Origin of the sequence: Actimicrobium sp. GrIS 1.19, assembly GCF_035984655.1 — a bacterium.
Taxonomy (GTDB): domain Bacteria; phylum Pseudomonadota; class Gammaproteobacteria; order Burkholderiales; family Burkholderiaceae_D; genus Actimicrobium.
In genome coordinates this window covers 57394-113358 of the sequence record NZ_JAXCHT010000004.1, presented here as the reverse complement: position 1 = coordinate 113358, position 55965 = coordinate 57394, and the positions used below count along the sequence as shown (strand labels likewise).

Genomic DNA, 55965 nt, shown 5'->3' with positions numbered 1-55965 from the left:
AGCGCACCGCGAAAAGTGCCGGGCTGGATTGGTCCGTGTCGATCGATGACACCGCCGCCGCCACGGAGCTGGATCCCGACCGCAGCATTGCCCTGTTTCGGGTCGTGCAGGAAGCCCTGACCAACGTCCATCGCCATGCCCGCGCGTCACGCGTGGAGCTGCGCGCGACCCGCTCGCGCACGCAGCTGCATGTCGCCATTCTGGACGACGGGATTGGCCTGGACGCCGCGCGCATCCATGAACAGCGTTCGTGGGGACTGGTCGGGATGCAGGAGCGGGTCGGCCATTTCGGCGGCAGCGTGCGCATCTGCGGCAAACCGGGCGGCGGGACCGAAGTTTCCGTGAACATGCCCTTGCAGGAGATGCCATGAGTGCCACACCGATCCGCGTGATGCTGGTCGACGACCATCTGGTGGTGCGCAACGGCGTTCGGCTCATGCTCGATACGGCCCACGATATCCGGGTCACCGGCGAAGCCGGCTCGGCTTCCGAGGCCATGCAGCTGGTCGAGGCGCAGACCTTCGATGTCGCACTGGTCGACATCGCACTTCCGGGCAAGAACGGCCTTGAACTGCTCAAGCAGCTGCGCGCCGAACGGCCGAAGATGGCGGTGCTGATCCTGAGCATGTACTCCGAAGAAGTGTATGCGGTGCGCACCCTGCGCTACGGCGGCGCCGGTTACCTGACCAAGGATTGTCCTGCCAATGTCATGGTCGAAGCGGTGCGTACCGCAGCGACCGGACGCAAGTATGTCAGCTCCGGGCTGGTCGAGCGCCTGGCCGACATGATGGGCGGCAGCGCCGGATTGCCGCATGACACATTGTCGAATCGAGAAATGGAAGTATTCAAGCTGCTCGCTGCCGGCGTCACGCTGGTGGACATTGCCAGCCAACTGCATCTCAGCCCGAGCACGGTCACGACCTATCGGGCGCGCATCCTCGAAAAAACCGGACTCAAGGGCAATACCGGACTGGCGCGCTATGCGCTGGAACACGGGCTGGTGAAATAGCGTTCCCATCCTTGCCAGGCGGCAGGCGGCAGGCGGCAGGCGGCAGGCGGCGCGATTTTGTAGTGGAACCCCGACACACAACGCGCTTTATTCCCACAGAATCTGTCCTCGTTTTGCAGATGTTGCCGATCCATTCAAATTGCTATCGTTGGGCCAAGGCCACAAGACCGCGTTTATTTTCATGAGACCGCAAAAATGCGAATCTGACATTGATAAAAAAGCGGCAGCGGACGAATTCCGGGTCAGGATTCCCATATCCAAATTAAAAACCCAACATGCTTTGGAGAATAGAATGGCAACCGAGAAATTAGTGGTTTATATGCACCGCAAACAAAATCGCGAGGAGCTGCGCAAACTGATTGCCCATTTGCACGCGCAAACCATGTTGATCTGTGGTGACGGACTGGAGAATTTTTGCAACCACAATGAGCAGATCAAGAGCGACTATCTGTGGGCAATCACGGATACGGCAGAGCGTGCGCTCTCACTGATCGATTCTGACGACGGCTACTGATTTGCGCAAAGATGCTGTCAGGGATTGTCGAAATCCCTGACGAACAGGCGGCTCTCCCCGCCTTGTGCGGGCAGTTCGACGATACGGTCGAAACACAGTCCCAGGCGTTCGATCAGTCGAATTGAATTCGTGTTGTCGGGGGACGTGATCGCCATCAACCGCTTCAGGCCAAGGCGTCGCACGCCATGGTCGATCACCGCATTGGCTGCTTCGAAAGCATAGCCCTCGCCCCAGAATTCCGGCAGGAATGCAAATCCGATATCCACTTCGGGCAGGCTGTCGCGCTTGATCAGGCCGCACAGGCCGATGGCCACGGCACTGCCCTTCAGTTCGCACAAGGAAAGGCTGAATCCAAGCCGTTCCTGCATCGCCATGGGGCCGGTGCGGATTGCGGTGCGGGCATCGGCCAGCGTCCGCACGCCCTTGTCGCCAATAAACTGGAGCCAGGACGGTTCGTTGACCAGACGCAAGTAAAAAGGTGCGTCATTCGTCTCAATGGAGCGCAAGACAAGTCGTTCGGTCCCCAGTATTTTCATGACGAATAGGTGTGCGTTGGGTCAATGCGAAAGGATTCTAAGCAAGGACGCGCCGAATGACTACCTAAATTGATCCATTTCTTCATGCCGCCGGCTCATGCATTGGCTGGCGGGGAAATACGCATGGCGGAGTATGATTCGCGCTTCACCGAAACCGGAGACAACGATGTCTGCCTCCCAGGACTTCAACCGCAGCGCCGGGAGCACCGAACGCAACCCGCCGTTTCGCTCAATCGAATTATTCAAAAGCATCGCAGTGCAACTGATCGTGCTGCACCATCTGGCGTTTTACGGCCCGATGTCCGATAAGGTCGCGCTGATCGCCCCCGCGACCATTGACTGGCTGGACCAACACGGCCGCCTGGCGGTGCAGGTATTCCTCGTCATCGGCGGTTTTCTGGCGGCCCGATCACTCTCGCCACATGGTGCGCCCGGCATGCCGCGCCCCTGGCGTGCGGTCTGGCGTCGCTACCTGAAACTGGTGCCGCCATTTCTGGTGGCCACGCTGCTGACCGTCGGCGCCGGCGAGCTGGCCCGCCAGTCCATGACACACGCATCCATTTCTCCGCTGCCCGGACTTGCCCAGCTAACCTCGCATGCGTTGCTGCTGCATAGCGTGCTCGGCTACGACTCGATTGCTGCCGGAGCATGGTATGTCGCGATCGATTTCCAGCTATATGCACTGATGACGTTACTGCTGTGGTCGACCGGAAAGCTGCTCGCTGGCAGGCCTGTGCTGTGGGTCATGCCAGCGCTGGTGGCGGTGCTCGCGGCATTGTCCTTGCTCTGGTTCAATCGACTGCCATGGCTGGACGATTGGGCGCCATATTTTTTCGGCAGCTATGGACTCGGAGCGATTGCCTGGTGGGCGCGTGATCCGCGCCACGGCACCGGCAAGGCAACGCTGGCGTTCGGCGTGATCCTGGTGCCGGCGGTATTGGCACTGATGATCGATTTTCGCAGCCGTATCGCACTTGCGGTGGCAGTCGCAATCGCCTTGCTGCTGATGAGCCGGTCACGCTTTACGCCGGGCCAGCGCACCACTGCGCACATGACATGGATCAGCGCAATGGGGCGCATTTCCTATTCGGTCTTCTTGACACATTTCGCGGTTTGCTTGCTGGTCAATGCCTGGTTCACACGCTTCGTGCCATCCGACCCGTGGCTTCAGGCGCTCGGCATGTTGTGCGCGTGGGCGGCCAGTTTGTGCGTTGGAGCACTGTTTTTTCGCTGGGTCGAGGCGCCGCTGGGCCGACTGGTGCAATTTGGCAACGCGGGTCCACCGCGCATCCTGTCGGAAAATACTTCTTCTGGCGAGAAACCCTAAAGCTCCACAATTTCTTTACATTCCGCTTCTATCCTTGGGGCAAGGTGACGTCACACCGCCACTTCACTACCAGGGAGGATTTCATGATGGGGATTCACATGTTCCGCGGCATGGCATCGTTTGCCATCATTGCTGCATTTTCAGTAGGCACTGCGACTGCGCAGCAATCAACACCACCCGCTGAGGCACTGGCCGCATGCAAAACCGTCGCCAGCGACGCCGCCTGCAGCTTCACCGGGCCCAAAGGCGAAGTCAACGGCACCTGTCGAGCCCCCGCAGTCAAGCCGCTTGCCTGCGTGCCAAAAGATTCGCCGCAAAAAACCGGGAGCATGACGCCCCCGCCGTATCATTAACGACGACGCTGGCCGCAACAGCGCCGGCGGCCGGCTTTATCACTTCTCAGGAGACCTCACCATGCCCCTGCTGCGTTTGCTTAACCCGAATTCCGTTCATTCTTGCTCCGCCATCGCCATGACGCTAACCCTTAATGCCTGCGGCGGCGGCGGCAGTTCGGCACCCGGCGCACCGACGATCGGCGCGGTGGCTTTCGCCCGCGCTACCGCGACATTGCCGTCCGCGATAATTTCCGGAGCAAATCCATTCGCCTGCAAATAGTCGCGCAGCAGGCATGCGATGTGCGGCTCATCGTCAACCACGAGGATCGATCGCTTTACCGCCGTTGCGTCGCACAGGGCCATTTCTTGTACGGTGGTGGGATCAATCGGCGTGCGGATCGCGCGGAAGTCCAACCACCACCCGCAATCCCCCCAGCGGCGACGGGCCGGCCTCAATGCGTCCCTGATGCGCGCGCACGATGGCGGCACAAATGGCGAGCCCAAGCCCGCTCCCTGCGCACGCCCGGCTACGCGCGCGATCGGCGCGAAACAGCGGATCAAACAGCCGCGGCAGGATGTCGGCGGGAACATTGGGTGCGCTGTCGAAAACCTCGAGCTCCAGGCGCTTGCCGCTGGGATGCAGACGCACTTCGATACAGCCCGGGGCGTCTGTATAACGCAAACTGTTCTCCAGCAAATTAATCAGCAATTGCGTCACGCGGATGCCATCCCAGCGTGTGTGCATGGAACCTTTCGATGGTATTTCACAGCGCAATGTGATGCCTTTGGCGAGCGCCCGCCGCGAGAAGCGCTCGCTCACTTGTCGCACCAGAGCGGCGGCATCGATGTCTTCGAAATGGCAGGGCAATGCGTCCAGATCCGACATCGCCAGCAGATGCAGATCGTTAACCACGGTACCCAGTGCCAGCACTTCGCTGAGCAGTGCTCGCATCGCCTCCACCTGCAGGGGGCGCGCACCATCGATGAGGTCCTCAAGATCGCCGCGCAACACCGTCAGCGGGGTGCGCAATTCATGCGAGATTTCTGCCATCCACGTCCGCCGCGAACGCTCCACTTGTTGCAGCGCGCAGGCCATGCGGTTGATATCGCGAATCACCTCGGCAATCTCGCTGTTGCCGCGCTCTGGCAAGCGGGTTCCGAGCTGCCCCTGCGCAATGCGCTTCAGTGCTGCCCGCAGCTGATGCAAGGGCCGAGTCCACCGACTCGCCACTGCATGGGCAAACCCGACCGTAAGTGCAACCAGGATACCGACCCACAAGGCCACACGCAGATTCCAGCCATTGCTCTCTGCGCCAGCCGACAGCGCCATCGACAGGCTGTCGCGTACCGCGCGCGCCTCGAGCACACCGATGGTCAGCAGCGTCAATGCTACGCAGCCAAGCATGGCCAGTGAAAGAAAATGAACGAGTCGTAGGTGCATGGGCTAAATTAGACAGGATGGTTTGACGGTTGGTCACTGCAGCATAACGCCAGCAATCGCAGGAACGACAGGTGTTAGGCACAGAAAATAACCAAGTATCAATAAATTTTCAGTTTTAATGTATCGCTGGCGATACACGGCACGCGGCAACCTTTTACACCCCCTCCGGTCAGACCAGGACAAACATGGAATAAGGAAAATCCGATGCGCGTTGATCTCTATAAAAGAATGGAATCCGAAGGAAAATTTTCCTATCTGGCTGTGCCGGAAGGCGAGCTCATCCCCGAGGAAGTCGTCAATATCGATTGGCAAGACGTTTCACGTGGTATCGAGCTGGGTGACAGCGAGGCCAACACGGCCTACGCGATCGCGGCGTCCGAACAGCAAATTCTCGAAAAAGGCTACGCGATCACTGCGGCCACGCCGTTGCAGGGCAGACTCCCGAACGCCTGAGCACTGCCGGAGCGCCGCACCCACGCCTGATCTGGTATGATTTCGGCTGTCACCGTTCCGATCTGCGAGTCCCGGATGCACCCGATCATTTTGCAAGTCGTCCTGCTGGGGGCGCTGTTGTCAGCGCTCCCGGACGTGCGCGCACAAAGCGCCGCCCAACAAGCCCTGATCGAACGGCAGGTTGAAGTCGCGCTGTATGCACAGCGTCCGCTACTCGACAAGTCCCTCGCAACCATCGCGCCATCTGACCCCAACCGGATCGGCATGTATTTTCTGGGCGTGGCCGGCGACGGTACCCAGGAAGTGTTTCGGCGCGAGGTGGAGTTCGTGCGAAATCAGTTCGACCGCGACTTTCATACCGAGGGCCGCTCGGTGGTGCTGATCAACAGCCGCAATACGGTCCAGACAACTCCCATGGCAACCGGCACCAGCGTACGCGAAACGCTGGCGGCGATCGCCGCAAAAATGGACCGCGACAAGGACATCCTGTTCCTGTTCCTGACCAGCCACGGTTCACCGGATCATGTTCTGTCGCTGGCGCAGTTGGGCATGGATTTGCCGCCCTTGTCCGCCGGGGACCTGGCAACACTGCTCAAGCAACAGCGCATTCGCTGGAAGGTCATCGTGATTTCGGCCTGTTACGCGGGTGGATTCGTGGCGCCGCTCAAGGATGACCACACCCTGATCATCGCTGCGGCCCGCTATGACCGGAGCTCGTTTGGTTGCGCCGACGACAATGACTTCACGTATTTCGGGCGGGCATTCTTCAAGGAGTCGGTGTCCGCCAGTCGGTCATTCGACCAGGCCTTCCAGAAGGCCAGCAACCTGATCACGCGCTGGGAACAGAGCGACCGCGTGCGCGCCGGCAAACAACAGGTCGTGCTGCATTCGTATCCGCAAATCTCCAGTCCGGCCCCGATCGCTGCGTATCTGGAGCAATGGCGCCAACAACTTCCCGTCAAATAAGGCGCAACGCGTCGCTGCACGCCGCCAGAACAGCGAACCCACGGCGTCAGCGTTCGAATTGTTTTATTAGTTCCACAAACGACGCCGCCAATACAGTTTTCAGGTGATCCGGCCGTCAACCATGTCTTTTATTTCCCGGACGGAGTCGCCAAATCCGTCAGCGGCGATATCGCGAGCGGTCGAGTCCCTCGATGCATCCGATGACCTTCAGTAGCCTTCATGCTGGCATCGACGATGTCAATCGCAACAGTCTTCAAGGAAATCTCATGCATGCAAAACACCTTCTTAGGATCGCGTTGGCGGGCACCGTGTTCGCCATCACGGGCGCCCACGCCAGCATAACGGTCGCCGGATATACATTCGCCGACAACGACTTTGCCTATGCGTTGAATGCCTCGAGCGGCGCCTTCACCACCAACAGCACGCTGACAACAGCGTTGACCGACAAGGACGTTGGCACCTATGTCTTCTCCACCTCGCCCGGCGCCAGCTTCCTGCTCGGCTTTACCGACAATCTGGCTTACAACGGCAGCGGCGCCGATCTGGCATTGTTTGAACTCGGTGCACCCGATACGCTCGACGTGGCAATCGGTTTCACTCAAAAACGCTACCTGAGCAGCAGCACCGGCTTCACTGCCAACGGCTTTTCGGTCAACGTGGCCCTGGTTGATCGGAATGCGTGACAAACCTCGTCGTTCAGGGCGGGCAAGGATAACGCGGACGGCGGTGCCGGCCTTGCATTTGTTTTCGCCTTACTCTTGTCACGATCGACGTTGAGTCTGTATCTTCCAATCATGCTCCGACGCCAAGCCTTCAAATACGAACTGATGCCCAACGGCCTGCACCAGCGCCAGCTGCGACGCTTCGGCGGCGCCTGCCGGTTCGTGTTCAACAAGGCATTGGCAATACAGCAGGAGAATCGCGCAGCCGGCGGCAAGTTCATTCGCTACGAATCGATGGCGAAGTTGCTCACCGGCTGGCGCCACAGCAGCGAAACCCCGTGGCTGGCTGACGCTCCCAACCATCCTTTACAGCACGCGCTGAAAGACCTCGATCGGGCATACCAGAATTTCTTTGCCGGCCGCGCCGACTTCCCAACGTTCAAGAAGAAGGGCCGCGGTGACAGCTTCCGCTATCCGGACGCCAAGCAATTCAAGGTGGAACCGGGCAACGCCCGGATCTTCCTGCCCAAACTAGGCTGGATCCGCTACCGTAACAGCCGCGACATCGTAGGCTCCATCAAGAACATCACCGTCTCGTCAAAAGCCGGCAAGTGGTTCGTCTCGATTCAGACCGAGCGCGAAGTCGCAGAACAGGTGCCGGTGGCAACCGACGCCGTCGGTGTCGACGTGGGTATTGCCCGCTTCGCCACCCTGTCGGATGGCTCTTACATCGCACCATTGGACAGTTTCAAGAAACACCAACAGCGCCTGGCGAAATACCAGCGCCGGATGAGCAGGAAAGTCAAATTCAGCAGCAACTGGAAGAAAGCCAAGGCCAAAGTAACGCAAATTCACGTTGACATTGGCAACGTAAGAAACGACTTCCTGCACAAGACGACAACGACCATCAGCAACAACCACGCGCTGGTCGCCGTCGAAGACTTGAAGATCGTGCATATGACCGCGTCGGCGAAAGGCACGATTGAAACCCCAGGTACGAACGTGCGTGCCAAGGCGGGATTGAATCGGGCGATTCTCGACCAAGGATGGGGCGAGTTTGGCCGGCAGCTTGAATATAAGCTCTACTGGAACGGCGGGTTTTTCATGCAGGTGCCGGCCCACCACACCAGCCAGACGTGCCCGTGCTGCGGGCATGTCGACAAGGATAATCGCAAAAGCCAGTCGGAATTTCTGTGTACCGTGTGCTGGTACGAGAACAATGCTGATGTGGTGGGCGCGATCAATGTGCTGGATCGCGCCCTGGCGCAACTGTCTCAACCGAGCAATGAAGAAGGGCCGGACACGGCCCGGATCGCCTGTGAAGTGAACGGCGCTGTCAGGCCGTCAGCAGCAGGAACCCACCGAAGCGACATGCAAGAGGTTTTGTATGCGCAATAGGAATCCCCGTCCTTTGCGCGCAAGCGCCAGCCGTCAGGCTGAGGGCGGGGAGGATGTCAATTGTCGGACTTTGGCATCGCCGGCGGAGCGGCACTGAACTACTTGGCAATCGGGCTGGACCAGCGATCGGCCAACGACACGTTCCCATCGCTTGCGCTGGTCGGTGCGCTACGTGTCGCACCGGTGCCGGAACCGGCCGAATGGGCGATGTTGCTGGCCGGCCTGACCGCCGTGGCGGGGTCTGCGTGGCGACGCGTTCGGCACCACGCCTGACGGCATCGCGGGTGGTCTCCTGGGCTGGGCGCGACCGGGTGTTGGTGCGGCTCAGACCAGGACCGGCGATTCCAACCCGATCGCAAACAGAAACCGCTGGCGCAGCAGCGCTGGAATAGCCGCCGCCGGCAGTGGCCGCGAAATCAGATAGCCCTGCACTTCGTCGCAGTCGAGCATTTGCAGTACACGCAATTCCTGCGCCGTTTCGACCCCTTCAGCCACCACCGTCATGCCCAATGCGTGCGCCATGGAGACAATCGCCTTGAAGAACACTTCGCCTTCGGTGGTCCGGCACAGTTCAGCGGTAAAGTTGCGGTCCACTTTCAGTGAGTCCATTTTCAGACGCTGCAATTGCGACAGCGATGAATAACCGGTACCGAAATCATCGATGAACAATTTGATGCCAAGCGCCCGGATCGCGATCAGTTCTGCAATGGTGTCGGCATTGTCGCCCATGGTGGCCGACTCGGTAATTTCGATCTCGATCAGCGAAGGATCGATGGCAAATCGCTTCAGGCAGGCTGCCAGGAACCGGTCGATATTGCCCTCGCTGAACTGGCGCGCCGAGACATTGATCGACACCGGCAACAGCGGCAGTCCCTGCGTTTTCCATTGCACCAATTGCTCAAATGCCCGCTCGATGATGACTTCACCCAGGCGCAGGATCAATCCGGTTTCTTCCGCCAGCGGGATAAATTCAAGCGGCGACACCATGCCGTGGCCGGGACGCATCCAGCGCACCAGCGCCTCCATGCTGCGCATCTCGCCGCTACGGGTATCGACACGCGGCTGGTAAAACAACTGGATTTCGTCGCTGTCGATGGCGCGCATCAACGCTTGCTCGGTATCGAGTCGAATGCGCAGGACTTCAAACAGTTGCGGATCGTAGAAGCGGAAGCGGCCCTTGCCGCCCGACTTGGCCGAGTGCATGGCGATGTCGGCATTCTTGAGCAGACTCTCGGCATCCGCCCCATCGCGCGGTGCCACGCCGATGCCGATCGACGCCGTCAGCCTGACCGTTGCCGCCGCCAGATTGAAGGGCTGGTGGAACGCCTGCGAAATCCGTTCGGCGAAGTTGTTGGCCTCCTGGTCATGCGTCAGGTTTTCCAGGATCAGCGCGAATTCATCGCCGCCCAGACGCGCCACCAGGTCGCCAGGTCCCAGCAGATCCTGCAGGCGTCGCGCGGCGCTGCGCAGCAGCTCATCGCCAGCCGAATGTCCATGTGCATCGTTGACGTTCTTGAAGTCGTCCAGTCCGACCACCAGCACCGCCACCATGCGGTTGCCATTGACCGCCAAGGCCAGGGCCGGTGGCAACGCCAGCATCAGCCCGCTGCGATTGGACAGGCCGGTCAATTCATCCTGTTTCGCAACACGCGACAGTTCGGCCTTGTGCAGCGTGGCATAGCTGGTGTCCTGCAAGGTCAGGGCAAGGTGGGTTCCGGTCAGCACCATGCGACGACGAACCGACTTCATGCGCAACGGACTCTCCGGCGGCACTTCGTACTGGTCCTCGTAAAAGCCGGTGCGCATGGCCATCACCAGCGACTGCAGCACGACGACAAAGTATTCCGGGTCATATCTGGCCGAAAAACGCGCGCCCAGCAAACGGTCCTTTTCGACGCCGAAAAATATCGCTGCGCGTTCGTTGCAATCAATGATCACGAAATCGATGATGATCTGGCGCGCATTGTGCACCGGCTGCAGCAAATAGAAGCCATCATTGCCACCCTCGGTGGCGATCCGGTAGCTGGCGCGGATCTGCGCCTCCTGTTGCTTGCGCCAGCCCAGCCGGGCCGACAGCAGCATTGCAACGACCGCGAAAAAGAACAGGAACACGCTGCCGACAAAGGCAAAGCGGCGGTAGGCGTTCCAGGTTTCCTGATACGGCGCGAATACCTCCTGCCGCGACAACCCCGCGATTGCCACAAACGGATAGGAGCCGACCGCCTGCCATCCAACATAACGGGCGGTCTGATCGGCGAACGCCTCGCCCTTTTCCAGCACCACGCCACTGTCACTGGCCGGAATCGTCCAGACCAGCGTCAGATCGTTTTCGGCTGCGCCAACGCGCGCGGCGCGTAACGCCCCGTCGGCGCCGGACAGCGCGATCAGCCCCGCATTGCCAAAGGTTAGGTGGTCGTAGAACGAGAGCAGATACACCGCGTCGACCGCGATCACCACCACGCCGTCGAATGACTCGTCGGCAGCTTCAAGGCGACGCGAAAACTCGACCATGGTCTTGCTGCCGCGGCCGCCGCCCGCTACGGTTGGCTGTTCCATGCGCAGTGCGGTCGAGTTGTTGTTCTTGTGAAAACGGAAATAGCTGGTGTCGGCAATCGATAGCGGATGATTCAGCGGCGTCGAACTGCTGACCACCAGGCCATCGCGGTTGGCGATGAAGACGCGCGAAAATTGCGGTGCGGTGAACAGTCCGCTCTGCACCATTTTTTCCAGTTGCAGCGGTTTGCCGGTCGATTCCAGATCATATTTGACGTGCATCGTGATCTGGTCCATCTGCTCGATGGTGCGCGCCACATAGCGCGCATAGGAACGCGCCAACGCGCCGGAATTTTTCAGGGCGGTCTGCTCCAGCACTTGGTGATCCTGCTCGATGCCGCCCAGTGTCTTATTCCACAGTACGATGCCCAACACCAAACTGATGCATGGCCACAACAACAACAAGGCCATGCCATTTCTGGAGAAAGACTTGCGTTCCCGCAGCGAGTGCTCAAGCTGCGAACGCCATGTCTTCATGGCAGCAACGTCGCCGCAGCAATTGCCAGAACGTCGATCGGTGCGGCATGATCCCGGCCCGGCTTGCCGGGCAGAGTTGTCGGAATCAAGCGGGCCGCTGGTTTCAAGAGGAATGTCGACATGGTGTGAATGATCACGATGTTGCGAATAGGAAACGGAGTGTAGGGTGGATTTGTGACGGGATCATTACAGGCCCCGAAAATATCGTCGCGGCGCTTATCTTGCGCAGAGGAAATTGATAGCATGGGGAAATGGCGCGGCGGGCCCGCACATCGTTGCGTAGGGCAGCATTGCAAGACTGCTATTTCGCGCGATCCGGCCTGCAGAGCCACCCCTGGACGTGTAGAGTAATGCGTCGCCGGTAAATTTTGTGCTCCGGCAACCGTCCTTCTCCCATCTGCAAGTCAGGTTTTCGTATGCCAAATTTCGCAAAACTGCATCAGTCCTTCAAGCGTTTCTATCTGCCTCTGGCGATTTTCTGTTTCGCGCTGCTGGCGTCGGCAATCGGCAATTACCGCGCCGCGCCGCCGCAAGACAAGGTCGCGCTACTGCAATCCCAGGACGTCACCGAGATCCAGTCTCTGGTCAGCCAGAAGGCGCGCCTGGAGTATTTGCGCATCGCCCAGCCGCAGGCCGAGTTTCCGCGCTATGTCTTCAAATTCAAGGATGAACAAAGCCTGCACATCGTCAAGGTGCCGATCAATACGCACGTCAATCTCGAACGTGAAGTCTTGCTCAAGAATGCCATTCCGTATTCGATTGCCAGCGATGAATTCCTGGCCACGCACGCAGCTGCCTTAAGCAACAACAAGGGCGCCTTCGATGCGATCGAAACCTATGTGCTCAAGAATCTGTTCAGCATCCTTACCCTGGGCATCATGCTGTTTCTGTGCCTGGCGGTGAAGAACGGATTGCCGGGCAGCAGTGCCAAAGCCGCCGTGATCCGGCCCGGCGACATTCCCGGCGACATGGATGATTTGATTGGCATGGCCGACATCAAGCAGGAAGTCGCCCATCTTGAAGACATGATCCGCAACCGCAGCCTGTACCGCGCCCATAACATCGACAAGCCTTTCAATGTGATGCTGACCGGACCGGCCGGGACCGGCAAGACGCGGCTGGTCGGGTACCTGGCGAAACGTCTCAACGTCGCACTGATCCAGGCGTCCGGCTCCGGCCTGGAATCCGGCCTGGTGGGCGGCGGCGCCAACGCCTTGCACCGGCTCCACAAGAAGGCCTGCAAGGAAGGCAACTGCATCATCTTCCTCGATGAAGCGCAAAGCCTGTTCATGCCGCGCGGACGCAGCGACAAGAAATGGGAGGACGACACCGCCAACACCTTGCTCGGCCTGCTCGACGGAATTCGCAGCAGCGAAGGCGCCGGCGTGATCTGGATCGTGGCGTCGAATTTCGACGATGCCAACAGCCCGATGGACGAGGCCATGCTGCGGCGCTTTTCGGTGAAGATCAATTTCAGGCTGCCCAATCGCAGCGAGCGGCATGACATCCTGAAGGTGTTCCTGTCGCGCAAAGCGGCTGACTGCGTCGACTGGAATGATCTTGATCTCGACCATGTCGCGCGGGTCACTGCCAATCTCAGCCCGGCCCTGCTCGAAACGGTGGTCGACAGCGCCAGCCGGATCGCGATTCAGGAGCAACGCACCATCAGCACCGATGTGCTGGTGCGGGCCTTCGAGCGCGCCACCATCGGCTTGACCGACCGCGCCACCAGCGCAGAAAAAAGCCGGCAGCGCGAGCGCGTCGCGATTCATGAGCTGGGCCATTTCGTGATGCAGATTGATCCGATGCTGCGGCAAGGCCTATCGCTCGATGCGATCCGGCAGCGCTCCGATCTGCTCAAGATCAGCACCGAATCCATTTCGAAAATTGGCGCACTGGGCTATGTGCTGCAGTCGGTCGACGACGCACCGCTGAAGACGCTGGACGAACTGGAACAGGACGTCATGCAGCTATACGGGGGCGTCGCCGCGGAAGAACTGTTTTATGGCGCACGCGGGATTTCGATGGGCAGCATGAATGACATCGAAAAAGCCACCAAGCTACTGACCCTGATGGTGACGCGCCTGTCGATGTATTCCCGCTCCAAACTCGATTACGCCCAATTGCGTCAGGACGGCTCCCACAGCGACATGCTCAAACAGGTGGAGGCCAAGGCCGACGAACTGTACAGCGCGACGCTGGCGGCAATGCATGCGCACGAGGGCGCCATCGCGCATTTGAAGGACGCCCTGATGGAGCGCTATGTGCTGTCGAAAGACGAGGTGTTTGCGCTGCTGGCGGAGCAACGGATGGCGCTGGCGGCCTGATGCACGCGCATAAAAAAATCCCCGCCACCAGCGACGGTGACGGGGATTTTTTGTTACGCCAACCGGTCAGGCGGCCTGACGCTGGTCAATCGATTGCAGGTTGTTTTCCGCATCGATGGCGATCTTGCGCGGCTTGAGCGCTTCCGGCACTTCACGCAGCAATTCGATGTTGAGCAAGCCATTGTCGAGACGGGCGCTCAGCACGCGGACGTGATCGGCCAGCTTGAAGCTGTGCTCGAAATCGCGCGCTGCAATACCGCGGTGCAGGAATGTCCGCTTGGCTTCCTCGCGTGGTTTGCGGCCGATGATCTTGAGAGTATCGTTTTCTGCTTCGATATCCAGTTCGGTCCGTTCAAAACCGGCTACCGCCATTGCAATCCGGTAGCGATTTTCGCTGACCAGTTCGATGTTGTAGGGCGGGTAGCTTGGCTGGGCATCGGCGCGTTGCGCCTCGTCAAACAGATGTGCCAGACGGTCGAAGCCAATGGCGGAACGATAGAGTGGGGCGAAGTCATAAGTACGCATGAGAATATCCTTTTGAAAGTGAAGCGATATGGGTTGGGCGGACCTCCGTGGAGCATTCCGCTGAGTCTCATATCAACCCGGCCAGGCGTTTTTCAAGGGATTTTCCAGCGACTTTATTTTTGCCGGGATGGCTGCGCCGGGCCTTGAAATTCAAGCCCGGCACACCATCTGGATTCGCTATTTGGCAGCTTGCTGGCGCTGCACTTCGTGGTGCTTCATCTCGATGTACTCGGCGCGTTCGATTTCATGCAGCTGGCGCGGATATTCCTCGGACGCTGCGAACCAGCCCTGCAAACGCTTGTCGAGCTGGTCGCTGCCAGGCGCGCCCAGGAATGTGTCGATGGCGAGGTAATAGCGCATCGTATTGCGCTCCACTACGCCGCGCATGCCACCGATGTATTCCGGCTTGCCGTCGGCCTGCTTGCCCTCGCTGGTAAAGCCAACCTTGTCGGCGCCAACCGTGGCGAGATAGCCTTTCATGGCGATCTTGCTGGCCAGTCCGAAGGTATAGGAGTAGGTCAGGTGGATGAAGGTCTTGTTGTCCGGCGCCGGCACCGCTTCCAGCACAATGCGGTAATCGCTGGTGCCAAGCGGGCCTTTGGCAGCCGTGAGTCGCGCATCGAAATAGTCTGCCGTCGCACTGCCCTGCTTGAACGCAAAGGCGACCTGGTAGGCGTCGGCGACAGGCTGGTCCGATTTCTTCCCGATGCTGACGTCAATGACCGTGCCACTGACGGTGGTGGTGGCAATGCACTGCTTGGTGTTCAGATGGAGAATCAACACGTCGCACCAATGGGTCGGGCCGGTCAAGGCGCTGCTGACCGCGCCAAACGGATGGTCGAGCACGGCGTAGATGTCGCCCTTGAGCGTATTCGAGGCATCGGTGGATTCGAGCACCAGCGGACGTTTGAACTGATTGCCGACCAGTTTCGGCCCAAGCTCGACGTACTTCTCTTTCAATGCGACAGCGTCGGAAGCGGCGTAAATCGCTGCACTGGATGCCAGCAAACACAATGCCAGCAGGGCGTGCCTGAGAGGTCCAGGATGTCGTTGGTTCATTGTCGCCACCACCCTTTCAAAGACTAATTAGTTGACGCGACGAATCGACGAAAGCTGCCCGCTCAATCCACCCAGATTGGCATACCGGCCCGGGCCGAATACCACGCATTGGCCGCGGAAATTGGCATCCACGCACATCTCCCATTGCCCGCCATAAATCACCACCGACGCGATCCGGTCATTGAAGCCGCCCTGCTGAAAATTGCTCAAGTCCTGGTTCACCGGATACCGGTTCCCGCCAAAATTGGGGGCGGTAAACAACTCGACGCCGCTCTGGCGCTCCTCGCTGCCCCGATCAAAGCGCTGCGCCATGCGCACCGACGTAATCGATCGATACATCGCCGGTTCGAGGTGACGATATTCGCCCGGCGCAAGCACCCGGCACTGGCCGCGGAAGTCCCGATCCGAGCACACTTCCCAATAGCCTCCCTCGACTACCAGCGATGCGGCAGCGTCGTTAAATCCGGCATCGGCCAGCGTCACGACATTGCTGGTGATGGCAACACTGCGTCCGCGCATGCCATCTTCGGAAAATAGAACCACGCGCGCCGCAGAGTTCGGTTCACCACGTTCCCAGCCACCGTTGTGGCGCGGGCCGCCCCGATCAGCATCGCGATCGCCGCGTCCATCGTCCCGGTCGCGGCCATCGACTTCGCGCGCCGATGAAATGCGATCGTTCAAGCGCCCATCAAGCCGACGGTATTCGCCACGATCGAGAATGGCGCAGAAGCCGTTGAAATTATCATCGCTGCAGACTTCCCATTTTCCGGAACGAACCACGATGCTGGACGATTTGTCGTTAAATCCAACCCGTCCCAGGCTCGGCGTGGTGTCGCGCAAAGCGATCGCGCGCCCGCCAAAATCCGGGTGTTCATAGATGTCGATTTCGCCCGCATGGACAACGCTTGCCAACAACGTCCCAAGGCAAAGAAAAACGGCACGCAAGGTCGCTTTGGTCATGATGATTCCCTCAAAGAAAGATGGCCCGCATCGCACAGCGCGGCAGGCAACGGTGAAGCTGCAACATAATCGCGACGCGGCAGCCGCACCGGCCTTGTTACATCGTGCATCACCCGTTACCGGGATACGCAACGTCGCTGACTGTGCTGCATCGGCGCCGCGCTGTCCGTTCGCAAGCGCACCTACCCGGCCGCTAGAGTGCCAGGCGCGCCCGGGCCGCCAGATATTCAGCCTTGAGCTGGGCGACCACTTCAGCCACGCTCAATACTTCATCCATCAAGCCCACACCTTGCCCGGCGCCCCAGATATCGCGCCAGGCCTTGGCCTTGGTGCTGCTGCCGGAACCGAAATTCATCGCGGTCTTGTCGGCCACCGGCAGCGCATCCGGATCAAGTCCGGCGGCGACAATCGACTTCTTCAGATAATTGCCATGTACCCCGGTAAACAAATTGGTGTACACGATGTCGGCGGCGGTCGATTCGAGAATCGCCTGGCGGTAAGCATCGTCGACATTCGATTCGGTGGTCGCCAGCCAGCGCGAGCCGATGTAGGCAAAGTCCGCCCCCATGGCTTGCGCCGCCAGCACCGCATCACCGGTTGCGATCGAGCCCGACAGCGCAATCGGCCCGCTAAAAAACTTGCGCACCTCACCGACCAGCGCGAACGGCGACAACGCTCCGGCGTGCCCGCCTGCGCCGGCGGCCACCAGAATCAGGCCATCGACACCGGCTTCCAGCGCCTTGTGCGCGTGCCGGATTGAAATCACATCGTGCAGCACGATCCCGCCGTAACTGTGGATTGCGTCCATCATTTCCTTGGGCGGCGCACGCAGGCTGGAAATGATGATCGGAATTTGATGCTTGACGCACATCTCGACGTCGTGGGCGAGGCGGTCATTGGATTGGTGCACGATCTGGTTGACCGCGATCGGGCCGACCGTGGCACCCGGATTGGCGCTTGCGTAGGCCGCCAGATCGGCCTTGATATCGGCCAGCCAGGTGTCGAGCAATTCGGCAGGACGGGCATTGAGCGCGGGAAACGATCCGACGATGCCCGCCTTGCATTGCGCCGTGACCAGCGCGGGGCCGCTGGCAATGAACAGGGGTGAGCCAATGACGGGCAGGGTCAGGTTTTGCAGGGCGGTGGGCAGGGACACGGAGACCTCACGGGATGGGGGTGGACGAAAAGAGTCATTCGATTATAGAGGGGAAAAAGAACGGTCGTGCTAGATTGTTCCCTCCAATCACGCGATGCGCGCGCCGCCCTTCCACGTTTCCAGCACCACTGGAATCCCTCGCGTCATGCGCACCCGTAAAAAATCTGCGCGCAACCCGACGGCCAGTTCGCCGCGATCCTGCAAGCCAATCATGCGCGCAGGATTGCGCGACACGGTTGCCATCGCCTTGGGCAAACTGAACCCCTGCTGCTGCAACAGGAACGCCGCATGCAACAGGCTGGCCGGCACATAATCCGACGACAGCGCATCGAGCAAATCGGCCCGCGCCAATTCCGCCGCGGCGACATTGCCGGAGTGCGAGCCGCCGCGCACCAGGTTGGGTGCGCCCATGATGATGCCAAGCCCATTCGCACGGGCCGCGCGCGCGGCGGCGACCGTGGTGGGAAATTCGGAGATGCCGACGCCATCGGCGACGCCCTCGGCGACATGGGCTGGCGTGGTGTCGTCATGCGTGGCAAGGGGCACTGGCCGCGGCAGTGCGCGACACAGCGCCACAACGGCGCGGCGATTGACGCCGGCGAACTGCTCCTGGCGCTCGAGCAGATGCCCCATCATCGATTCGACCTTGGCATCGCTCCAGCCGCGCTTGCCGCTGACGTAGGTGCGGTAATGATCGATGTCGGCCCACTGGCGTTGCCCGGGGGTGTGATCCATCAGGGAAACCAGTTTCAGCAGCGGGTCCTGCAACAACGGCGCAAACAGCGCCAGCAGGTGTTCCTCGGCCAGTTCGAGACGCAGATGCAGGAAATGGTCGGCACGCAAGATTCCGGCCTGGCCAGCCAGGTGCAACTCTGCGACACAGGGTTCCAGCGTCTGCATGCGCACGCTGTCGCGGTCGATATCGCCCACCGAGATGGCGTCGAGTACGGTGGTAATCCCGGCTGCGGCAATCTGGGCATCGTGCGCCAGAATCGCCGGAAGCACCGGCCAGGAGGCTTTCGGCCGTGGCATCAGGTGCTTTTCAAGATTGTCGGTATGTAGCTCGACCATACCGGGCAGCAAATAATCCCCCTGCCAGTCGAGTCCGGCTTGATGGACGTGGCCTGCATCGATGGCGACGATGGTCTGCTGATCGAAAGCCAGGGTGCCGTCAAGAACTTGATCGGCGGTCACAATAAGTGCGTTGCGGATGAATGTCATAGATTAAAAGAAGCAGGTTGGCACGCCATTGATCCGGCCAGTGACGGTATCACGATTGCCGCTGCGCCGCGACGCCGTTGGCGCATCCGGCCAAGGCGTCGAATGATTGCGAATTGAAACACACACCGATGAAATCCCGATGACGCCTTACGATGTCAACGGACAGTCATAAACTTCCGCTAGGATGAGTTTTCCGATCACTTGACGTTTTGACCATCATGCGACTTTCCCTTCGAGGCGGGACCGGGCTGTTTGCCCAGGCCGACGCCAGTGCTGAATTCCAGCAGGCCGACATTGAGCTGGCCGGCGGTCGCATCGCGTGTATCGATGCCGTCGACGGCGGCGACGGCGGCCTGATTTTTGATGCCAGCAATCTGCTGATCCTGCCGGGCATCGTCGACCTGCATGGCGATGCGTTCGAGCGCCAGATCCAGCCCCGCCCGGAAACCACCTTCCCCTACGATATCGCGCTGGCCGACACCGACCGGCAGCTGGTCGCCAACGGCATCACCACGGCCTGTCACGGCCTGACCTACTCCTGGGAAGGCGGCCTGCGCGGCCGCAGTGCGGCGCTGGCGCTGCTGGAGCAGGTGGTCGCGCAACGGGCCCAGTCGCACTGCGATCACCGCATTCATCTGCGTTTCGAAAATCATCACCTGGATGGCCTGGCCGACGCGCTGGCGTGGATCGCCGCAGGAAAAATCGATTTCCTGGCATTCAATGAACACTTGCCCTCGATTGCAGCGAAATCGGCGCTGCCGGAAAAACTGGCCGGCTATGCCGAGCGCGCCCGCTGCGATGGCGCCACGTTTCGTGAACGACTGGCGGCCGCCAAGCGACGCACGGCCGAGGTGCCGCAGTTGATCGCAACACTGGCGGCGGCGTGCCGCAAACAGGGTGTGCCGATGGCCTCGCACGATGACGAATCGCAGGCCGACCGCGCCGGTTATCAGGCGCTTGGCGTGGGCATCAGCGAATTCCCGCGCACCCGTGAGGCGCTCGACTGTGCCATGGCACTGGGCAACCGCATCGTGATGGGCGCGCCGAACGTGGTGCTGGGCGGCAGCCATTGCGGCAGCCTGTCTGCGGCGCAGACCGTGCGCGCCGGTCAGTGCCACATCCTGGCCTCGGATTATTACTATCCCGCTTTGCTGCAGGCGCCTTTCAAGCTGGCGTATCAGGGCGACTGTACGCTGACCGAGGCATGGAACCTGGTCTCGGCCAATCCCGCCGCCGCCCTCGGGTTGACCGATCGCGGCCACCTGAGCGTCGGCGCCAGGGCAGACCTGCTGGTGGTAGAGGCTGCCGCGCCGGGTCAGGTGCGGGTGGTTGCCACCATCGCCAACGGCAAGCTGGTGGTGTGCACCCAACCCGAACGTCTGACCCTGCGTGCGGCCATGCCGCTGGCGGCCTGAACGATGACCCGTTACGCCGTGTACTTCGCGCCGCAGCGCGCCACTGCGTGGTGGCAGGCCGGGTGCCATTGGCTCGGACGCGACCCGGAAACAACCAGCAGCAGCACGCCACCGCCGATTGCTGGCGTGTCCGAATTATTGCAGCGGCAACTCACGCAGGATGCGCGCCGGTACGGCTTCCACGCGACGCTGAAGGCGCCGTTCGAGCTGGCAGAGGGATTCACTGAAGCGCATTTGCTGGGCATGGCGCAGGCCTTTGCGCGCAGCCAGTCGAGGTTGGTCATCGACGATCCGCAGGTGCGCCCGCTGGGTGATTTTCTCGCCCTGCAGCCCGCTGTCGCAGCGGCAGATATAGCAGCACTGGCGATGCGCTGTGTCAGCTATTTCGATGTGCTGCGCGCGCCGATCTCCGCGCAGGAACTGGCACGCCGCCGCAGTGCCGGCCTGAGCCCGCGGCAGGATGTCCTGTTGCAGCGCTGGGGTTATCCGTTTACCGAAGCGGAATTTCGCTTCCACATGACGTTGACCGACAACCTGCGGCAGGTCGATCAGGATGTCGTGTATGCATTGCGCAAGGCGGCCGAAAGCTGCTTTTCCGGCGCACTGGAAACCCGTCTGCAGCTGGATGGCATCGCTGTTTTTCGCGAAGCAGCGCCGGGCGAAGCCTTTGCACTGATCGCGCGGTTTCCCTTTTCCGACCAGGTCGTCACGCCGGGTTTGCCGCTGCCGGGGCGACTATTCTTTTTGGTCGGACCGTCCGGATCGGGCAAGGACACACTGTTGCGCTGGGTCGAGGATCATTTGCCGGAGCAGGCCGACATCGTGTTTGCACGTCGCACCATTACGCGTGCAGCGCTGGCCGGTGAGCCGCACGAAGGGGTTACTGACGACGCGTTCTGGCAGGCCGCCGCAGCGGGGCAGTTCGCGATGCAGTGGCAGGCCAATGAGTTGTGCTACGGCGTTCGGCGCGGTATCGAAGCCGATTTGCGGGCCGGACGGGATGTCATCATCAATGGTTCGCGCGAATTCGTGCCGCAATTGCGGCAGGCGTATCCGGACGCACGGGTCATCTGGATCGATGCCGATCAGGACCAGATCCGCCAGCGCATCGAGGCACGCCGGCGCGAGGCAGGAGCGGCATTGCTGCGCCGGCTTGATCGCGTGACGCAGTTTGCCATCGATGACAGCGCCGATGTCATCCGGCTGGACAACCGCAGCACAGTGGACGTCGCCGGTGCGAAACTGATGGAAATTCTGTCGCGCCCATAAAAAAAGCGGAACCGGATGGATAGTCCGGTTCCGCCCTCCTGCGTCAAGGATTACTGATCGCGTGTGACGACGCCTTCACCAACGCGCACCCGCTCACCGACTGCCAGACCCGGATTGGCTTCCATCGACACGGTTTGCGTGCCGCCATTTTGCATCCGCACCACGACTTCGTAATGGGTGCCACGACGTGCATTGCCTTCGATGGCGTGGCCGGCATACGCGCCGCCGACGGCACCAGCGATTTCTGCCGCCGTCCGACCCTTGCCGCCGCCGACCTGACTACCCAGCAATGCACCAACGACGCCGCCGCCGATGGTGCCGAGATAACCGCCCTCGCCTTTGGTTTCGACCACGTTGACAGCTTCGATGGTGCCGCAGTCATTGCAGATGCGGGCTGGACGCACTGGCGCCGGCGCCGACGCCATCAACAATGGCCGCGCCAGGGTGCGGCTGGTGACCGCATTGCCCACGCGCAGATTGACGACGACCGGACTGTCGGACTGGACCCGATCACGACGGCGAATCGTGTAGCTGCCGACGTATTCTCCGGCATTGACTTCAGGCAGGAAGAAGCGGCCCGTGGTGCCACCGATCGTCATGTCGGCCTTGCCGCCGGGTGTGCCGAACAGGGTAAATTTCAATTCGTTGCCGCCCGACAGATCGGTCACTGGTTGTACTTCGAACCGTTCAATCTTCGGCAAGATCGCATCGCGCTGGGCGCGCGGATGGTAGCCGACGCCGACTTGCAGCGACTCGCCCAATACGGCGCTGGCGACCTGATTGCCGGTGCGCAGGTTGGCCGTCACGGCGCTGCGCGCGCTGAGACGATCGCGACCGCTGATCGTGTAGGTGCCCTCGTATTGGCCAGGCTCGACTTCACTCAACGCCAGATTGCGCACCGCGCCGGCAATGCGCAACGTAGCGTTGCCACCGGGCGTGCCGTACACCGTAAAGTTCAGATCGGTGCCAGGAGACAGCGTGCGCACTTCATTGACATTGAAGCCATCGATGCGCGGGGCGCTGGAATTGTTGTACTGCTGGGCTTGCACATCGCTGCTGATCAGCGCCAGTGGCGCGAGTGGCAACAACGCGGCGCAACTGAGAACGCATTTGCGGATGAATGTCATGAGAATCCCCTGTGAGATGTTGACGCCGGCGGGCACATTGACTCGCGCGGGACAACGGAGCAATGCAAGATGCACTGATCTGGGCCGAAGTCTCACCTGTTGCCCGAGAGAACTCCGTGCGGTGGCGTACAAAGGCCTGCGAACTAGGCGGACAGCCAGGGATCGGCTTCCGGATGCGGAAATTGCGCGCTGATGAAATCGGCAAACGAGCGCACCTTGGCTGCCAGCAGGCGTCTGCTGGGGTAGACCATGGAAACGTCCAGCCAGCCCAGATGATGGCTCGGCAGCAGCCGCACGAGCCGTCCGGAACGCAGGTCATCTCCCAGCGAAAAGGACGGGCGGATCACGATGCCCATGCCCGCCAGGGCGCATTGGCGCAGCAGGTCGCCATTGTTCGAGATGATTTTGCTGGTGATCGGAATGTTGAGGCTGCCAGCGGCGCTGACGATGGTCCAGTGATGGCGCAGCTGTTCGTAGGCAAAATTGAGGCAGGCATGCTGCGACACGTCTTCCGGCGTCGTCGGCGTACCGCGTTTTTCGAGATAGTCCGGCGATGCGCACAGCATGATTTCGGACGAACCCAGCTTGCGCGCAATCATGCTGGCATCGAACTTCTGCAGACCGGTAAACATACCGACATCGAAGCCCTCGTCGACCAGATCGACCGTGCGGTCCGAGAGCGTGACATCGAGTGTGACTTCCGGAAATTGCTGGGCATACAGCGGCAGCAGCTGTGCCAGTTGCAGCTGACCGAAACCGAGATGCGAATAAATCCGCAGCATGCCCGCCGGCAGCATCGACTGCGACGCCGCGATCGCATCGGCATCGTCGATGTCGAGCAGGATCTGCTTGACCCGCTCGAGATAGGCATGGCCGGTTTCGGTCAATGACAAGCGGCGCGTGGTGCGGTTCAACAGACGTGTGCCTAGATGCTTTTCAAGATCGGCAACATGGCGCGTCACGACCGCATTCGACATTTCCAGCGCCATGCCGGCTGCGGCGAAGCTACCCTGCTCGACCACCCGGGCAAACACACGCATCGATTGCAGACGATCCATCCGGTAGTCCTCCTGGAGATTGAATGCCGGACATTACCCGATTTTGTCGCGGGGGACGCGACAATCGCGTCTGCCGCCCGTCATGCACTGCCCGCCATGTGCGAGCGGCAGCGCCATAGTGCATGGCCTGAGGCGAGATATTTTGCTTCGAACGGGGTAATTGGATTGGCCGGTGCATAGGGCTCGATGACGACCTGCGGAACACCTAACTGACGCAAGGCTGCGGCGCATTCATCGACGTAGATCGGCCAGTTGCTGCGGCATTCAATCACGCCACCCAGTGCGACAGCGGTTGGAAAAACCGGATGCCCATGCCAGCGGCGCGCCAGATGACCAATCTTTGGCCACGGATTCGGATAGAGCAGGAAGTGTTGATGGAGTGTCACGCCCTCATCGGCAAGCAGGCGCCAGAAATCGACCAGATCGGCGCGCAACAGAAGCAGGTTGTCAGGGGCACGATCGGGCCAGAGCGTATGCCGCTCGATGCGGTCGGCCGACTGGTCGATGCCAAGCACGAAACAGTCGGGCGACGCCGCAGCAAGGTGCCGGCTCGACAGCCCGACGCCGCAGCCGGCATCGAGGATCAGAGGCGCTGTGCCCGCACTGCGCCAGCGCGCCAGGAACAGCGCGAATGCAGCGCGGTTGTACGCCATCACCGGCTTCTGAAATTGCGTGGTGGCGTGGCGCGCGACAAGGCGGGCAAGCTGCGGGTGGGCTTCGGTCTGGCTGCTGCTGACGGCGCGCGAATTGGCTTGCATGAGATACCGGTACGGAACCGGTCAATGCATGGTGACGGGCTGGTGCATCACCTCATCGTAACCGGCCAAAAAGGTATCGATGGCCTCAACGTCAGGTTCGCTTGCGATCAATTGCTGGACATGCTCGCGAAAACTGGCCGCCCAATTCCCGCCAATGAAAATCTCGCGGCGGCCCGGCTTGTCCATGATTTCGTAGGCGCCGAAACGCAGCGCTTCCTGTGCGTCATCGACGCCAAACTCGACCACGCTGTAATTGTCGCTGTTATAAATGAGGTTCATTTGAGATCCCGGTTCACTGAACGCAAAGCGCATTCGCCTGCACCTCACATGGGGCCCGGAAACGACAATTCAAGCGCAGCCCGCGATCAGGCCGCCAGATCGGGAAGCAGCGTCAGATGCTTGTCGTAGGGTGCATCGGTTAGAAATTGCCGCACCTGTTCGAGATGTGCGCTGGTGGCCAGGCTGATGAACAGGTGCGCGGGCGGGTGGCGCAGCATCCGGTTGAGCGTCACGCGCATGGTCAGATTGCCAATGCAACAGGGGCAGCCTGGCGCGATGCGGGCGACGGATCGTAATGGATTGTCGGCGACATCGGCCAATGCACCACTGGCATCCGGCAAGCCTTCAAGGATCAATCCGATCCGCGCATCAGCCGCAAACCCGCCCAGGGCGTCGGCGATGGCGGCTTCACGTGACCGGGCAGTGACCCCGGTGACCAGGGTGGCCGGGGTCATCCGCCTTTTTTGAGCAGTTTGCTCGGCTCGACACCGAGTTGCTTGAGTTTGCGATACAGGTGGGTCCGTTCCAGACCGGTGCGCTCGGCCACCCGCGTCATGCTGCCGCCTTCGTGCACCAGATGATGTTCGAAGTAGGCGCGTTCGAATGCATCGCGCGCTTCGCGCAGCGGCAGGTCAAACGAGAGGACGAAGCCCTGTGGCTCGGCCGCGGCCAGCACACCTTGCACCGCACTGGATGCACCGGCCGAGGCGGCCCCGATGACCGCGTGCGCCGTGGCTGCGGCTGCTGCTTCGACCGACAAGCCGACCGAGCGCGCCTGATACATGACCGGACGCACCGGCTCTTGTCCGCGCGACAAACCCTGCTGGACCGCCTTGAGCAGCTTTTGCAGCGCAATCGGCTTCTCAAGAAAATTAAGCGCACCGATGCGGGTCGCCTCAACCGCCGTGTCGATGGTCGCATGACCGGACATCATGATGACCGGCATGGTCAACAGGCCGTCACGTTGCCATTCCTTGAGCAGGGTCACGCCATCGGTATCCGGCATCCAGATATCCAGCAGCACCAAATCGGGCACACTGGCCGCACGCGCGTCACGCGCCTGCTGTGCATTTTCGGCGGTGAGAATGACGTGCCCCTCGTCGCTGAGGATTTCAGAGAGCAGTTCCCGAATTCCCATTTCATCGTCGACTACCAGTATGTTTGCCATGTGCCGGCCTCTCTTTTTTCCATTGGTTTTCCAAAACCACGTTTGCCGATGCGTTCATACCGCTCCGCCCGCTCGTCAGCGACTATCGGTTACCTGTCCGGCGCTAACTTTAACAGCAAAATTAGTACTTTGGCACCGTTCCCGTCGCTACGATTGTAAATATCGATGCGGCCGCCGTGCTCATCGATGATTTTCTTCACCATGGCCAACCCAAGTCCGGTTCCGCGCGGCTTGGACGTGACATAGGGCTCGAAGGCGCGCTTGAGGATTTTTGCTGCAAATCCGGCGCCGTTATCGCTGATTGCAAGCCGCACGGCAGTACGCGTTTCACCAGCCGCATTTTGATAGTGCACCGTCTCGGTCAGGACATCAATGCGCGCCTCGGCGAGGTCCGGGTGACGATCAGCGACGGCATCCTGCGCATTTTGCAGCAAGTTATGAATTACCTGCCGCATCTGGGTCGCGTCGCCCATCACCAGCGGCAAGTCCTCTGCCAGCACCGCATGAATAATGTCGCGCTCATCGCCGCCGGTGTAGAGATGCAACACCTCTGCGACCAGTGCATTGAGGTTCAGCAGTGACAGCACCGCCGGTGGCGTTTTTGCATAATCGCGGAAGTCGTCGACCATGCGCTTCATCGCCGTCACCTGATTGACGATCGTCGTGGTGCTCTTGCTCAGCATGGCCGCATCCTGCGGCAGCAGCTTGTCGCCGAGTTTCATCTGCAAACGCTCGGCCGACAACTGGATTGGCGTCAGCGGGTTCTTGATTTCGTGCGCCAGTCGCCGCGCCACTTCACCCCAGGCGATCGAACGCTGCGCCGAAATCACTTCCGAGATGTTATCGAACACCACGACATAGCCGGTGCCACGCGCGACCGGCAAACGTGAACCGCGCGCCAGCAAAATGATGTCATCGTCGCGCGCGGCATCGGCGCCGCGCCGCGGCACTTCGATCTGTTGCTGCCAATGCAAACTGGCGTCGCCACGATCGCCGCCGGCCGACTGCGCGCTTTGGGCCGAAAACGCATTGCGGATTGCATCGGCAAACGGCGCGAGTCCGTCGATCTCCGACAGCGGCTGGTTCAGGAACGGTTCGACCTCGTGCTGCAAAATGCGTTCGACCGATTCATTGCACGTGACCAGCCGGAATTCATCGTCCAGCACCATCACCCCGGCCGACATATTGGCCAGTACTGATTCCAGATAGGCCTTGGCGTTCTCCAGTTCGGTGCGGTTGATTTCGACTGCCGCGCGCGCATCGAACAGCTGCCGGGTCATGGTGTTGAACGACTGCGTCAAGGTGCCGAGCTCGTCGGAGGTCGCGACGATCGGCCGCGGCGAGAGATCACCCTCGGCGACCGCCTTGGTGCCCTCGGCGAGCAGCAGCAACGGCTCGGCCAGATCGGATGCAATCAGGAAGGCACTGACGATGGCGGCAAAAATTGCCAGCAACAAGGTGAGGGTCAGGGTGACGATGTAGATTTTGCGCAGGCCTGAACGACCCAGCGAACGTTCCTGATACTCGCTGTACGCCATGCGCAGCGCTTCGGCGTTGGTGGCCAGGGTGTCGGGCACGTTCTGCATCAATTGCAGGTAGCGGGTTTCCGACTGCAACGACAGCGCGCTTCCGCTCGCGGGAATCATGACGACCACGCGCAAGCGCAGATTGTTGATCGCATCTTCCGCCGGGGGCGTGGTTTTTACGGCGGCGGCGTCAGGAGTCGGCTGGACGGGCTGGCCCTCCATTCCCGCATAGCCGCGCGACAACCTGGCCTGTCGCAGCATCGCCGCCGTTGGCAGGTCCGGCACCAGTATTTTCAGATCGCCGCCGTCGGTGCCCACCACGCGTCCGCCTGCGGTCACAATGATGGCTTCCTGCATGGCGCCCTGTTCGCGCCAGCGCGCCAGTTGCTTGATCTGACCGCTGTCAGGCAGGTCCGACAGTTCGAGCGCAAGGCTATGCGCTTTGGCACCCAGATCGGCCAGCGACGCGTCCAGCGCAGCGCGGCCGAGATTGAGGCCTGATTCAAGCGCGGCTTCGACCCGCACGTCGAACCATGACTCAATCGAACGGGACACGAACTGCACCGACACGGTGTAAATGACCACCCCGGGCAGAATGCCGATCACGGCAAACAGCAGCACCAACCGGGCCATCAGCCGCGACCCGAACATGCCGCGCTTGTAGCGCGCATACAGGCGTGCCAGCAGCAGCGTGACCAAACCCAGCAGCGCGACCGTGACCAACACGTTCAAGCCCAGCAGCCAGGGATAGTGACGGTCGAACGTAGCCGAATTATCGGACGCGGACGCCAGCAGGAACAGCAGGATTGCGACAATGGCGCCGCCGACTACAAGGGCATACCGAAGCGTGCGCTGCACTGCTATTCTGCCTTGTAGGAAAAGATCTTCCAGTCGGACGACAAGCGCCAGTCAGCGTTGTTGATGGCATTGACCTGGAACGGTTTCGGCAGTTGCGCAACGTCCAGCCGCATCCGCACCGCAACGGTATATACGGCCCCTGGCTTGAGTGCGGATTTATCCGCAATCAGCCAGCGACTCGGGCGTCGGATCAGGGACAAGGCGTCGTCCAGAGAGCTGAAGCTCTGCTGCAGACGCCCCAGAATCGCCGCATGATACTGGCGCGTGAGGACGTTGTAGGACAGTCGGATGGTTTGCGATTCAGTCAGGGATTGCTCGTCGAACCAGTACCAGCGCGGGCGGGTGAGTTCGACCTCGGTGGTGAAATAGAGTGGCACGCCGTGGGTGATGGCGTCTTCCAGGCCGCGGTTCAGTTCGAAGGCAAAAGTGGCGGACAACTTGACGCCGTCGTCACTGTTTTCGAGGTGGGCCTGCACCACGTCGACACCTTCGGCGGCGTGCGACAGCGGTGCAAACACCAACAGCACTGCCAGTATCCAGCCGCGCAGCAGCATGCTGACAACCCATTGCTGTAGCCGCACGTCATGGCCGCGCATCAGTCTTCCGGTTTCCTGAACAGTGCGTAAAACAAGCCATCGTGATCGTCGTCAGTCGTTGCTGTTGGCATCAGCTGGCCAGGAGCGGTCAGTCGTTCAGCCTTGTTGCGCATGGCGAAGGCTGCGGCCTGCGCTTCCGATTCCTGCGGCCACAGTGAACATGTCACGAACAGCAATTTACCATTCGGCTTGAGCAGTCGCCAAAGATTGTCAAGAATCCGGGCCGATAATGTTGCTAGTTGACCAGTGTCGGCCTTGCGGCGCAGCCAGCGAATGTCCGGATGCCGCCGCAAGATACCGGACGCGGTGCATGGAACATCGGCCAGAATCCGGTCATACAGCTGGCCATCCCACCAATCCGTATTGCTGGCGTCGCCCGCCACCAGTGTGGCAGACAGGTTCAGGCGCTGCAGATTTTCTTCGAGGCGCTTGAGCCGCCGCGGATCGGAATCGAGCGCCGTCAGCATCAGGTCGGCGCGCTCCAGCAAATGACCGGTCTTGCCACCGGGCGCCGCGCAGGCATCCAGCACCCGCATGCCATCGTGGGCATCGAGCAATGGCGCGGCCAACTGTGCTGCGGCGTCCTGCACCGAGACGAGACCCTCGGCGAAACCCGGGATTTGCAGGACGGGCACCGCTCGCTCAAGTCGGATCGCATCCGGACCAACCTGGTGCGCATCAATTTGCTGTGAAGCTAATAGCGCCAGATAGTCGGTCGGGGTGGTGCGGCGATGATTGACGCGCAAAATAAGGGGCGGGATGACATTCCCGGCACGCAGTATGGCTTGCCAGTCCTGCGGGTAAGCGCTTCGCATCGACTCGATCCACCAGTCGGGGTAGTTCCATTCGGCACTCGGCTGACGCAGCGCAATCGCCACCAGTTGCGGGCGCTCACGCAAGAAGCGGCGCAGCACTGCATTGACCATGCCTTTCGCATGCGCCATGGCAGGGTCGGCGCTGGCGGCCTCCACCGCCTGATTGACAACCGTAAATATCTCGTACGGCGCGTTGACTTCGTCAGCATCACGGTCAATCAGCGTCAGCGCACAACACAGCAATCCGTGCAATGCCGCCGGCTCCGGTGCGCGGGTGGTCAAAAGTCCAAGCAGCACTTCGGCCCGGCCGAGGCCGCGCATGGTCCGATAGGCGACATCCTGGATCGCGCCGCGCGCCTGTGGCAGCGTTTCTGCATAGCCTTGAACGCGCGTTAATGCCTTGGGCAAGGCGGTGCCGCTTCGAACCAGCGCGACTGCGTGTGCGGCGCTGCGCAGCGTGAATGCCAGTGAATCCGGTTTCAGATCGGTGCGGGCCATCTCAGCGCGGCGCCGCGACAAGGGGAAATTCTGGAGTGCTCATCATGGTGGCTGCCAATCGCGTTTTGCGAAAACGGTGATTGTAGCGGGGTGCGCCACCTTGCGCGCGCGATCCGAGCGGTTTCCTGAATTTAATCCGGCCGGGTGCTATCGCCCGGATCGCTCAATAATGTACTGGAGCAATATTTGGGAGGACTCCTTGCCAGCCTGACGCATCCACTCCCGGGTCAGCCTCTCGCCCAGGCGATCGAGATAGATCCGCATGTAGGGGTCGATCGGTGCGACCTTGACGTTGTTGCGCGCAAGCTGCTGTTCGGCGATCTGATTGCTTTGTTCACTCATGGTCCAGCCGCGGCCTTCGGCCGCGTGCGCGGCGTCCAGAATCATCTTGCGGACCTGCGTGTCGAGCTGATTGAATACCGCGGCGTTCATGAATACGACGTTTTTTGGGATCCAGGCATTGGCCTGATAGTAATGGCCCAATCCGGTCCAGGCATTGGCATCGACGCCGGTGGCGCCAGACGTGATCATGAGATCGAGGCTGCGTGAAGCGATGGCCCGTTCGAGATCATTCGACTCGACTGTCACGGGTATGGCTCCGGATAGTTCGGCAATCCGTCTGGTGGCCGGATTGTAGACACGCATGCGCGCGGACTTGAAATCGAACTGGGTTCCGAGCGCCTTGACCGAATACAGATTTTGCGGCGGCCACGGCGCCGCATAAAGCAGCTGCAACCCCTGCGCGACCATGATTTTCTCAATCTCTGCGCGTGACACCTCCCACATGCGGCGGGCGTCGCCATAGCCGGAGACGATGAAGGGCAGTGCATCCAATCCAAACAGGGGATGTTGCTTCGACAAACTCGACATGATGACTTCGCCGGCCTGCACCTTGCCTTCCCGCACTGCGGCGAAGATTTCACCCGGGGCATGCAGGCTGCCGTTCGGAAAAATCTTCAATTGCACGGCCTGATTGCTAGCCCTTGCAACATCCTCGGCAAACAACTGCAAATTCCTCGTATGAAAGTTCGTGGCGCTGTAGGCGCTGGCCAAGCGAATTTCGGTCGCACAGGCAGCCTGCCCCGAGACCAGCAACAGCAATAAATGCACGAGACCGGCGAGGAATTTGCGCACAACGTTTGGAGGCATGGCTGGCCCCTTGCAAAGTCATTATTGGGAAGATTGGTCATTTGCCCTCAATGGGCCAGTGGCTGGCGCGAACGCGACCTGGCACCGCACTCATGACACCAATACGCAATACTGTATATCTACTTTCAGTATATGCAGAGGAAGTGTCGGTGCTTCCGTCGAATTTTTCCTGTGAGTACTATTCCTGTTAACTAAGTGCAACAGGAATGTGACAATTCGAGGTATTTGTGGTGCGCTGCACCAAATATATGCTACCCTTTGGTTGTCTCCTCCATATCTCCTCCAAGAGTATGGATTTCAGCCCGCTCCCTGAGCGGGCTTTTTTTATGCATCTGCAGCATATGATTGCGATTTCCGCACCGGCCACAGGGCTATCGGCGAGCATCGATAATCCCTGTTGACGCACCGCCATCTGTTAAAGTACTGTTCATCCGTACAGTTTATTAACGAGAGGCTGCCGATGAAATCCGCGTACTGCGATGCCCTACCCGAACTTGATGCCCAGACCGCGCACCCCAGCGGAGAACTGGCAAACCGTCGGCCGGTGGCGACGCGTTTTGGTCCGATGGTCGACGTACGCAACCGCGGGGCGCTGCGCCCGGCGATACGCGCGACACAACGAACCACGGCACCGGAGGATCCGGCAATCGTGCGAATATGGAACGGGGAGAAATGCCGGGAGCTGTCCATTCTTGAAGCGCGCGCACTGGCCGCACAACTGATCGATGCTGCGGCACATGCGGAGCGCGAAAACGGCCACTAATTTCAGATGTTGAGCAACAATCCCCCCGGCGGGGGCGCAAAGTCACCGATTCGGTGAACCAACCCGACATCCAGCGCATCCGGCGCCGCCAGATGCAAATCGGAATAGGCGTGCACATCCCACATCGCCTGCGGCAACTGGACGTGGTTGCGCAGGACTTCTTCGGTACGGCGGTCATCAGCCATCAGCCCGTCTGCAATAATTTTCAGGGCATCGGGGCGCGCGCCGGACGGCGCAGTCGCGTGAGATTTGTGCAGCATGAACCGCGCCGTATGGCTGGCAATCCGGTACTTTCCCGACAGGAACAGGGTCACGGCAATCGATGCCACTGCGCCGCAGTTGTACATGATGATATCCACTGGCGCATGTCGAAGCATGTTGTACAGGCAGAGCCCATCACTGACATATCCACCATTCGACTGCAGCAAAATATGGGCGGTGCGCGTGCCATTGGCGGTCATATCGCTGACTGCGGCGAAGACCCGACGCACCATGTCACTATTGACGTCGCCTGCAAGTGTGAAATAACCCTCGTTCAAGCTGGAAATTGGTAGCGTATTCACAGAAAAAAACCCCCTTTTCAACGGTCCATAATCCGCGCAAGCAGAGAAACAGAATATGCCGAACGGGGGAAAATGCTGCGGATTTTTTGCGTTGCGAGCCAGCAACCAAGTCGTCCACAGCTCTCAAAATCACAGGTCGCTGCAGTATCCTTATCCTCGGGACAGGCCACGCATGGGAGAAGCCGAAATGATCCACATTCGCAAGGCAATCGCATCGGATCATTCCGAAATATCTGTGCTGGCCGAGGAAATCGCGCGCCAACATCACGCGCACAGCCCCCACGTATTTGCCGCACCGCCAGGCATCGAACGCGACCGTGCCCTTTGGAGATCCTGTATCGAAATGACGAACGGAGTGATGCTGGTGGCACATCATGGCGAGGAGCTGGTTGGATTTATCAGCGCTGAATTATTTCCGCAAAACGGCATCACGTTCCTGAAACCACGGGTTCTGTGCCACGTCAATACGCTTGTCGTGACGGAGACAATGAAGCACAAGGGGATTGGAAAATTGTTGATGACTGCGACCGAAGAGTGGGCCCAATCTGCTGGCGCCGACGAAATTCGGCTTGAAGTATTTGACAAAAATAACGACGCGATGGAATTTTACCGTCGCGTCGGTTATGCCTTGCAATCACACATCATGACAAAGGAGATCAGCTGAAGCGCGACATCCACTGCCCCAGATTCCCATACACCTTCTCTCGATCGACTTCATTGAAGATCTCGTGATACATCGCTGGAAAAAGGTGCATGGTGGCCTCGGCGGGGTCGAGCTGATCAAAAAATGCCGTGCTGCCACGCGCATCGACCAGGCGGTCATCGCCCGCTACCAGCAGCAGGGTGGGGCAGCGAATTTCGGCAGCACGAAGCTGCGAATAATCGACCGCGGCGAGCATTGCGGTAAGCAAGCGCGCACTGATCTTGCTGTGGATCAGGGGATCATTTCGATAGGCGATGACTGTCGCCGTGTCATGTGACAGAAACCCTTCCGGCAGCCCATTCGACACGCCAACACCCGGGGCAATTGCCCGCATCAAGCGCAACAACAAAGACTGCATCGGACTAATGGTCAGCGCCAGTGCGGGGGACGAGAGAATCAAACCGCGCAGCGGCAGCAAATTGGCACAAGCCAATTGCGCGGCGAACAGTCCACCCATGCTGTGACCGAACAGGATGGGGGCACTGTCCCAACGCGCAGACTGTGCCACCGCAAAATCCTTGATGACCACCTCGGCATCACGCATCAAACTGCCGGGTTCCGGCACATCACCGCGCCGTCCGTCCGAGCGGCCATGGCCGCGGTGGTCGTAGGCGCGCACCGACCAGCCATTCTGGTTGAACCATTGGGCGATCCGCCCGTAGCGGCCGCAGTGCTCGCCCAGCCCGTGCATCATCACCACACCACCGCGGGTCAGTTGATCCGCAGGCACCAGCCAGTCGCGAACAAACAATCCGGTGCCGTCGTGGGCACGGACGCTGCTTTCATGCGGGACAACGATCACACGCCCCAGAGAACGTCAGCCTTGCTTTCATTTGCAGCGCGCAACATCTCGATGAAGGGATAGGCACGCGCCGAGAAACTGACCGCCTCCAGTGCTTCGTGGCCATGATCGTCGCCGGCATCGCTGTGATGCGCATGGACATCCTGCTCCAGAACGTCCGATGCCGGATGCAAGCGACTGGCGGCGACTTGCGCGTCAAGGATCGCCAGCGCCGCGCCGGTCTCGGCCGCGGTAATGACACCACGCGTTACGTCCTTGTGCAGCAGATCGAGCAAGCGCTTGGCGTGTTCCTGGTACATCGTGACTTCAGCGGCGGCCTTCGATTTGAAAGTGACTAACATCTGCGTTCTCCATTCGGTGATTCGGATGCCCGGAACATAGCACGAGATGGTCGCCTTCAGCACATTCGCGCCAGCATGCAGATGCTGCTAGCGTGTTTTGAAGGAGGACATGAAGGTATCGACCTGCTCCCGTGCGATGGCGCTCGCCGCCCCTGCGACGATGACCTGATACGCATGCTGGTTACTTGCAACGAAACGTGCGATCAACAATTTCGGCTGGCCTCCGGTGGGCGTTCCGCTGGCTTCAAGTTCGATGCTGCTCTCGGCGGCGGTTTCTTTCACCACAGTACCTTGAATATTCCTGACCATTGCGGTGCGCATGGCAGTCATCGCACGTCTGGCGCTGGCGGCATCAGGCAAATCGACCGTACCCACCGCATAGGTGACGCCACCGACTTCCGCCGCCGTCATGGTCATCGTGACCGGCGTGCCGTCCAGATCAATCTTGCGTGACAAGATCGTTGGCTTGGCAGGGAGCAGCACTGAAAATGGCGCTGCGCTGCCCTGCACCTCGCGCCAGTCATGCGCCGGCGTGCATGCTGCGAAGGCTGCCATCAGGACCGCGATCCGAAGTGTCCTGGCTGCTTGAAATAGTAAATTCTTCATGGCCCGAATGGTAACAGGGCGCGGCATTCACCGGCTTCATCCGGCACGATGAAAGGTCCGCATGCCCCACATTACGCCAACGCAAAGCAGGGCAATACCGATCGATCCCTGCCAGTCGGGCGCGCTGCCACGGAGCACGAATGCGTACAGCAATGCCGACAATGTCTCGAAAACAATCAGCTGTCCGCTCAGCGCAGTAGGCAACTGCTGGCTGGCGCGGTTCCACAGCAGCGTTCCCAGCCAGGACGCGCACAACCCGAGCAACAGCATCAAGGCGACAAAATCGACCGGTCTCGGACCCAGCGGAAAGTCAAAGCCGCCCGGCGTGAAGTGCCCATACGCGCCATACGCTGTCGCGCCCAGCAATGCCATCGGCAATGTCGCCAGACCTTGCGCCGTGGCCCACGTCGACGAGCTCAGGCTCGCGTTGCTGCGCAGATGACGGGCATTGTTGATCGGGTACCAGGTCCAGGCGGCCACCGCAACGACCGCCAGCAGACAACCGAGCAAATGGTCGGAGGTCGATCGCTGCCCATCCAGCGTCTTGATTTCACTGTGATTGACCAACAGGAGCCCGGCCGAAATGATCAGCAACGATGGCAGCAGCCGGCCCCAGTGAATGGCATCCGGTGCGCGCCAATTGCTGGCTACAGCGATAACGATCGGCAATGTTCCAATAAGCATCGCGGGCAACGGCGCGCCGGCGAACTGGATCGCGCTGGCCAGCGCCGCGTAGTAAAGCAGATTGCCCACCAGCGCCAGGGCAAACGCCATCCGCCAGTCGCGCGCGGACAATAAAACGATGCGACGGCGGTCGAGGACGGCGGGGACAAGGGCAATCACGCCAAATGCGATGTAGCGTCCAAACGACAGGACCAGGCCCGGATACTCGGGCAGCAACACTGGCGCAATAAAAACCAGCCCCCACATCAGGCCCGCGCCCAACGCGCAGGCGACGCCGATCAGCATGCCATGCTGCGCAAAACAAGGTACCGAAGAGCGATTGCCAACGACATGTTTGATCCGATTCCAGGAATTGACGGCACACGGATGCTTGATCGCCGTGCGTACGACGCAGAACGATAGCAAACTTTCGGCGCATCCTCGCCAGATCGGCTACTGCTCGCGCAGTCCGCGACGATATTGGATTGCCTCGGCCACATGCGGCAACGAAATTTGCTCAACCCCTGCCAGATCGGCAATCGTGCGGGCAACCTTGAGAACCCGATGATACGACCTGGCGGACCAGTTCAATCGCTGCATTGCCGATTGCAACAGCTGTTCTGCCGCGCTATCGGGCTGGCAATGCACGTCAATTTCCTGGGTGGTCAGGAAATTGTTAGCCTTCCCGGCGCGTGCCTGCCCGACATCAAAGGCTCGGCCAACACGCTGCGCAATCGCGGCGGATGGTTCGCCTTCTGCCGGTTTGAGCAAGTCACTGTGCGGCAACGCCGGAACCTGGATCTGCATGTCGATCCGGTCAAGCAATGGCCCCGAAATCCGATTTTGGTAGCGCGCAACCTGTTCGGGCGTGCAACGGCATTTATTGGCGGGGTGACCCAGATACCCGCACGGGCAGGGATTCATGGCGGCGATCAACTGGAACCGTGCCGGAAAATCGGCTTGCCGCGCCGCGCGCGAGATGGTGATGCGCCCGGACTCCAGCGGCTCGCGCAATACCTCGAGTACCTTCCGCTCGAATTCCGGCAGTTCGTCAAGAAACAGCACGCCGCGATGTGCCAGTGAAATCTCGCCAGGCCGCGGTGTATTACCGCCGCCAACCAGTGCCACGCCCGATGCCGTGTGGTGTGGCGCGCGGTAGGGCCGCACTTTCCAGCGCGCGATCGAGAAGCCCGACGACAGCGACTGTACCGCCGCCGACTCCAGTGCCTCTTGGTCGGTCATTGGCGGCAAAATGCCGGCGAAACGCGCCGCCAGCATGGATTTCCCGGTACCCGGCGGTCCCGCCATCAGGACGCTATGAGCGCCAGCTGCCGCGACCTCAAGCGCCCGCTTGACCTGCAGCTGCCCCTTTACATCGGCGAAATCGGGATGGTCGGGCCGCGCCGGCTCGGCGACGCAACGATGGCGGCCAATCCTGGCCTCACCGGTCACCGCAGCGAAGTGGGCACATACCTGCAACAGCGAATCCGCCGGAAAAATCGCAGCGTCCTTCACCAGGGCCGCCTCGTCGGCATTGGCCCGAGGCAGAATGAAGCCGCGCTGCCGACCCGACAAATCACCGTCGCTGTGCATGGCAAAGGTCATCGCAAGCGCGCCCCGAATTGGCCGAAGCTCGCCCGACAAGGACAGCTCCCCGGCAAATTCGTACTTGTCGAGCTCACCCGCCGGCATCTGTTCTGAAGCAGCAAGAATTCCAAGTGCGATCGGCAGATCGAATCGTCCCGACTCCTTGGGCAGGTCGGCGGGGGCCAGATTGACGGTGATGCGGCGCGCAGGAAATTCAAAACGGGCGTTTTGCAGCGCCGCGCGGACGCGGTCCTTGGACTCCTTGACTTCAGTTTCCGGCAAGCCGACGATCGTGAAATTGGGGAGGCCATTGGCCAAATGCACCTCGACGGTGACTTCAGGCGCCTGCATTCCGGCTAGAGCGCGACTTTTCAGGACGGCCAGCGTCATGAAGGTTCAAATTGCCACATGATGACTTTCCTGATGCGTATGAATTTCGGAAAGTTTGCGGCAAAGCACCAGCGACCTTCTTGATATGGAACAGCACCCGACCGGATTCCCCGATCGCCATGCGAAATGTCCGGCTTTGCGCTAACGCAGCGCGCTAGGGCTTGTTCAACTGCGCCTCCAGGGCCGCGACCTGCGCCTCAAGCGCTTCAAGCCGGGCCCGGGTCTTCTCCAGCACCTGCGCCTGGATGTCAAATTCATCACGCGTGACCAGATCAAGCTTGGTAAAGCCTTGCGCCATCATTGCCTTGACGTTCTTCTCGATATCTTTGGCCGGCGAATTCTCAATTGCCTGGCTGATCTTGTTCTGCATGTCGGTAAAGAAATTGGTCTTGTCCATGGTGTTTCCTTTTTAATGAAATTGGCACCAAATCAGTGCGTCCGGCGATGGACCGCATTATATTGGTGCTGCACGCCCGCTTGTCATACTGCTGTAGCAAGGGGGTCGGTCCAATGTTACGCACAAAGCAATGTTTTCCCGCAAATTCTGGTGGCACGAGTCCTGCTAATGTAGATCGAAACCCGCGGTTCTGTCGTAATTTTTTATCCAACAACTCTACAGGGAAACACAATGAAAAGACTGATCCTGGCCTGTGCCGTCGCAGCAGCCTTTGTAGGTACGCTTGCCCACGCGGAAGACGCCAAACCCGACAATGAATTGAGTTTCAATGCCGCCCTGTCCTCGGATTACCGCTTCCGCGGCATTTCGCAGAGCCGCAAAATGCCGGCCCTGTCGGGCGGCGCCGATTACGTCAACAACCCTACCGGTCTGTATGTTGGTACGTGGCTGTCCACAATCAAGTGGACCAAGGATGCGGGCGGCGGCGGTGACGTCGAAGTCGACATCTATGCTGGCAAACGCGGCGAAATCGTCCCTGACGTGTCGTACGACTTCGGTATCCTGACCTATCAGTACCCTTCCAATGACCTGCACCCGCGTGCCGAGACCACCGAACTGTATGTTCAGGTCGGCACCGGCCCGATGTATGCCAAGTATTCGCAGTCTGTCACCAATCTGTTCGGCTTCGTTGACAGCAAGAACAGCAGTTACCTTGATCTTGGCGCAAATATCGACATCGCCGAAGGCACCCAGCTGAACCTGCATGTTGGCCATCAAAAAGTCGCGCACAACACCGACTTCAGCTACACCGACTGGAAAATTGGCGCAACCAAGGACCTTGGCTTCGCCAGCGGCAGCATCGCAGCCATTGGCACCAACAGCGATGCCTACGTCGGCAAGGGCAAAAACCTGGGCAAGGCAACTCTCGTCGTCTCCATCAGCAAGACTTTCTAATCGAGGCCAGTCATGAAACTGATCACCGCCATCATCAAACCCTTCAAGCTCGACGAGGTCCGTGAGGCCTTGTCGGCGATCGGGGTGCAGGGCATCACCGTCACCGAGGTCAAGGGTTTCGGCCGTCAGAAAGGCCATACCGAGCTGTATCGCGGCGCCGAGTACGTGGTCGATTTCCTGCCAAAAACAAAGATCGAAGCAGCGGTTGACGACGCCATCGTCGACCAGGCTATCGAAGCCATTGAAACCGCAGCCCGCACCGGAAAAATCGGTGACGGCAAGATTTTCGTCTACGACCTGCAGCAAGTGGTGCGGATTCGTACCGGCGAAACCGGCAAAGAAGCGCTCTAAGGGGACACTAATGAAAAAACATTTTGCAAGTTTTATCGCAGCGGCCGCACTGCTTTGCGCGGTGGGCATCACCCCAGCCGCAATGGCAGCTGACGAGGTTGTCGCCAAGCCGGATGCGCCGGCTGTAGCAGCACCTGCAGCAGCGCCGGTTGCTGCTCCGGTTGCCGCGGCACCAGCTGAGGCTGCACCAGCTGCCGGCGCCCTCGCGGTTCCGGCGCCTGCGCCTGCTGCTGCCCCTGCGGCTGCGGCCGCTCCGGTGCCAAACAAGGGTGACACTGCCTGGATGATGACCGCCACGGCGCTCGTGATCCTGATGACGATCCCGGGCCTGGCCCTGTTCTACGGCGGCCTGGTCCGCTCGAAGAACATGCTGTCGATCCTGATGCAGGTGTTCATGGTGTTCGCCGTGATCATCGTGTTGTGGTGCATTTACGGCTACTCGCTGGCATTCACCGAAGGAACGCCGTTCATCGGCAAATTCGATCGCCTGTTCCTGAATGGAATTTTCGATCCGGCCAAGGCAACCTTCGCCACTGCAGCAACCTTTTCGAAGGGTGTCGTGATTCCTGAGTTCGTCTATGTGGTGTTCCAGGCAACCTTCGCGGCAATCACCTGTGGCCTGATCATCGGCGCCTTCGCAGAACGTGCCAAGTTTGCCGCCGTGCTGCTGTTCATCGTGCTCTGGTTCACCTTTTCGTATCTGCCGATCGCCCACATGGTCTGGTTCTGGCCTGGTCCTGATGGCATCAAGGATGCGGCGTCACTGGCCTCCGAAACAGCAAAAGGCGGATGGTTGTGGCAAAAAGGCGCACTCGACTTCGCTGGCGGTACCGTGGTGCATATCAATGCCGCCGTGGCTGGCCTGGTCGGCGCCTACGTCATCGGCAAACGGGTTGGCTATGGCAAGGAATCGATGGCGCCGCATTCGCTGACGATGACCATGATTGGCGCTTCGCTGCTGTGGGTAGGCTGGTTTGGTTTCAATGCCGGCTCGGCACTCGAAGCAGGTGATGTCGCAGCACTGGCGTTCGTCAATACCCTGCTGGCAACGGCAATGGCAACCATTTCATGGGTGTTCGGCGAGTGGATCACCAAGGGCAAGCCTTCCATGTTGGGTGGCGCTTCCGGTGCAGTTGCCGGCCTGGTCGCCATCACGCCAGCCTGCGGTTTTGTCGGTCCGATGGGCGCGCTGGCAATCGGCCTGTTGGCCGGTCTCATCTGCCTGTGGGGTGTCAATGGTCTAAAACGCCTGCTGGGCGCGGATGATTCGCTGGACGTGTTCGGCGTGCATGGCGTCGGCGGGGTGCTCGGCGCCTTGCTGACCGGCGTGTTTGCAGCTCCTTCGCTGGGCGGTCAGGGAATCTACGACTATGTCGCCAACAAGATGGCGGCAGATTACTCGATCCTCGATCAAGTCATCATTCAGGGCCAGGCCGTACTGACCACGATTGTCTGGTCGGCCGTCGTCTCCCTGATTGCTTACAAGGTGGTCGACCTGATCATCGGCATGCGTGTGGCAGAGGAAGAAGAACGCGAAGGGTTGGACATTTCCAGCCACGGCGAATCGGCTTACCACTCCTGATCCATGTCAAACTCTGGCTGACCGGTGCTGTGCCGGCGGCCGGTTCTACAAGGCGCTTCCTTCCAGAAGCGCTTTTTTTTCGCGCTGATCTTTAAAAATGACGTATTGCCCTAATGTAAAAATTCGGCTGATTACGCAGCCCGGCCGCAAAACGGTTGCGGGGATAACCGTTAGAATCTGCCTCATCGTGCGAGCATGATTTCGCACCGTCCTGTCAAAGGTTTACATGGTTCCGCATCTCGTCACGGCCCTGAACGGCCCACTTCTCGACCTCGAAAAAAAAATCCTCGACGCGACTCCCGCCATTGAACGGTGGTTTCGGCTTGAATGGCAAGAACACACACCGCCGTTCTATTGTTCCGTCGATCTGCGTAACGCCGGCTTCAAGCTGGCGCCGGTGGACACCAACCTGTTTCCGGGCGGCTTTAACAATCTCGCGCCGGAGATGTTACCGCTGGCCGTGCAGGCTGCCATGGCGGCGATCGACAAATATTGCCCGGATGCCAAGAATCTGCTGCTGATTCCCGAAGGCCACACCCGCAATACGTTTTATTTGCAGCATATATCGCGGCTGGTGCAGATATTCCGCCAGACAGGCTTGAATGTGCGGCTGGGCTCGCTGTCGGAAGACATCAAGGAACCCACGCCAATCGCACTGCCGGATGGCACCACCCTGGTTCTGGAGCCGCTTGAGCGCTCGGCCAATGGCCGTCGCCTCGGACTGAAAAACTTCGACCCCTGTACGGTGCTGCTCAACAATGACCTGTCGGCAGGCATCCCGTCCTCGCTCGAAAACGTCAACGAGCAAACCCTGCTGCCGCCGCTGCATGCCGGCTGGGCGATTCGGCGCAAGACCAATCACTTTGCCGCTTACGATGAAGTGGTCAAGAAATTCGCCAAGATGATCGACATCGATCCGTGGATGCTCAATCCGTATTTTGCCAAGGGCGGTTCGGTGAACTTCAAGGACGGCACCGGCGAAGATGCGCTGGTGCTCCAGGTCGACGCGCTGCTGACCCGCATCCGCAAGAAATACCGCGAGTACGGCATCAAGGAAACCCCGTTCGTGATCATCAAGGCCGATGCCGGCACCTATGGCATGGGAATCATGACGGTCAAGGACGGCAGCGAAGTACGCGGCCTGTCACGCAAGGAACGCAACAAGATGTCGGTCGTCAAGGACGGCGTCGAAGTCACCGACGTAATCCTGCAGGAAGGCGTGCATACCTTCGAGCGCATCAACGATTCGGTGGCCGAACCGGTGGTGTACATGATCGACCGCTACGTCATCGGCGGCTTCTATCGCGTGCACGCCGATCGCGACGTCAATGAAAACCTGAACGCGCCGGGCGCGCATTTCGTGCCGCTGGCCTTTGCCCACCAACACTCGCTGCCGGACCTGCACGCCAAGCCCGGCACCACCGCACCGAACCGTTTTTACCTGTACGGCGTGGTCGCCCGGCTGGCGTTGCTGGCGGCCTCGATCGAGCTGGAAAAAACCGATCCCAATCCGGAAATCTACTAATGAAAATTGCCTTCATCGCCGATCCGCTGGACGGCTTCAAGACCTACAAGGATTCGACCTTTGCGATGATGGCCGAAGCGGCCGGACGCGGCCACGAGATCCATGCCTTCGAGCCGCGCGACATGGCATTTTCCGGCGGCGCGGTGACGGCCAACGTGGCGCAACTGACCCTGACCGGCGAGGCGCAGGATTGGTACCGCGCCGCGCCGCGACAGGCCAGGGCCTTGAACGAATTCGACATCGTGGTGATGCGCAAGGACCCGCCGTTCGACATGGAATACGTCTACACCACGTATCTGCTGGAGCTGGCCGAGCGCGACGGCGCGCGCATCGTCAACAAGCCGGCCGCGATCCGCGACCACAACGAAAAGCTGGCGATCGCGCTGTTCCCGCAGTACACCGCGCCGACCCTGGTCACCAGCGACGATGCCCGCCTGCGCGCCTTTCACGAGGAACACCGCGACATCATCCTCAAGCCGCTGGATGGCATGGGCGGCACCGGCGTGTTCCGCATCAGGGATGATGCGATGAACCTCGGCGTCGTCATCGAGACGCTGACAGCGAACGGACGCCAGACCATCATGGCCCAGCGCTACATCCCGGAGATCGTCAAGGGCGACAAGCGCATCCTGCTGATCGACGGCGCCGTGGTGCCATTTAGCCTGGCGCGCATCCCGCAAGGCACCGAGGTGCGCGGCAATCTTGCCGCCGGCGGTGTCGGCGTGGCGCAGCCGCTGACCGAGCGCGATCTGGAAATTGCACATGGCATTGCGCCAATACTGGCTGCGCGCGGACTGATGCTGGTAGGATTGGACGTGATCGGTGGTTACATGACAGAAATTAATGTCACCAGTCCGACCTGTTTTCAGGAAATCCGGCAACAGACCGGATGCAATGTCGCCGCGATGTTCGTGGACGCGCTTGAAAGAGCCGTCTGAACCGGTTTGAGGACAAATCCCGACGGCTCCCTTTCAGGCTTTAAAAGCACCCTATGGTTGGCATTCTTCTCTTGACTCATGCGCCGCTTGGTCAGGCGTTCATTGAAGCTGCGTCGCACGTGTTTCGCGGGCGACCCGAGCGGCTTGAAGCCGTCGACGTCTGCGCCGACCAGGACACCGCTGAAGTCAAGCGCGTCGCCAAGGTCGTCATCGAACGTCTTGATGCCGGCGATGGCGTGCTGGTCATGACCGATGTGATGGGCGGTACGCCGTCGAATTGCACCTTGCCCCTGCACGATCCGGGGCGCGTCGAAGTCATCGCCGGCATCAGCCTGCCGATGTTGCTGCGCGCGCTGACGTATCGCAACGACACGCTCGACGTGGTTGTCGAGATGGCGTTGGCGGGGGGCCAAAGTGGCGTGGTACGCGTTGACAACCGGGTCCGGCTGTCGCCAAATTAATTTTTTTAAGACTGACTCATGATCCAGCAAGAACTCGAAATCATCAACAAGCTGGGGCTGCATGCGCGGGCGTCGGCCAAGCTGACCCAGCTGGCAGCGAAGTTTCAAAGTGAAGTCTGGATGACCCGCAACAAGCGCCGCGTCAACGCCAAATCGATCATGGGCGTGATGATGCTGGCCGCCGGCAAGGGCGCGAAAGTCCTGCTGGAAGCCGACGGCCCGGATGAGCAGGCATGCTTTACCGCGTTACAGGCACTGATCGACGACAAGTTCGGCGAAGGCGAATAACCCTTTTACTGAAGACGACAACCGATGGCCTCTTTTACGCTCCATGGCATTTCCGTCTCGCGCGGTATCGCGATCGGACGCGCGCATCTGCTCGCGCCGGCGGCCCTCGACGTCAAGCACTACCTGATCGCCGAAGACCAGATGGAAGCCGAAGTCGAGCGTCTGCGCAGCGCCATCCAGACCGTGCACAAGGAACTGCAAACCATCTGGAGCGAGCTGCCCAAGGATTCGCCGGCCGAACTGGGCGCCTTCATCGACGTGCATGTGCTGATCCTGTCGGACCCGATGATTTCCGAAGTTCCGCTCAACATCATCCGCACCCGTTACTACAACGCCGAGTGGGCGCTGGTGACCCAGATCGACGAATTGTCGGCGCAGTTCGATGAAGTCGAAGACGCCTATCTGCGCGAGCGCAAGGCCGACATCCAGCAGGTCGGCGAGCGGGTGCTCAAGGTATTGACCGGCACCGCCACCACCCTGCCCGCACTCAAGAACGACGAAGAGAAGACGCCGCGCATGATCGTGGTGGCGCATGACATTTCGCCGGCCGACATGCTGCAGTTTCGCGACCGTGCATTCGCCGGATTCGTCACTGACGTGGGTGGTCAGAATTCGCACACCGCCATCGTCGCGCGCAGCCTGGATATTCCAGCCGCGGTCGGCATGTCGAACGCATCGGCACTGATTGCGCAGGATGACTGGGTGATCATCGACGGCGACGCCGGCGTCGTGATTGTCGACCCGAGCCCGCAGGTGCTGGAACAGTATCGCGAACGCCAGATCGCACTCACACGCGAGCGCAAGAAACTTGGCAAGCTGAAGAAGACCCCCGCCGTCACCATCGACGGCACCCCGATCCACCTGATGGCCAATATCGAGCTGCCCGAGGACTGCGCCGCCGCACTCGACGCGGGCGCCAGCGGTGTCGGCTTGTTCCGCTCCGAATTCCTGTTCATGGGCCGCACCGGCTATCACAACAAACTGCCGACCGAGGATGAGCAGTTCGAATCCTATCGCAAGGCCGTGGTTGCCATGAAAGGCCGGCCGGTGACCATTCGCACGCTTGACATCGGCGCCGACAAACCGCTCGACATCGCCGAACAGACGGCGCTCAATCCCGCGCTGGGATTGCGCGCAATTCGCTACTGCCTGGCCGAACCGCAAATGTTCCTGATGCAGCTGCGCGCGATCCTGCGCGCCTCGGCATTCGGTCCGATCCGCTTGCTGGTGCCGATGCTGTCGCACGCGTTTGAAATCGACCAGACCTTGCAGATGATCGCCCAGGCCAAGAAACAGCTGCGCGACGCTAACAAGAAGTTCGACGATGCGATCCAGATCGGCGCGATGATCGAAATCCCGGCGGCGGCATTGACGCTGCCACTGTTCATCAAGCGCATGGACTTTCTGTCGATCGGCACCAACGATCTGATCCAGTACACGCTGGCGATCGACCGCGTTGACCACGAGGTTGCCCATCTGTACAACCCGCTGCATCCGGCGATCCTGTACTTGTTGTCCAGCACGATTGCGATCGGCGCGCGCTACGGCGTGCCGGTGGCAGTGTGCGGCGAAATGGCCGGCGACACGCGCCTGACGCGGCTGCTGCTGGGCATGGGGTTGCGCGAGTTCTCGATGCATCCGTCGCAGCTGCTGGCGGTCAAGCAGGAAATCCTCAACAGCGATCTGCGCCTGCTGACGCCGCAAACCAGGAAGATACTGCGCGCGATCGAGCCGAAGGCGATTGCCGATGGCGTCGAGCGGCTGGCGACGCTGTAATCCACCGATGGCTGCGCGCCGGATCAACCGGGGCGAAAATTGGCGCTCGTCATCGCCACGGAGTGCTATCCTTTTTCGGGATGCTTACCCCGATTCACGCCGACGCCGCGCCTGGCGCCTGGCAACTGCGGGAGCATTCCAGCTGGCTGGGCGCTACAGTGACCCTGCATCGTCCATCCTCTTTGTTTGCGCCAGGAACCGAACGGATTCAGCCCGGCGCCCTTCACCAGGAGATGACCATGGGACTTCTCGATCAATTGGCAGGACAGGTAATGGGAACGCTGGGTGCGCAAAAGCAGGACCCGGTGTCACAGAGTGACTTGTTTGGCAGCGCGATGGGGCTGATCAACAGCGCCGGCGGGGTACCCGCACTGCTGCAAAAACTCAGGGACAGCGGCCTCGGGGACCAGGTGGCATCCTGGATCGGGCACGGTGAAAACCAGCCGATTTCCGGCGATCAAATCAAGGCAGCGCTGGGTGAAGAAGCCATTGCCAGGGCGGCCAACGACGCCGGCATTGCACCGGAACACGCCACCACCGGACTGGCCCAGCTGCTGCCGCAAATTATTGACCAGCTTACGCCGCATGGTCAGGTGCCGGAAGGCGACCTGATGCAACAGGGGCTCGGGATGCTCAAGGCGAAACTGTTCGGCTGACAGCACCGGCATCCAGACCGGCAAGGAATGCAACCTGCGTTTGACGCCAACCGGCCAGATGGTTATTCTTTGTGCGCGGCGCCGATTTGAGATCAGCTTGCGGGCGCGTAATAAATACGGCTAAAGCGAGCTTGTTCGCAAGCCCCGATTTCGAACGTCTAACAAGACGTGTCTGGCAAGGCGCCGCGCCGCAGACAGTACACCTGTACGACAAGGCGCGGCAACGCAGCAAGGCGCGTTTTGTTAGGCGTTCTTAGCCCGACCCGCAGTCGGGCTTTTTTATTGCACGCCGCCCCGCTCCGCCCACGCACCGTGAACCAAGGAAAACTGCGACCACGCCCATTGCTGGCTGCACCCGAATCAACATGACATCACTCGGCATCGTTACACCCCAGACCATGCACTTTTCGACTCCGTTGCCGCTGCAAAGCGGGGCGCTGCTGGCCGATTATTCGCTGGTGTATGAAACCTACGGCACGCTCAATGCGACGCGCTCGAACGCGGTGCTGGTGTGCCACGCGCTCAACGCCTCCCATCATGTGGCCGGCATGTACGCGGACGCAGACGGCAATCCGGGCGACCCGGGCTGGTGGGACAACATGGTCGGCCCCGGCAAGCCGCTCGATACCGATCACTTCTTCGTTATCGGCGTCAATAATCCCGGTTCCTGTTTTGGCTCGACCGGGCCAATGCATCCCGATCCCGCCACCGGCAAACCCTATGGCGCGCGCTTTCCCGTGATTACCGTGGAGGACTGGGTGCAGGCGCAAGCGCGCCTGGCCGACGCCCTTGGCATCGCCCGGTTTGCCGCTGTCATGGGCGGATCGCTCGGCGGCATGCAGGCGCTGGCGTGGGCGCTACTGTTTCCGGCGCGCTTGCGGCATTGTGTCGTGGTGGCGTCGACGCCCAGGCTGTCGGCGCAAAACATCGCCTTCAACGATGTCGCCCGGCAGGCCATCCTGACCGACCCGGATTATCACGGCGGCGACTTCTACGCGCATGGCGTGGTGCCGAAAAATGGCTTGCGGGTGGCGCGCATGGTCGGCCACATCACCTATCTGTCGGACGACGACATGGCCGAGAAATTCGGTCGCGACCTGCGTTCGGCCGACTACCAGTTCGACTTCGGCGTCGACTTCGAGATTGAATCGTATCTGCGCTATCAGGGCGACAAGTTCGCGCGCTACTTTGATGCCAACACCTATCTGCTGATTACCAAGGCGCTCGATTATTTTGATCCGGCGCGCGCGTTTGACGGCGATCTCACGCGCGCCTTCGCCGGCGTTCAAGCCGAGTTCCTGCTGGTGTCGTTCAAGACCGACTGGCGCTTCGCGCCCGAGCGTAGCCGCGAGATGGTGCAGGCGCTGGTGAATAACCGACGCCGCGTCAGCTACGCCGAGATCGACGCCCCGCATGGACACGATGCGTTCCTGCAGGACGATCCGCGCTACATGAATGCCGTGCGTGCGTATTATCAGAAAATCCAGGCAGCACTTGAGGCAGAGCACGCATGAATTTCAACGAACTGAAACAACTGCGCGCCGACCTCGCGTTTATCGCGCATTGGGTGCGGCCGGACACGCAGGTGCTCGATCTGGGTTGCGGCGATGGCGTGATGCTCGACTACCTGCAAACCGACAAGCAATGCCACGGCTACGGCATTGAAATCGACGACGCCAAGATCCCGGCCTGCATTGAGCGCGGCGTGTCGGTGATCCAGCAGGACATGGAAACCGGTCTGGCCATGTTCTCCGACAACGCCTTCGATACCGTGCTGTGTTTGTCGGCGCTGCAAATGATGACGCACGTCGAACCGGTGTTGCGCGATATCGCCCGGGTCGGGCGCGAGGCGATCGTGTCGTTTCCGAATTTCGCCTACTGGCCACACCGGCTGGCGCTGATGAAAGGCCGCATGCCGGTCTCGAAAACCCTGCCGTACGAATGGTATGACACCCCCAACCTGCGTTGCGCAACGATCAAGGATTTCGAACAGCTGGCCAATCAGGTCGGACTGGACGTGCTCGAGTGCGTGGCCCTGCATGACGGTCAACCGGTCAGCGTGCTGCCGAACTGGCGCGGCAGCCTGGCGGTATTCCGGCTGAAGAAAAATTCCCGCGCCGACGCCAGGCGCAATCCATGACCGCGCCGGCCGTGCACTGGCGCGACTGCGTCAACCGCCGCATGCTGGCGGTGCTGGTGTTCGGATTCAGCTCCGGACTGCCACTGTTCATCCTGCTGTATCTGCTGCAGGCGTGGCTGGCGAAGTCGGGCTTGAACGTGAAGGCGCTCGGCTTGTTCGCGCTGGTGATGTTCCCCTATACCTGGAAGTTTCTCTGGTCGCCGTTGATGGACCGGTTTCACTTCGGCACACTGGGACGTCGGCGCGGCTGGATGGCAATCACCCAGACAGCACTGTTCGTGGCGATCGGCGCCATGGGCATGCTCGATCCCCTGACGCAGATTTCCTGGATCGCCGTCATGGCCAGCGTGGTGGCATTCCTGTCGGCCAGCCAGGACATCGTGGTCGATGCCTATCGGCGCGAAATCCTGCCCGACAATCAACAGGGCCTGGGCGCAGCCGTCTACGTCAACGCCTACAAAGTGGCCGGCATGGTGCCCGGCGCGCTGGCCCTGATCCTGGCCGACCGGATGCCGTGGCAACCGGTGTTCTGGATTACCGCATCGTTCATGTTGCCGGGGCTGATCTGCACGCTGCTGGTCAAGGAACCCGAGCTGTACGGCGCCCCGCCGAAAAATATCGCGCAAGCCGTGGTGCTGCCGTTTCGCGAGTTCATCGCGCGCGATGGCTGGCGCAATGCGCTGTGGATTCTGGCCTTCATTTTTCTGTACAAGCTGGGTGACAGCATGGCCACGGCGTTGTCGACCAAGTTCTATCTCGACGTCGGCTTCTCGATGACGCAGATTGGCGTCATCGCCAAGACCACCGGGCTGTGGGCCAGTCTGGCGGGCGGGATCGTCGGCGGCATCTGGATGCTGAAGATCGGCATCAATCGCGGCCTGTGGGTGTTCGGGGCAATCCAGGCCGTGGCCGTGCTGGGGTTTGCCTGGCTGGCGCATGTCGGTCCCGATCCGCTGGTGCTGGGCGCGGTGATTGCGTTCGAAGCCTTCGGCAGCCTCGGACTCGGCGCGGCGGCGTTCGTGGCGTACCTGTCGCGCGCCACCGATCCCCGCTATACGGCCACCCAGTACGCGCTGTTCTCCAGCCTGGCCGCGGTGCCGCGCACCTTCATCAACGCCTCGGCCGGCTACATCGTGGCCGAGACCGGCTGGTTTCTATTCTTCTTTGTCTGCTTCGCCCTCACGATACCGGGGATGCTGATGTTGCCGAAGATCGCACCGTGGTCGCAGGAGCAGTGAGCGCAGCAGCGAGGATCATGTCAGCCGCCTTCTCGGCAATCATGAATGTCGGTGCGTTGGTATTGCCGCCTATCAGGCGTGGCATGACCGAGGCATCGACCACGCGCAACTGCCGCAGGCCATGAACCCGTAATTGCGGATCGACCACGGCCAGCGCATCCACCCCCATCTTGCAGGTGCCAACCGGATGGTAAATCGTGTCGGAATGCGTGCGCACGTACTGTTCCAGCTCGGCCTCGGTGTGGACGTTCTCCGTGTACAGTTCCTTGGCGCGGTAGCGCGCCAGCGCCGGTGCATTGAGAATCTTGCGCATCGTCCGGGTGCCGGCCAGCAGCAGCTGCAGGTCGCGCTGGTCCGACAGGAATTGCGGATCGATGCCCGGTGCCGCCAGCGGATCGGTACTGTTGAGGAAGACCGTGCCACGCGAGGCCGGCCGCACCACGCAGACATGGCACGAAAAACCGTAGCCCAGATGCAGCTTGCGGGCATGGTCATCGACAATCGAAATACAAAAATGCAATTGCAGGTCCGGCCGCGACAGCTCGGGCGACGATTTGAAAAACGCTCCGCCCTCGGCGAATGGCGTGGCCATCATGCCGGTGCCATCGCGCCGCCATTGGCGGTAGGCGCCGATCTGGGTCATCAGCGCGCCCACGCCAATGCCGAACATGTCCGTGTCCTTCGAGCGGAACGACATCACGCAATCCAGATGATCCTGCAGGTTCTTCCCGACGCCCTCCAGCAGATGCACCGGCGCGATGCCGTGACGATCCAGCTCGGCGCGCGCGCCAACGCCGGACAGCATCAGCAATTGCGGCGAATTGAAGGCGCCGCCGCTGAGCACGACTTCACGACTTGCCCGCACCTGATGGATTTTGCCGTCCTGCTGGTATTCGATACCGATGGCCCGCGTGCCGTCGAACAGGATGCGGCGCGCCTGTGCCCGGGTCAGGACGGTCAGGTTGCGGCGCTCCATGACCGGATGCAGGTAGGCCGCCGCCGCCGAGCAGCGCTGGCCATTGCGCTCGCCCTGATGGAATTGCGTCACCTGATACAGGAACGCGCCCTCCTGGAACGGGCCGTTGTAGTCGGGGTTGGGCGCGATGCCGTTTTCGGCGCAGGCGTCCACGAAGGCCTGTGACACGGGACGCGGACTTTGCTGTTCCGCCACGTGCAACGGACCGCTGTCACCGCGCAATGCACTCGCGCCGCGCTGGTTGTTTTCCGACTTCTTGAAGTAGGGCAGTACCTCGGCGTAGGACCAGCCGTCACAGCCGAGGCTGGCCCACTCGTCGTAGTCGGCCGGATTGCCGCGTACGTACAGCATCGCATTGATCGCCGACGAACCACCGAGCGCCTTGCCGCGTGGCTGGTAGCCGGTGCGACCCGCCAGGCCGGGTTGCGGCACCGTGTCGTAGGCCCAGTTATTGATCTTCACCGGCTTGCCCGGCATCATCGCGACCACGCCGGCAGGCAGGCGGATCAGCAGGTCGCGACCGTCGCCGCCAGCCTCGAGCAGGCAGACGCGATAGCGCCCGTCGGCGCTCAGCCGGGCCGCCAGCACGCAGCCTGCGGTACCGCCGCCGACGATGACGAAATCGAAGTCGGCATTCATGGCTGCTCCTTCGCCACCGACGCTGTGCTGGCCTGGTCAACCAGTCCATGGCGCGCCATCAGCCGTTCGCGCTGGCCCGGAGCAAAGTTGATCCGGGCTGGATCGCGTCCGACCGCGTCGACCAGTCGCCGGTCCATCACGGCAAACCAGAGTGGCGGGAAATACGCGACCGTGAACATGCCGAAATAGCCGTTCGGCAGCTGTGGCGCGGCATCGAAATGACGCAGCGACTGGAAGCGCCGCAGCGGATGGGCATGGTGATCGGAATGGCGTTGCAGATGGAACGTGGCCCAGTTCGAAAAGACATGGTTGCTGTTCCACGAATGCTGCGGCTTGCAGGTCTCGACCCGGCCGTTCGACCTGACCTGGCGCAGCAAGCCGTAGTGCTCGATGTAGTTGGCCGAGGTCAGCTGGAAGTTCGACCACAGCGCGGCCGGCAACAGGAACAGCAGCACCTGCGGCCCGAGCCACAGGCACAGCGCGCCCCATAGTGCAAACGTGATCAGCGCCGGCTGCAGGATGGCATTGTGCAGCGACCAGAGCGGCAGGCCGTCGGCCTGCAGGCGCGCCTGTTCGAGTTGCCACGCACGGCGGAATGCACCCGGCATTTCGCGCAGCACGAAGCGCCAGATCGACTCACCCATGCGCGACGAGGCCGGATCATTGGGCGTGGCGACATCACGGTGGTGGCCACGATTGTGCTCGACCGTGAAATGGCCGTAAAACGTCGGCGCCAGAATCAGCCGCGCCAGCCACTGTTCCAGCGGCGCACGCTTGTGGCCGATCTCGTGACCGAGGTTGATGCAGAAACCGCCGACGCCGCCGGTCGCCAGGATCAGCCCCAGTTGCGCCTGCCACGACAGCACCACGCTCTGGCTGAACCAGGCCGCGTAAATGAAGGCGCCCCACAGCAGCGGCACCAGCGCGAACGTGATGCGTCGGTAATAGGGGTCGGCATCGAGCGCCGGCACTGCCGATTCCGGCGGGTTGCTGGTGTCGGTCCCCATCGCCAGGTCGATTAGCGGGGCGATGCAATACGTAAAGATGACCGGCAGCCAGAGCATCAGCGTCACCGGATGCCATTGCCACAGCAGCGGACCGGTGGCGATCGACATCGGGATGAGCAGCGAGAGTATCCAGGCAAAGCGTTTGTGGTCGACATACGGCACCACGGGGGCGGAAGTTGACATGCGGTTGGTCTCCATTATTGTTGGAATTCGCGGTAATCTGGGCTACCGATCCAGTTCAGTGTGCGACGTTTCCGATGCGTGCGCCACCGACGCCGATGCCACGCAATCGTCTTAATGCGACACGTGCCGGCGGCGTTCGAAGGCTGGCCGAACAACCGCGGGTTTTTTTCACTGACACGATGACTGCAGACACTGCCTTGAACCGGTCGAGCACACTGACGCCGCCGATCTATGCGCGACAATTGCGCATGCTGCTACAACAAGGCGCAATCGATGGCGACCATGTGCTGGCTGCCGCGCAACTCGATTGGGCTACCCTGCTCACGGATGACAGTCGTTTGCCACAGGAGACAGTGACCCGGCTCGTGACGTCAGCGATCAGCGCCACCGGCAAGCCCTGGCTGGGTCTGGATCTGGCCGCCAGCCTGCCGGTGACGGCACACGGAGCGCTGGGCATCGCCGCGGTCACGGCGCGCGACATCGGCAGTTTGCTGGAAGTGCTGGCGCGCTACGGCAGCTTGCGCAACGAGTCGTTTGCATGGGAATGGCGCGTCACGCCGCAAGGCGCGGTGCTGCAGGCCACCGAGCAAGCGGACTGGGGCGATGCGCGTGGCTTCGTGCTCGACCTGATGGCCGGTGCGGTGCTGCACCTGATCGCCGCGGCGACCGGCCAGTTGCCGGCCGGCTTGCGCGTCGAGATGCCGATGGCACTACCGCCTTGGGTCGCGCAATACGACCGCTATGTGCCGGTGCAGATCGGCTTCGGTCAGCCGGCGCTGGCGTTTCATATCGACCGGGAGGCCTGTGGTCTGCCCTGCCTGGGAGCGGACCGCCACGCACACGCGAAGGCCTGCAGCGAGTGTGATGACACACTCGCCGAGCGGCCTGATGGCAGCATCGCACAGCGCGTCGCAGCAATGCTGACGGCGGCGCCGGCAGGACGCTATCCGCAACTGGTGGAGGTGGCCGCTGCGGTCAGCCTGACCCCGCGCACGCTGATGCGCCGCCTGCGTGCCGACGGTGTCACGTTCCAGCAATTGCTGGATGCGGCGCGCCAGGCGCGCACGCTATGGCTGCTGCAACACACGCGCTGCAGCGTCGAAGACATCGCCGCCCAGCTCGGCTATGCCGACACGTCCAATTTCAGCAGGACGGTGCGGCGCTGGTTCGGCGCGACACCGCTCGGGCTGCGCGAGCGCAACAGCCGCGACAGCTGAGGCCGGTTCCAGCGCCGTTTGCGCTTATGCGTCGTATTCGATCGTCAGCGGCGCATGGTCCGAAAACCGCTCGGCCTTGTAGATCTCGACCGCCCTGGCCTTGGCGGCGAGGCCTGGCGTAGCAATCTGATAATCGATACGCCACCCGACATTGTTGGCCCAGGCCTGGCCGCGATTGCTCCACCAGGTGTATTGCTCAGGCCGGCTATCGACCTGGCGGAACACATCAACCAGCCCGAGTTCATCGAAAATCCGTGACAGCCAGGCGCGCTCTTCGGGCAGGAAGCCGGAATTCTTCAGGTTGCCCTTCCAGTTCTTCAAATCGATTTCCTTGTGCGCGATGTTCCAGTCGCCGCAAATGACCACTTCACGACCGCGCGACTTGAGCACCGCCAGATGCGGCAGGAACACCTCCATGAAGCGGAATTTCGCCAGTTGCCGCTCGTCGCTCGACGAGCCCGACGGGCAATACACCGAGATCACGCTGAGGTTGTCATAGTCGCATTGCACATAGCGGCCTTCGGCATCAAACTCAGGATTGCCGAAGCCGGTCACGACCGCATCCGGTTTGCGCTTGCTGTAGATACCGGTGCCGGAATAGCCCTTTTTCTCGGCGTAGTGAAAGTAGCCGTGATACCCGTCCGGGGCCAGCATCTCCGCAGACATGTCGGGCTCTTGCGCCTTGAGTTCCTGGACGCAGACAAAATCGGCATCCTGTTTCGCCATCCACAGGAAGAATCCTTTTTTGGTGGCGGAACGGATTCCGTTCAAATTGGCGGCAATAATCTTTGGCATCGCTGGACTCCGGGAAAATGGTGGCCCAAGGATACCCGAACCGATTCGAACGGGACGGGCATGCGCTTTGCATTACTTGTTTGGAACTTTTGGATATCGCTTTAAAATGCCCAGTGTTATCACTTGATTGACCGAAATTTGTCAGTCACCCACGTCACGAGAGACCGCTTGGACAATTTACGTCACCAATTCATCGAATTTGCCGTTGCCAGTGGCGTATTGCGCTTCGGCGAGTTCGTCACCAAGGCGGGGCGCACTTCGCCTTATTTCTTCAATGCCGGCGCCTTCAACGATGGCGCCACGCTCGGCACGCTGGCGCATTTCTATGCGCAATCGCTGCTGGATGCGGGCATCGAATTCGACATGCTGTTCGGGCCGGCCTACAAGGGCATCACGCTGGCATCGGCCACCGCCGTGGCACTGGCGGGCAAGGGACGCAACGTACCGTTCGCTTTCAACCGCAAGGAAGCCAAGGACCACGGCGAAGGCGGCAGCATCGTCGGCGCCGCGCTCAAGGGCAAGGTCGTGATCATCGACGATGTGATTTCGGCAGGAACCTCGGTGCGGGAATCGGTCGAGCTGATTCGCGCCGCCGGCGCCACCCCGTGCGCGGTCCTGATCGCGCTCGACCGGATGGAGCGCTCAGGCAAGGACGACGCGCTCTCGGCTGGTTCGGCAGTGCAGGAAGTCAGCCAGGCGTATGGCATTCCGGTGATTTCGATCAGCAACCTCGATGACCTGCTGAGCTACCTGGCGCGCGCCGATGTCAGCGACAGCCTGGCGCCATTCCAACAACCGATCGCGGCCTACCGGCAGCGTTACGGCATCCGCTAACGGAGGCGCAATGGTCCGTGCGGCGATACTTGTGTCATGCCTGTGCCTGCCCTGTCTGGCGCAGGCGCAGATTTATGTCTGCAAGGACGCGTCCGGCCGCACCATTACGTCAGACCGCGTGATCCCCGAATGTGCCGCGCGTCCGATGCGCGAAC

At 60.8% G+C, this 55965-nt stretch carries 60 protein-coding genes (2 of these 60 cut by a window edge); 30 read left to right on the top strand and 30 right to left on the bottom strand.

Annotated elements, in window-relative coordinates; translation table 11 throughout:
- From RCH09_RS04995 to RCH09_RS04985, 3 genes are all read left to right on the top strand, one after another.
- On the top strand, positions 1-371 hold the final stretch of the coding sequence (locus tag RCH09_RS04995) for a PAS domain-containing sensor histidine kinase (RefSeq protein WP_326939953.1). The gene continues 1267 nt to the left of window position 1, outside the view; the window shows 371 of its 1638 coding nt (coding positions 1268-1638); the start codon falls outside the window, past its left edge; its stop codon occupies positions 369-371.
- Complete coding sequence (locus RCH09_RS04990; RefSeq protein ID WP_326939952.1) at positions 368-1009, top strand: response regulator transcription factor; 642 nt, start codon at positions 368-370, stop codon at positions 1007-1009. Before RCH09_RS04995 ends, RCH09_RS04990 begins: the two co-directional genes overlap by 4 nt.
- 292 nt (positions 1010-1301) lie before the next feature.
- A complete protein-coding gene (locus RCH09_RS04985) occupies positions 1302-1523 on the top strand; it encodes a hypothetical protein (protein ID WP_326939951.1) in 222 nt (73 codons plus the stop codon).
- A gap of 17 nt (positions 1524-1540) precedes the next feature.
- Here RCH09_RS04985 and RCH09_RS04980 read toward each other — a convergent pair whose 3' ends face one another.
- The gene (locus tag RCH09_RS04980) at positions 1541-2059 is read right to left on the bottom strand and encodes a GNAT family N-acetyltransferase (RefSeq protein ID WP_326939949.1); all 519 of its coding nucleotides are present in this window, start codon (positions 2057-2059) and stop codon (positions 1541-1543) included.
- A gap of 166 nt (positions 2060-2225) precedes the next feature.
- Here RCH09_RS04980 and RCH09_RS04975 point away from each other — a divergent pair, with 166 nt between their 5' ends.
- The gene (locus RCH09_RS04975; protein ID WP_326939948.1) at positions 2226-3386 is read left to right on the top strand and encodes an acyltransferase family protein; all 1161 of its coding nucleotides are present in this window, start codon (positions 2226-2228) and stop codon (positions 3384-3386) included.
- An 83-nt stretch (positions 3387-3469) separates the two neighbouring features.
- Positions 3470-3739 carry a hypothetical protein gene (locus RCH09_RS04970; protein ID WP_326939947.1) on the top strand — a complete coding sequence of 90 codons (270 nt, stop codon included), beginning with the start codon at positions 3470-3472 and terminating at the stop codon, positions 3737-3739.
- Positions 3740-3835: 96 nt separating this feature from the next.
- On the opposite strand, the gene RCH09_RS04965 is transcribed toward RCH09_RS04970, so the two are convergent.
- Both RCH09_RS04965 and RCH09_RS04960 read right to left on the bottom strand, forming a co-directional pair.
- Positions 3836-4135 carry a hypothetical protein gene (locus RCH09_RS04965; RefSeq protein ID WP_326939946.1) on the bottom strand — a complete coding sequence of 100 codons (300 nt, stop codon included), beginning with the start codon at positions 4133-4135 and terminating at the stop codon, positions 3836-3838.
- Positions 4104-5126, bottom strand: coding sequence for an ATP-binding protein (locus tag RCH09_RS04960; protein ID WP_326939945.1), 1023 nt, complete (start codon positions 5124-5126; stop codon positions 4104-4106). Before RCH09_RS04960 ends, RCH09_RS04965 begins: the two co-directional genes overlap by 32 nt.
- 240 nt (positions 5127-5366) lie before the next feature.
- On the opposite strand from RCH09_RS04960, the gene RCH09_RS04955 reads away from it, so the two are divergent.
- The 5 genes from RCH09_RS04955 to RCH09_RS04935 all read left to right on the top strand — a co-directional run bounded on the left by RCH09_RS04955 (position 5367) and on the right by RCH09_RS04935 (position 8914).
- Positions 5367-5615 carry a DUF6139 family protein gene (locus tag RCH09_RS04955; protein ID WP_326939944.1) on the top strand — a complete coding sequence of 83 codons (249 nt, stop codon included), beginning with the start codon at positions 5367-5369 and terminating at the stop codon, positions 5613-5615.
- Between the two features lie 75 nt (positions 5616-5690).
- Positions 5691-6581, top strand: coding sequence for a C13 family peptidase (locus RCH09_RS04950; RefSeq protein WP_326939943.1), 891 nt, complete (start codon positions 5691-5693; stop codon positions 6579-6581).
- Positions 6582-6847: 266 nt separating this feature from the next.
- Positions 6848-7264, top strand: a complete 417-nt coding sequence (locus tag RCH09_RS04945; RefSeq protein WP_326939942.1) for a hypothetical protein — start codon at positions 6848-6850, stop codon at positions 7262-7264.
- Positions 7265-7375: 111 nt separating this feature from the next.
- On the top strand, positions 7376-8641 hold the full coding sequence (locus tag RCH09_RS04940; protein ID WP_326939941.1) for an RNA-guided endonuclease InsQ/TnpB family protein: 1266 nt from the start codon (positions 7376-7378) through the stop codon (positions 8639-8641).
- A 60-nt stretch (positions 8642-8701) separates the two neighbouring features.
- Entirely contained in the window at positions 8702-8914 is a 213-nt protein-coding gene (locus tag RCH09_RS04935) for a PEP-CTERM sorting domain-containing protein (protein WP_326939940.1), read from the top strand.
- Between the two features lie 51 nt (positions 8915-8965).
- Here RCH09_RS04935 and RCH09_RS04930 read toward each other — a convergent pair whose 3' ends face one another.
- Both RCH09_RS04930 and RCH09_RS04925 read right to left on the bottom strand, forming a co-directional pair.
- Entirely contained in the window at positions 8966-11671 is a 2706-nt protein-coding gene (locus RCH09_RS04930; protein ID WP_326939939.1) for a bifunctional diguanylate cyclase/phosphodiesterase, read from the bottom strand.
- The gene (locus RCH09_RS04925) at positions 11668-11916 is read right to left on the bottom strand and encodes a hypothetical protein (RefSeq protein ID WP_326939938.1); all 249 of its coding nucleotides are present in this window, start codon (positions 11914-11916) and stop codon (positions 11668-11670) included. The genes RCH09_RS04930 and RCH09_RS04925 overlap by 4 nt, the downstream gene beginning before the upstream one ends.
- Positions 11917-12087: 171 nt before the next feature.
- Here RCH09_RS04925 and RCH09_RS04920 point away from each other — a divergent pair, with 171 nt between their 5' ends.
- Complete coding sequence (locus RCH09_RS04920) at positions 12088-13998, top strand: AAA family ATPase (RefSeq protein ID WP_326939937.1); 1911 nt, start codon at positions 12088-12090, stop codon at positions 13996-13998.
- Between the two features lie 66 nt (positions 13999-14064).
- On the opposite strand, the gene RCH09_RS04915 is transcribed toward RCH09_RS04920, so the two are convergent.
- The 5 genes from RCH09_RS04915 to RCH09_RS04895 form a co-directional block, all read right to left on the bottom strand.
- The gene (locus tag RCH09_RS04915) at positions 14065-14523 is read right to left on the bottom strand and encodes an Hsp20 family protein (protein ID WP_326939936.1); all 459 of its coding nucleotides are present in this window, start codon (positions 14521-14523) and stop codon (positions 14065-14067) included.
- Positions 14524-14700: 177 nt separating this feature from the next.
- On the bottom strand, positions 14701-15582 hold the full coding sequence (locus RCH09_RS04910; RefSeq protein WP_326939935.1) for a hypothetical protein: 882 nt from the start codon (positions 15580-15582) through the stop codon (positions 14701-14703).
- A 27-nt stretch (positions 15583-15609) separates the two neighbouring features.
- Positions 15610-16542, bottom strand: coding sequence for a beta/gamma crystallin-related protein (locus tag RCH09_RS04905; RefSeq protein WP_326939934.1), 933 nt, complete (start codon positions 16540-16542; stop codon positions 15610-15612).
- A gap of 193 nt (positions 16543-16735) precedes the next feature.
- Positions 16736-17698 carry an NAD(P)H-dependent flavin oxidoreductase gene (locus tag RCH09_RS04900; protein ID WP_326939933.1) on the bottom strand — a complete coding sequence of 321 codons (963 nt, stop codon included), beginning with the start codon at positions 17696-17698 and terminating at the stop codon, positions 16736-16738.
- Positions 17699-17785: 87 nt separating this feature from the next.
- Positions 17786-18919 (bottom strand): alpha-D-ribose 1-methylphosphonate 5-triphosphate diphosphatase, encoded by a 1134-nt coding sequence (locus RCH09_RS04895; RefSeq protein WP_326939932.1) that lies wholly within the window; start codon positions 18917-18919, stop codon positions 17786-17788.
- A 218-nt stretch (positions 18920-19137) separates the two neighbouring features.
- Between RCH09_RS04895 and RCH09_RS04890 the strand changes: the two genes are divergently transcribed.
- Entirely contained in the window at positions 19138-20334 is a 1197-nt protein-coding gene (locus RCH09_RS04890; protein ID WP_326939931.1) for an alpha-D-ribose 1-methylphosphonate 5-triphosphate diphosphatase, read from the top strand.
- Between the two features lie 3 nt (positions 20335-20337).
- Entirely contained in the window at positions 20338-21603 is a 1266-nt protein-coding gene (gene phnN / locus RCH09_RS04885) for a phosphonate metabolism protein/1,5-bisphosphokinase (PRPP-forming) PhnN (protein ID WP_326939930.1), read from the top strand.
- Positions 21604-21653: 50 nt separating this feature from the next.
- Here phnN and RCH09_RS04880 read toward each other — a convergent pair whose 3' ends face one another.
- The 10 genes from RCH09_RS04880 to RCH09_RS04835 all read right to left on the bottom strand — a co-directional run bounded on the left by RCH09_RS04880 (position 21654) and on the right by RCH09_RS04835 (position 31435).
- On the bottom strand, positions 21654-22730 hold the full coding sequence (locus RCH09_RS04880) for a glycine zipper 2TM domain-containing protein (protein ID WP_326939929.1): 1077 nt from the start codon (positions 22728-22730) through the stop codon (positions 21654-21656).
- Between the two features lie 143 nt (positions 22731-22873).
- Entirely contained in the window at positions 22874-23788 is a 915-nt protein-coding gene (locus RCH09_RS04875; RefSeq protein WP_326939928.1) for a LysR family transcriptional regulator, read from the bottom strand.
- Between the two features lie 80 nt (positions 23789-23868).
- Positions 23869-24546, bottom strand: coding sequence for a tRNA (guanine(46)-N(7))-methyltransferase TrmB (gene trmB / locus RCH09_RS04870; protein ID WP_326939927.1), 678 nt, complete (start codon positions 24544-24546; stop codon positions 23869-23871).
- Between the two features lie 21 nt (positions 24547-24567).
- On the bottom strand, positions 24568-24825 hold the full coding sequence (locus RCH09_RS04865; protein ID WP_326939926.1) for a BTH_I0359 family protein: 258 nt from the start codon (positions 24823-24825) through the stop codon (positions 24568-24570).
- Positions 24826-24911: 86 nt separating this feature from the next.
- On the bottom strand, positions 24912-25280 hold the full coding sequence (locus RCH09_RS04860; protein WP_326939925.1) for a GTPase: 369 nt from the start codon (positions 25278-25280) through the stop codon (positions 24912-24914).
- Positions 25277-25993: a response regulator gene (locus RCH09_RS04855; RefSeq protein WP_326939923.1), complete on the bottom strand. Its 717-nt coding sequence runs from the start codon at positions 25991-25993 to the stop codon at positions 25277-25279. The genes RCH09_RS04860 and RCH09_RS04855 overlap by 4 nt, the downstream gene beginning before the upstream one ends.
- Positions 25994-26082: 89 nt before the next feature.
- Entirely contained in the window at positions 26083-28377 is a 2295-nt protein-coding gene (locus tag RCH09_RS04850) for a sensor histidine kinase (protein WP_326939922.1), read from the bottom strand.
- Between the two features lie 2 nt (positions 28378-28379).
- Positions 28380-28973 carry a DUF4390 domain-containing protein gene (locus RCH09_RS04845; RefSeq protein WP_326939921.1) on the bottom strand — a complete coding sequence of 198 codons (594 nt, stop codon included), beginning with the start codon at positions 28971-28973 and terminating at the stop codon, positions 28380-28382.
- Positions 28973-30286 carry a 16S rRNA (cytosine(967)-C(5))-methyltransferase RsmB gene (rsmB, locus tag RCH09_RS04840; protein ID WP_326939920.1) on the bottom strand — a complete coding sequence of 438 codons (1314 nt, stop codon included), beginning with the start codon at positions 30284-30286 and terminating at the stop codon, positions 28973-28975. Before rsmB ends, RCH09_RS04845 begins: the two co-directional genes overlap by 1 nt.
- Before the next feature lie 147 nt (positions 30287-30433).
- Positions 30434-31435: a TRAP transporter substrate-binding protein gene (locus RCH09_RS04835; RefSeq protein WP_326939919.1), complete on the bottom strand. Its 1002-nt coding sequence runs from the start codon at positions 31433-31435 to the stop codon at positions 30434-30436.
- A 460-nt stretch (positions 31436-31895) separates the two neighbouring features.
- Here RCH09_RS04835 and RCH09_RS04830 point away from each other — a divergent pair, with 460 nt between their 5' ends.
- Entirely contained in the window at positions 31896-32198 is a 303-nt protein-coding gene (locus RCH09_RS04830) for a hypothetical protein (RefSeq protein WP_326939918.1), read from the top strand.
- Positions 32199-32200: 2 nt separating this feature from the next.
- Here the strand turns inward: RCH09_RS04830 and RCH09_RS04825 are convergent, their stop codons facing one another.
- A complete protein-coding gene (locus RCH09_RS04825; RefSeq protein WP_326940060.1) occupies positions 32201-32761 on the bottom strand; it encodes an ATP-dependent Clp protease proteolytic subunit in 561 nt (186 codons plus the stop codon).
- A 172-nt stretch (positions 32762-32933) separates the two neighbouring features.
- Here RCH09_RS04825 and RCH09_RS04820 point away from each other — a divergent pair, with 172 nt between their 5' ends.
- Complete coding sequence (locus tag RCH09_RS04820) at positions 32934-33425, top strand: GNAT family N-acetyltransferase (protein WP_326939917.1); 492 nt, start codon at positions 32934-32936, stop codon at positions 33423-33425.
- On the opposite strand, the gene RCH09_RS04815 is transcribed toward RCH09_RS04820, so the two are convergent.
- The 6 genes from RCH09_RS04815 to RCH09_RS04790 all read right to left on the bottom strand — a co-directional run bounded on the left by RCH09_RS04815 (position 33418) and on the right by RCH09_RS04790 (position 38250).
- The gene (locus RCH09_RS04815; RefSeq protein ID WP_326939916.1) at positions 33418-34266 is read right to left on the bottom strand and encodes an alpha/beta hydrolase; all 849 of its coding nucleotides are present in this window, start codon (positions 34264-34266) and stop codon (positions 33418-33420) included. The two genes, RCH09_RS04820 and RCH09_RS04815, sit on opposite strands and share 8 nt — an antisense overlap.
- Positions 34263-34607 carry a DUF1840 domain-containing protein gene (locus RCH09_RS04810; RefSeq protein ID WP_326939915.1) on the bottom strand — a complete coding sequence of 115 codons (345 nt, stop codon included), beginning with the start codon at positions 34605-34607 and terminating at the stop codon, positions 34263-34265. Before RCH09_RS04810 ends, RCH09_RS04815 begins: the two co-directional genes overlap by 4 nt.
- Positions 34608-34694: 87 nt before the next feature.
- Complete coding sequence (locus RCH09_RS04805) at positions 34695-35162, bottom strand: hypothetical protein (RefSeq protein WP_326939914.1); 468 nt, start codon at positions 35160-35162, stop codon at positions 34695-34697.
- A gap of 87 nt (positions 35163-35249) precedes the next feature.
- Complete coding sequence (locus tag RCH09_RS04800; protein WP_326939913.1) at positions 35250-36182, bottom strand: DMT family transporter; 933 nt, start codon at positions 36180-36182, stop codon at positions 35250-35252.
- 147 nt (positions 36183-36329) lie between these two features.
- Entirely contained in the window at positions 36330-37853 is a 1524-nt protein-coding gene (locus RCH09_RS04795) for a YifB family Mg chelatase-like AAA ATPase (protein ID WP_326939912.1), read from the bottom strand.
- 154 nt (positions 37854-38007) lie between these two features.
- The gene (locus RCH09_RS04790) at positions 38008-38250 is read right to left on the bottom strand and encodes an accessory factor UbiK family protein (RefSeq protein WP_326939910.1); all 243 of its coding nucleotides are present in this window, start codon (positions 38248-38250) and stop codon (positions 38008-38010) included.
- 231 nt (positions 38251-38481) lie between these two features.
- Here RCH09_RS04790 and RCH09_RS04785 point away from each other — a divergent pair, with 231 nt between their 5' ends.
- The 12 genes from RCH09_RS04785 to RCH09_RS04730 all read left to right on the top strand — a co-directional run bounded on the left by RCH09_RS04785 (position 38482) and on the right by RCH09_RS04730 (position 50159).
- Positions 38482-39204 (top strand): TorF family putative porin, encoded by a 723-nt coding sequence (locus tag RCH09_RS04785; RefSeq protein ID WP_326939909.1) that lies wholly within the window; start codon positions 38482-38484, stop codon positions 39202-39204.
- Positions 39205-39216: 12 nt separating this feature from the next.
- Positions 39217-39555 carry a P-II family nitrogen regulator gene (locus RCH09_RS04780; protein WP_326939908.1) on the top strand — a complete coding sequence of 113 codons (339 nt, stop codon included), beginning with the start codon at positions 39217-39219 and terminating at the stop codon, positions 39553-39555.
- Positions 39556-39565: 10 nt separating this feature from the next.
- Entirely contained in the window at positions 39566-41137 is a 1572-nt protein-coding gene (locus RCH09_RS04775; protein ID WP_326939907.1) for an ammonium transporter, read from the top strand.
- 226 nt (positions 41138-41363) lie between these two features.
- Positions 41364-42662, top strand: a complete 1299-nt coding sequence (gene gshA / locus RCH09_RS04770; RefSeq protein ID WP_326939906.1) for a glutamate--cysteine ligase — start codon at positions 41364-41366, stop codon at positions 42660-42662.
- The gene (gene gshB / locus RCH09_RS04765; protein WP_326939905.1) at positions 42662-43600 is read left to right on the top strand and encodes a glutathione synthase; all 939 of its coding nucleotides are present in this window, start codon (positions 42662-42664) and stop codon (positions 43598-43600) included. The genes gshA and gshB overlap by 1 nt, the downstream gene beginning before the upstream one ends.
- 53 nt (positions 43601-43653) lie before the next feature.
- The gene (locus RCH09_RS04760) at positions 43654-44061 is read left to right on the top strand and encodes a PTS sugar transporter subunit IIA (protein ID WP_326939904.1); all 408 of its coding nucleotides are present in this window, start codon (positions 43654-43656) and stop codon (positions 44059-44061) included.
- A gap of 18 nt (positions 44062-44079) precedes the next feature.
- The gene (locus RCH09_RS04755; protein ID WP_326939903.1) at positions 44080-44349 is read left to right on the top strand and encodes an HPr family phosphocarrier protein; all 270 of its coding nucleotides are present in this window, start codon (positions 44080-44082) and stop codon (positions 44347-44349) included.
- Positions 44350-44373: 24 nt separating this feature from the next.
- Complete coding sequence (gene ptsP, locus RCH09_RS04750) at positions 44374-46125, top strand: phosphoenolpyruvate--protein phosphotransferase (protein WP_326939902.1); 1752 nt, start codon at positions 44374-44376, stop codon at positions 46123-46125.
- A gap of 239 nt (positions 46126-46364) precedes the next feature.
- Positions 46365-46781 (top strand): YidB family protein, encoded by a 417-nt coding sequence (locus RCH09_RS04745; protein ID WP_326939901.1) that lies wholly within the window; start codon positions 46365-46367, stop codon positions 46779-46781.
- Between the two features lie 365 nt (positions 46782-47146).
- A complete protein-coding gene (gene metX, locus RCH09_RS04740; RefSeq protein ID WP_326939900.1) occupies positions 47147-48295 on the top strand; it encodes a homoserine O-succinyltransferase MetX in 1149 nt (382 codons plus the stop codon).
- Positions 48292-48921 (top strand): methionine biosynthesis protein MetW, encoded by a 630-nt coding sequence (gene metW, locus RCH09_RS04735; RefSeq protein WP_326939899.1) that lies wholly within the window; start codon positions 48292-48294, stop codon positions 48919-48921. The genes metX and metW overlap by 4 nt, the downstream gene beginning before the upstream one ends.
- Entirely contained in the window at positions 48918-50159 is a 1242-nt protein-coding gene (locus RCH09_RS04730) for an AmpG family muropeptide MFS transporter (protein WP_326939898.1), read from the top strand. The genes metW and RCH09_RS04730 overlap by 4 nt, the downstream gene beginning before the upstream one ends.
- On the opposite strand, the gene RCH09_RS04725 is transcribed toward RCH09_RS04730, so the two are convergent.
- Together RCH09_RS04725 and RCH09_RS04720 are read right to left on the bottom strand one after the other, a co-directional pair.
- Positions 50101-51774, bottom strand: a complete 1674-nt coding sequence (locus RCH09_RS04725; protein WP_326939897.1) for a GMC family oxidoreductase — start codon at positions 51772-51774, stop codon at positions 50101-50103. The two genes, RCH09_RS04730 and RCH09_RS04725, sit on opposite strands and share 59 nt — an antisense overlap.
- Complete coding sequence (locus tag RCH09_RS04720; protein ID WP_326939896.1) at positions 51771-52964, bottom strand: alkane 1-monooxygenase; 1194 nt, start codon at positions 52962-52964, stop codon at positions 51771-51773. Before RCH09_RS04720 ends, RCH09_RS04725 begins: the two co-directional genes overlap by 4 nt.
- 179 nt (positions 52965-53143) lie before the next feature.
- On the opposite strand from RCH09_RS04720, the gene RCH09_RS04715 reads away from it, so the two are divergent.
- Positions 53144-54181: an AraC family transcriptional regulator gene (locus RCH09_RS04715; protein WP_326939895.1), complete on the top strand. Its 1038-nt coding sequence runs from the start codon at positions 53144-53146 to the stop codon at positions 54179-54181.
- 24 nt (positions 54182-54205) lie between these two features.
- Here RCH09_RS04715 and RCH09_RS04710 read toward each other — a convergent pair whose 3' ends face one another.
- Positions 54206-54976, bottom strand: a complete 771-nt coding sequence (locus RCH09_RS04710) for an exodeoxyribonuclease III (protein ID WP_326939894.1) — start codon at positions 54974-54976, stop codon at positions 54206-54208.
- A 168-nt stretch (positions 54977-55144) separates the two neighbouring features.
- Here RCH09_RS04710 and pyrE point away from each other — a divergent pair, with 168 nt between their 5' ends.
- Together pyrE and RCH09_RS04700 are read left to right on the top strand one after the other, a co-directional pair.
- The gene (gene pyrE / locus RCH09_RS04705) at positions 55145-55810 is read left to right on the top strand and encodes an orotate phosphoribosyltransferase (RefSeq protein ID WP_326939893.1); all 666 of its coding nucleotides are present in this window, start codon (positions 55145-55147) and stop codon (positions 55808-55810) included.
- A 10-nt stretch (positions 55811-55820) separates the two neighbouring features.
- A protein-coding gene (locus RCH09_RS04700; protein ID WP_326939892.1) for a DUF4124 domain-containing protein crosses the window boundary here: on the top strand, positions 55821-55965 show its 5' portion. Its footprint extends 467 nt past the window's final position; only the first 145 of its 612 coding nucleotides appear in the window; its start codon is at positions 55821-55823; the stop codon falls past the right edge of the window.

Bases quoted from the DNA above. Each gene is read 5' to 3' on its own strand.
- RCH09_RS04990 (WP_326939952.1), top strand. From the start codon at position 368: ATGAGTGCCACACCGATCCGCGTGATGCTGGTCGACGACCATCTGGTG.
- RCH09_RS04985 (WP_326939951.1), top strand. From the start codon at position 1,302: ATGGCAACCGAGAAATTAGTGGTTTATATGCACCGCAAACAAAATCGC.
- RCH09_RS04980 (WP_326939949.1), bottom strand. From the start codon at position 2,059: ATGAAAATACTGGGGACCGAACGACTTGTCTTGCGCTCCATTGAGACG.
- RCH09_RS04975 (WP_326939948.1), top strand. From the start codon at position 2,226: ATGTCTGCCTCCCAGGACTTCAACCGCAGCGCCGGGAGCACCGAACGC.
- RCH09_RS04970 (WP_326939947.1), top strand. From the start codon at position 3,470: ATGATGGGGATTCACATGTTCCGCGGCATGGCATCGTTTGCCATCATT.
- RCH09_RS04960 (WP_326939945.1), bottom strand. From the start codon at position 5,126: ATGCTTGGCTGCGTAGCATTGACGCTGCTGACCATCGGTGTGCTCGAG.
- RCH09_RS04955 (WP_326939944.1), top strand. From the start codon at position 5,367: ATGCGCGTTGATCTCTATAAAAGAATGGAATCCGAAGGAAAATTTTCC.
- RCH09_RS04950 (WP_326939943.1), top strand. From the start codon at position 5,691: ATGCACCCGATCATTTTGCAAGTCGTCCTGCTGGGGGCGCTGTTGTCA.
- RCH09_RS04945 (WP_326939942.1), top strand. From the start codon at position 6,848: ATGCATGCAAAACACCTTCTTAGGATCGCGTTGGCGGGCACCGTGTTC.
- RCH09_RS04940 (WP_326939941.1), top strand. From the start codon at position 7,376: ATGCTCCGACGCCAAGCCTTCAAATACGAACTGATGCCCAACGGCCTG.
- RCH09_RS04930 (WP_326939939.1), bottom strand. From the start codon at position 11,671: ATGAAGACATGGCGTTCGCAGCTTGAGCACTCGCTGCGGGAACGCAAG.
- RCH09_RS04925 (WP_326939938.1), bottom strand. From the start codon at position 11,916: ATGCTATCAATTTCCTCTGCGCAAGATAAGCGCCGCGACGATATTTTC.
- RCH09_RS04920 (WP_326939937.1), top strand. From the start codon at position 12,088: ATGCCAAATTTCGCAAAACTGCATCAGTCCTTCAAGCGTTTCTATCTG.
- RCH09_RS04915 (WP_326939936.1), bottom strand. From the start codon at position 14,523: ATGCGTACTTATGACTTCGCCCCACTCTATCGTTCCGCCATTGGCTTC.
- RCH09_RS04910 (WP_326939935.1), bottom strand. From the start codon at position 15,582: ATGAACCAACGACATCCTGGACCTCTCAGGCACGCCCTGCTGGCATTG.
- RCH09_RS04905 (WP_326939934.1), bottom strand. From the start codon at position 16,542: ATGACCAAAGCGACCTTGCGTGCCGTTTTTCTTTGCCTTGGGACGTTG.
- RCH09_RS04895 (WP_326939932.1), bottom strand. From the start codon at position 18,919: ATGACATTCATCCGCAACGCACTTATTGTGACCGCCGATCAAGTTCTT.
- RCH09_RS04890 (WP_326939931.1), top strand. From the start codon at position 19,138: ATGCGACTTTCCCTTCGAGGCGGGACCGGGCTGTTTGCCCAGGCCGAC.
- phnN (WP_326939930.1), top strand. From the start codon at position 20,338: ATGACCCGTTACGCCGTGTACTTCGCGCCGCAGCGCGCCACTGCGTGG.
- RCH09_RS04880 (WP_326939929.1), bottom strand. From the start codon at position 22,730: ATGACATTCATCCGCAAATGCGTTCTCAGTTGCGCCGCGTTGTTGCCA.
- RCH09_RS04875 (WP_326939928.1), bottom strand. From the start codon at position 23,788: ATGGATCGTCTGCAATCGATGCGTGTGTTTGCCCGGGTGGTCGAGCAG.
- trmB (WP_326939927.1), bottom strand. From the start codon at position 24,546: ATGCAAGCCAATTCGCGCGCCGTCAGCAGCAGCCAGACCGAAGCCCAC.
- RCH09_RS04865 (WP_326939926.1), bottom strand. From the start codon at position 24,825: ATGAACCTCATTTATAACAGCGACAATTACAGCGTGGTCGAGTTTGGC.
- RCH09_RS04860 (WP_326939925.1), bottom strand. From the start codon at position 25,280: ATGACCCCGGCCACCCTGGTCACCGGGGTCACTGCCCGGTCACGTGAA.
- RCH09_RS04855 (WP_326939923.1), bottom strand. From the start codon at position 25,993: ATGGCAAACATACTGGTAGTCGACGATGAAATGGGAATTCGGGAACTG.
- RCH09_RS04845 (WP_326939921.1), bottom strand. From the start codon at position 28,973: ATGCGCGGCCATGACGTGCGGCTACAGCAATGGGTTGTCAGCATGCTG.
- rsmB (WP_326939920.1), bottom strand. From the start codon at position 30,286: ATGGCCCGCACCGATCTGAAACCGGATTCACTGGCATTCACGCTGCGC.
- RCH09_RS04835 (WP_326939919.1), bottom strand. From the start codon at position 31,435: ATGCCTCCAAACGTTGTGCGCAAATTCCTCGCCGGTCTCGTGCATTTA.
- RCH09_RS04830 (WP_326939918.1), top strand. From the start codon at position 31,896: ATGAAATCCGCGTACTGCGATGCCCTACCCGAACTTGATGCCCAGACC.
- RCH09_RS04820 (WP_326939917.1), top strand. From the start codon at position 32,934: ATGGGAGAAGCCGAAATGATCCACATTCGCAAGGCAATCGCATCGGAT.
- RCH09_RS04810 (WP_326939915.1), bottom strand. From the start codon at position 34,607: ATGTTAGTCACTTTCAAATCGAAGGCCGCCGCTGAAGTCACGATGTAC.
- RCH09_RS04805 (WP_326939914.1), bottom strand. From the start codon at position 35,162: ATGGCAGCCTTCGCAGCATGCACGCCGGCGCATGACTGGCGCGAGGTG.
- RCH09_RS04800 (WP_326939913.1), bottom strand. From the start codon at position 36,182: ATGCTGATCGGCGTCGCCTGCGCGTTGGGCGCGGGCCTGATGTGGGGG.
- RCH09_RS04795 (WP_326939912.1), bottom strand. From the start codon at position 37,853: ATGACGCTGGCCGTCCTGAAAAGTCGCGCTCTAGCCGGAATGCAGGCG.
- RCH09_RS04790 (WP_326939910.1), bottom strand. From the start codon at position 38,250: ATGGACAAGACCAATTTCTTTACCGACATGCAGAACAAGATCAGCCAG.
- RCH09_RS04785 (WP_326939909.1), top strand. From the start codon at position 38,482: ATGAAAAGACTGATCCTGGCCTGTGCCGTCGCAGCAGCCTTTGTAGGT.
- RCH09_RS04780 (WP_326939908.1), top strand. From the start codon at position 39,217: ATGAAACTGATCACCGCCATCATCAAACCCTTCAAGCTCGACGAGGTC.
- RCH09_RS04775 (WP_326939907.1), top strand. From the start codon at position 39,566: ATGAAAAAACATTTTGCAAGTTTTATCGCAGCGGCCGCACTGCTTTGC.
- gshA (WP_326939906.1), top strand. From the start codon at position 41,364: ATGGTTCCGCATCTCGTCACGGCCCTGAACGGCCCACTTCTCGACCTC.
- gshB (WP_326939905.1), top strand. From the start codon at position 42,662: ATGAAAATTGCCTTCATCGCCGATCCGCTGGACGGCTTCAAGACCTAC.
- RCH09_RS04760 (WP_326939904.1), top strand. From the start codon at position 43,654: ATGGTTGGCATTCTTCTCTTGACTCATGCGCCGCTTGGTCAGGCGTTC.
- RCH09_RS04755 (WP_326939903.1), top strand. From the start codon at position 44,080: ATGATCCAGCAAGAACTCGAAATCATCAACAAGCTGGGGCTGCATGCG.
- ptsP (WP_326939902.1), top strand. From the start codon at position 44,374: ATGGCCTCTTTTACGCTCCATGGCATTTCCGTCTCGCGCGGTATCGCG.
- RCH09_RS04745 (WP_326939901.1), top strand. From the start codon at position 46,365: ATGGGACTTCTCGATCAATTGGCAGGACAGGTAATGGGAACGCTGGGT.
- metX (WP_326939900.1), top strand. From the start codon at position 47,147: ATGACATCACTCGGCATCGTTACACCCCAGACCATGCACTTTTCGACT.
- metW (WP_326939899.1), top strand. From the start codon at position 48,292: ATGAATTTCAACGAACTGAAACAACTGCGCGCCGACCTCGCGTTTATC.
- RCH09_RS04730 (WP_326939898.1), top strand. From the start codon at position 48,918: ATGACCGCGCCGGCCGTGCACTGGCGCGACTGCGTCAACCGCCGCATG.
- RCH09_RS04725 (WP_326939897.1), bottom strand. From the start codon at position 51,774: ATGAATGCCGACTTCGATTTCGTCATCGTCGGCGGCGGTACCGCAGGC.
- RCH09_RS04720 (WP_326939896.1), bottom strand. From the start codon at position 52,964: ATGTCAACTTCCGCCCCCGTGGTGCCGTATGTCGACCACAAACGCTTT.
- RCH09_RS04715 (WP_326939895.1), top strand. From the start codon at position 53,144: ATGACTGCAGACACTGCCTTGAACCGGTCGAGCACACTGACGCCGCCG.
- RCH09_RS04710 (WP_326939894.1), bottom strand. From the start codon at position 54,976: ATGCCAAAGATTATTGCCGCCAATTTGAACGGAATCCGTTCCGCCACC.